We start from the raw sequence: 57,671 nt of genomic DNA on the forward strand, positions 1-57,671 counted from the left end.
GTATATTGACACTAATCTTATTTTAATTATAATTTAATGTAATTCAAATTTTTATTTTAAAAATAAAAAGGGGCAGTGGGGGGATTTTCTTTTTGTAAGTACCTTATCTACAAAAGGAGGTGGGATGTTTTTATTTTAGGAAGATAGTTTTTTAATTTTTTACGTAAGGAGGAGATGAGTTGAGAAAATTTTCATTGTTTTTTGCTCTATTATTCTTTTTTTTGTTAACTTCATCTGCATTTGCAGGACCATTCTCGGATGTACCGGCTAATTCTTGGGCATACAAGGCAGTGCAAGACTTAGCGGCAAAAGGACTGGTTATAGGCTATGGAGATGGCACTTTTAGAGGTGACAGACTTGCCACTCGTTATGAGATGGCAATGGTAGTTGCAAGAATGCTCGATATGTATGAAAAAGGCCAGAATGCTCAAGATCAAAAGATCCAGTTAAACGCTAACGACATCGCAACACTTATGAAGTTAGCTGATGAATTTAAGTCAGAACTAGCTTCTCTTAACGTTAGAGTTGCAGCACTTGAGAAAAAAGCAGCTCTGGACACGGTGAACTTTACGGGGGATGCAAGGTTTAGGCTTGCCTATCGAAAGCAAACTTTCTATGCACTTGATGAGCCATACAAGGTTGCTTCTTTAGGGTATACGACTCAAAATCTACCTGGCACTACAATTAACGGATCTTATGTAATGCCTGTTGTAAACGGTCTATATCCAAGTGGCGCACAAACTACAAAGCCCTTAGATAAGACAGATACATTTATGCGCTACTATATAAGATTAAACGTTAATGCGCCAGTTGCAGACAACATATCTTATACTGGCAGGCTTTCAATGGAAAAGAACGCAGGCAAAAACGGGACAGGTGATCTATCAAGCCCCTTTGGAAATCCAAATACTGGAGCTATTACTTCTGGATACAATGATAATGACAATAGGCTATTCGTAGAAAGGTCATTTATAACCTGGAATCTAAATCCATATCCAGTAACCTTTTTGCTTGGACGACTGCCTACTATGGTTGACGGCCAATACTTCAATAAATTCTTTCTTGATTCAGAGACTGAAGGGGCAATCGTAAGGTTTGACCTAAATAACTTCTTACCACAGTCGAATCTTTCACTTGCCTGGGTGAAGTTTTTTGATGATGGCTTGATTACTGCAAGCAATGAAACATACGGTTTAAAGGACAGAGATGCTTATATTGCGAGCTTTAAGTCAAAGATTTTTAATGCCTTTGGCTTAGAGGCTGATTATGGCACAATGCCTAATTTTACCTATTTTTCTAATTATAATATTTCAACTCCTACTACAGCTGCTTCCAATCCTCAATATGGAAAGTATAACTGGTGGACAATTCAATCTGATTTCAACTTTTATGGAGTTAATTTCTGGGCTGGTTATGAGGGCACATGCGTAGATATGCCTGCTGGAATTACTGGCTCTTCAAAAAATTATACTTATTCTGGAATGAATTCTGTAAATGGCGGTGCTTGGAGAATCGGAGCGCTATATAAGCTTCCTGTAGGTTATCTATGGGGAGATTTTTATTTCGGAAACAACAAATGGTATAACCCTGTAGCATTTTTCTACTCTAGCTCTGATACCTCATGGAAGGATTTCTATCAGGTATGGTATATATTGCCTATAGCAAAGAACACTACTTTGAAGTTTAACTATGAATATTGGAAGGGCAAGAAGCCTTATGCTACAGATGTAGCAAACCAAGTATATTATACTTTTAACCCAATGCAGCTCGATACCGATCAAAGATATTACATTCAGATGGATGTAAGCTTCTAAAAAAATATGGGCGCAAGAAATTGCGCCCATATAAATACATTTTAAACTTTTATTTTACTTTGTCTCCCAGAATGCCTCCCCATTCTACAACTGTAAAACCATTCCTTGTTGGCTTCACTAAAACAGGCGTTGGTATTTTGATGGGATTGTCAAGAGGACTGAAGTATAAGATTACTCTTATTACAGTATCTGGAGTAGGAGTGACCTCTAATTTAAGATTGTTCTCAATAAATTCTTTTGACAACGGACTTATCAGATAATAGTTAGCTCTTTTTAAGTTCTTCAGCCAATATTCTTTAAATTGAGCAGTCTCTTTCTTGTTCAAACCTAAGACTGGCAGAAATTTGTCGAAAAACAAGCTAAGATCGTTGTAGCCTACAATCCAACCCTCAGTTGGCGTGAAGCTTTCGTTTAAATCCGCTTCGTAAAAAAGATAGTCATATTGTTTATCTATCTTGCCATTCTTTGTAACGTTTACAGTCCATTTTCCATTGTAGTCGGGAATGGTCTTTGTAATCTTGCCGTTTGGGTCTATCGACACGGTAACCGTGCTATCAGCAGTAGGGTAGAGATATATTGCAGGCTTTTTGACAACCGTGTGATCGATAGGTCTCCAGCTATCAGATTTTATATTTTCTATCTTTTCAAGATCTGTAATTAGCTTGCCATCGCTGACGTATTTGTCGCTGAGACCATTTGTAAGAAAATCCTTTAGCTCGTCCTTAGTGTTAAATATGCATTCGAAACTGTCGCCTACTAGTGACGAAAGGTCCTTGCTCCTTAGATCTGGATATTGCTCCAATAGCGTTTTGAAAATGGAGTTTTCAGGATTTTCTTTAAAGCCTCTAAATAGGGTTAACGTGCCCTTTACATAATACTTTGCGTTTTCGGGAATCTGGTGATCTAAGAACCATGGCTTAATGGTTTCATTTTCGTTGTAGGTTTCAACGTTTAACTCGCTTTCTTCTATGGTTAAGCCATATTCTGTTTCAGATTTTGTAAACTTTACGTAATCTGAACTGCCAAGAGAGCTTAGTACGCAATTGACGTCATTTTGCGGGCATGCAGTGCTGGCATGAGACACACTCTCAAAGGATGTAAAAAAAGTAAAAAATAAGATAATACTAAAAATTGAAAAAAACCTAAATAGCTTCATCAAAAAACCTCCTTTATTGTGGATTTAAAATTTTTCCTAAGAATAAAACTGTTTTTGTTTTGTTATCCATTATTGCGAAGATAAAAGGATGATCGACTATGAAATTTTTTACTGGAACAGGGTTGAAAGCTGTCGTAGTAAAGCTTATGGATGTAGCTGCAGCGGCCTCTGTACCAGTTTCGTTTACATCTATATATGCTTGATGGATAACGTCGGAAATGTAGAGACTCTGAGATTTACTTATGCCAGAGAAATCAGCATCTGTAGTAAAAGCTGACCTCATTCCTAAATCGCTTAATTGTTTGGCTAAGTCTGATGTGTAACTAAATTTAAATTTTGGAATCTTTATGTTTAATTCCTCAGGTTTCATATTCCTCAATATCGACCTAAATTCTTCGTCGCTTAAATTTTTTATGAAATTGTCTATGTTTCCTTCTGGCAAAATTATTACTAAGGAAAGGCTATCTCCTTTATAGTTTAACTGCAACAACTTTTCTGATTGATTTTCGTAATAAAAAAATGCTCCATCTTGCTGCATAAAAGTCGTCTTAACTGGCTTATCTGGAGTAACATAAAAGTTTAGGTCTGAATCTTCTTTGGGATCAAACGATCTTTCCCAATTGCCCTTAAAGTAAATTGCGTTGGTTATAATAATACGAGTATTGATGCTTATACTGCTCGGACTTATCAAATTTTTTATAAGGTTGTTCGTGTTTTGTTCTATCCATGAGTTTATGGTGTCTGAGCTATCTTTTGGATTGTTTTGAAAATCTAAGTTTTCAACGTGGGTGTCAAATAAGTTAGTGGCATTGTTCAAAAAATCTTCTTCTGGTTGAAAACCATTGTCAAGCCATAGGGCATTTGCAATGTTAAACTTATTTGAGCCAATTGAGGCGCTATCTATTATATCTTTGTAAGACTGATGAAACTGCTCAAGAGGTAAATTGTTATTTAGAACTTTGTCAAACTCATCTTTTGTGGTGCCACCTGCCCATAAAGATGTTATAGAAAGAGCTGTATATATGCTAAAAGGCGAGAAGACTATATTTTTATCAGAATTTAATTCTCTAAACATATTAAAAGCAAAGGTGTTGTTGTTTTCAGAAAGACTAGAGAGCTCGTCTACAGCATAAGCGCTTGATTGAACTGACACAAGAAACAAAAAAGCTAACAAAAAACTCAAAAACTTCAAAGTATACCACCCCTTTTGATTTATTTTAACTTAGTATATCACAATTACAAAAGATTAAATTTTAGGGTTTAAAGGCGTGCTAAATTGATTGAATTTTGCTATACATAAAATTTTATATTTTCACTAAATTACAGAATAAAAATTATCCATCAAATCAAAATACATTCCAACTTTTAGCACGTTGCCCTTGTTTATCAATATTTTTACCACTTCCATAGCTTGAATTGAAGCAGCTACTGCGACAGTAGGCGAAATTATGCCCCTATATTCTTCTGTGCCTCTATTTTTTTTGAAATCAATTATTTCGTCTTCTGGGAAGAAAACCCTTATCTCTCCAGAAGTCATTGAGACTGCTGCATGGACTACGGGTATGCCAAGGCTTTTGGCAATTCTGAACAACAGCGACCTGGAATTGTTGTTATCGAGTGCATCTACTACCACACTTGATCCTCTTAATATTTCACCTGCGCTCTCTTCGTTGAATCCAGCCTCAAATGAATCTATTATTACTTCTTTGTTGATGCTTTTTGCTCTGATTTTAGCTATCTCTACCTTTGGTTTGCCAAGAGAATTGACATCTGAGAGTATTTGTCTATTTAGGTTTGATTCATCAAAGACGTCCTTGTCTACAATTTTTATATGGCCTACTCCTAATCTGACAAGGTGCTCAAGTACAAAGCCCCCAAGGCCACCCATTCCTACAATAGACACGGTAGAGTTAAAGAGCTTTATCTGGTTTTCTTTTCCCAGAGACATTACATTTCTCTCAAATTGTTTTGCTATCACTTTATTCTCCTTAAAATTTAAATATTTATATCATATATGTTATATTTAAAATTACTTTAAATCAATTTTATTGGGGTGATAATTTGAAATTTGACAGAGTATTTTATTCTTTATTAATACCATATATTCTTTTGTTTATTTTTGGGAATCTTTTTAAGATCGAATTTTTTTTATCGATTATGCCAATCTTTCTTGGCGCCCTTGTGGGATACGTTACGAACGTTGTGGCTGTGTGGATGATATTTAACCCAAAGAAGAAAAAATTTGGCTATCAGGGTATAATCCCAAAGTCGAAATTTGAAATAAGCGAAAGGCTGTCGAATATTGTAGAAAAAGAGCTTATTAATCACGATTCTATATTAATTATGCTTGAAAGCAAGTCTGACAGGATAAAGAGATCGCTAGTAGATTTTCTATACTCTTTGTTGAACAATGATTTTGGATCTGCGAAGGACTGTTTTAAAGATAAATCTTCAGAGTTCAGATCTATGTTTGTAAGATTGTATGAGGAAAATTTGAATTTGATAGTGCGTCTTGTAGACTCTATTCTCTTAAAGGTGCTATCCAATCCTCTGGGCAAACTTATTGATTTGGAAAAATTAAGAGTTGAAATAATAAATTCTCGAGAGACTATAAAGGATAAGTTTGATAACTTCTTGGCTGAAAAGACGATAGTTGATGTATTTGGGGAAGACAATCTTGACGTAGTTTTCGATAAAATTAAAAAATATCTGCAGTATGATTTTAAGGAAGTTCTGTATTCAAACCTATCAGATAAGAGCGTTAACCAGATAGTGCCCAATTCGAAGCTAATAGTAAATTTTGTGCTTAACTGGCTGGCTACAAAGCTAAGCGATGATGAGTTTGTAGATAAAATAGCTTCTTTTATTGAGGAAGAGATTAAGTCTTCTAAAAAGGGCATTGTCGAGGAGGCTTTACTTTTTTATACAAACATTTTTGCACCAAATTATATTTCTGAAAAGATTAAAAAATTTATTACGGGTTTAAGAGAAGAGATAATTTCAAACGAAAAGTTTGTTGAGAGCATAGAATATAGCATAAATGAACTAATGAGCAAAAAATTAAGTGAAATTGTAACCGCTGAGAGTTTTTTTAACTCTTATGATAAGGTATTTACTTTTTTTGAGCCAAATATTGATGATTCAAGGGTCAGGGTGTATGACAAGAAAATATTGGATTATTTTGGTTACGATGCATTTGAAAAAGTTTTGCTTACTCTGTTCGGCTGTATCGATGAGAACAAAGAAAAAATATATTTTAAAGAGTTATATCTTCTGAAGAGAGAGAGCTTTAAGTCATGGCTTTATACATTCCTGGGTTCTGACAAGGTTAAAAGAAAAGTTAGCGTAATTGTTGAGTACCTGCTTTCAAGGAAAATAGGAAATATCGTCAAATTTTTTGAGAATATGAACCTGGATATAGACCTGATCTTAAGTGAAATTGTTGATGGATTGTATGCATATATAAAAGACTGGATATCTCTTTTGATAGGTCATGTGGACGTAAAATTGATAGTAAAAGAGAAAATAGAAAACTTTTCGGTGGAAGAGATGGAAAACCTTGTTTTTGGCATAATGGACAAGGAGTTTAGGATAATAGAGCTCTTGGGAGTGCCTATAGGAGCGCTATTGGGAATTGTCCAGGTGGTTGTGAGCCTTTTTAAATAACTATTCGTATCTTTCTTCGAGCCATGGATCGCCTCTCATATGATACCCTCTATCTTCCCAAAATCCCGGCATATCTTGTTCGACTAATTCTATCGATTCTATGTATTTAGCACTTTTCCAGGCGTAGAGCTTCGGAATTACGATTCTCAATGGATAGCCATTTGACTTTGGGATGGGCATAGAGTTCATCTTCCACGCAAGCAAAGAGTCTTCTTCAAAAAGATAACTTAAAGGAAGATTTGTGGTGTAGCCTTCGCGGCAGTGGACTATAACGTATTTTGCGCTCTCTTTTGGCTTGCACATCTTCATAAGCTCTTTTGTCTGCACTCCTTCCCATACTATATTTTTTACGCTCCAGGTGGTAACGCAGTGAAAATCGGCAGTTAGCTCTACAGGTTCGAGCTTCTTTATCTCATTAAAGCTCATGATTAATTCGCTCTCTACAAGACCATATATCCTAAATCTAAAAGATGATAGATCTACTTCTGGAACCTTTTTTATGTCATATACAATCGGTTTTTCAACCCATCTCTGACCTGGAGGCAGCCTGTCAGGTCTATTTGTATCTGAGCTAACTATTGATCTCATGTTTTGCCTCCTTTATAAAATATAATGTTAATTATTATCATTATATAGCAAATAATTTGCCAATACAAAAAATTGTGTATTTAATAAATAGTTCTTATATTAAATTTATAGCTATTTTATGCGAAAATGATTGATAATATATTAATATAAATTTTTGTATTAACAAATAATAATTTTTGGTTTATAATAAATTGTATATATTTTAATTTAAGGAGGGATGAAAATGCCAACTTATGTTTATAGATGTAATAGCTGTGGAAATAAATTTGAGTTGCGAAGATCTTTTAAGGATGAATCGGAGGTTTTGTGCCCTGAGTGTGGCAGTCCTTCCGAAAAGATTTTTGTGCCTGTGCCTATAGTTTTCAAGGGATCTGGATTTTATGTGAATGACTCCACAAACTCTAAAAATAGCGCTGGCACCGTATCGTCAGGCGACAAGGGATCTCTTTCTATCGAAGGCGCAAAGTGTCCTGCGTCAAACAAAACTAAGAAGTAGTTTTTTCGGGGCGTAGCGCAGTGGGAGCGCGCCTGCTTCGGGAGTAGGAGGTCGGAGGTTCAAATCCTCTCGCCCCGACCATAAGTATAAATTTATTTTTTTAATATAATTTGAGGGTTTTTCAAGGGAGATAATTGAGCTGATACTTAAAAGATTTTGTAACTTTTATGGGATTATTAAGTTTCATAGTCATTGCGAATTTCTTTTGCCTTTTTACATGGTGCGCAATGTCTAATTTAAGGATAAAGCTTGACAAGAAATTTTTAGAAAATCCCTTTATAGCCCCCTCAGGCGTATTTGGTTTGGGCTATGATGTGAGCTTTGATTATGAGATTAAAAAATTTGGCGCTTTTACAATGAAAACTGCTACCACAAAAAAAAGAGATGGGAATATCCCACCAAGGACAGTAGAAACGCCTGCTGGAATGCTAAATTCTATCGGGCTTCAGAACCCGGGCATAGACGAATATCTAAAACTCTTCCCTGCAATAAAAAAATTTTTTTCAAAATGTCCGCTAATATTTAGCATATCTGGTGAAACAGTTGACGATTTTGAATATTTAGCTAATAGAGTTGCAGAGATTGAAAGCGATCTTATAGCACTTGAATTAAACCTTTCCTGTCCAAATCTACGAAGTGGAGGGGTAACCTTCTCTTCAAGCGTTAGAGATTCTATTGATGTTTGCAAAAAGGTTAGGAAGGCCTGGGGGAAAAGCCTAATAGCAAAGTTGTCCCCTCTTTCTGATTTCAAAGAAATGGGAATATCTCTGGAAGCTGAGGGTGTAAATATTTTTTGTGCAATAAATACATTGCCTGGAATGAGATTCGATATATACAAGAGGAAGCCATCACTTGGAAATTCTCACGGTGGGCTTTCAGGTCCTGCGCTATTGCCAGTATCTCTGAAATGCGTTTGGGATTTGCGCAAGGTTACAAAGTTGCCGATCATTGGAGTAGGCGGAGTGTATTCTGCGGAATCTGCTATAGAGATGTTTATGGCTGGAGCTAATTATGTAGGGATTGGCTCTGCTTATTATAACAATCCAGATTTATTGGACGAGGTTATCGGCGGCGTTAAGAAGTTCTTGATAGAAAACGATCTGAAGGGTATAGAGGAGCTTGCCTCTCTGGCTCACAAGGATGCTTAGCAGAAGGAATCCTTTAAAATATTTTCAAATAATAAGGGGGAAGTGATAAGTTTTGAGGGTTGTTGTCCAAAGGGTACAAAGCGCAAGCGTCAGCGTAAGTGAGAAAAATTTATATTCATCCATAGATAGAGGCTTAGTTTTACTTGTAAACGTCGAGAAGGATGACTCCAAGGAAGAGATATCTTCATTTTGTGAAAAAATATGTAAATTAAGGCTTTTTCAATCTGAAAAGATGCCGATGGACATATCTCTTGTCGATATAAATGGCGAAGTATTGATCATACCTCAATTCACATTGCTTGCTAACACATCAAAGGGCTTGAGACCGAGCTTTGAGAGATCTGAAAAGCCAGATAGGGCTAATGAACTATTTGATTATATGTTTAGCGTTTTAAAAGAAAAGGTTGTTGTAAAAAAGGGATTTTTCGGGGAACACATGCAGGTATCTCTTATAAACGATGGGCCTGTAACGGTTATTTTTGATACCAGGATGAGTCTATGAAGTTATTGCTTGCTACTAACAATAAAAACAAAATAAAAGAAATTGTAAACATTTTATCTAAATATTATTTTGAATTTGTGCTGCCAGGGGAAGTAGGTTGCTTTATCGATCCTGAAGAAACAGGCTCTACTTTTTGTGAAAACGCTTTAATAAAAGCCAGGGCATTCTATGAAGCTACAGGTATCGCTGCTTTGGCAGATGACTCTGGCCTTGAAGTTGACGCGTTGGACAAAAAGCCAGGGGTTTTGTCATCAAGGTTCTTTGGCGAGGTAACAGACGCAGAAAAATGTATGGGTATTTTGAAACTTCTTGGTGATTTGCCATTCGAAAAAAGGACTGCAAGGTTTAAGGCTTGTTTTGTTTTGTATAACGGCAAGATTTTGAATCAGGCAGAAGGTGTTTGTGAGGGACGCATTGCTTTTGAGCCTAAGGGCGAAAATGGGTTTGGTTACGATCCAATATTTATTCCATTAGACTTTAAAAAAAGTATGGCCGAGCTATCACTTGATGAAAAAGAAAAGATAAGCCACAGGGGCAATGCATTAAGAATTTTCAGTAATAACATAAAAAAATTTAACAAATAGGAAGGTGAAGTAATGGAAAATCTTAAATCAACTCCGCTTGAGGCCGAACACATAAGGCTAAAGGCGAAAATGGCGCCATTTGGCGGTTGGAACATGCCTATTCAGTATGAAAGTATAATTGAAGAGCATATGCAGTGCAGAAAAAGTATAGCGCTTTTTGACACCTGTCATATGGGAGAGTTCTTCTTTACTGGCGATCTGGAAAAGACAAACATTGAGAGAGCTTTTTCATTTAAAGTCGGAACTATAAAAGTTGGAAAGTGCAGATATGGTCTCATATTGAACGAAAAAGGTGGAATGGTAGACGATTGCATTATCTACAGATTGGGCGAAAATGAGCTTATGATGGTAGTGAATGCAGGTACGAAGGATAACGATTTTAACGTTATAAAAAGTGTCTTAAAGGGTGATTTTGTATTCGAAGACAAGTCTGAAGTTACCTCAAAGATAGATGTTCAGGGGCCTCTTTCGAGAGATCTATTAAGAAAATATTTTGGCAGCGCAGTGGACGAGTTAAAATATTTCTCTTTCGTCAATGCTAATCTCATGGGTCAGGATGTAATGCTTTCAAGAACTGGTTATACGGGGGAGCTGGGTTTTGAGATATACATGCCATCAAAGATTTGTGTAGAGGTTTGGAATGAATTGCTTAAAGATGAAAGGATAAAACCTGCTGGTCTTGGAGCAAGGGATTTGCTAAGGCTTGAAATGGGCTATCCTTTGTACGGCAGCGATCTTGATGAAGAAACTACGCCTTTGGAAGCTGATCTGTCATATTTTGTGCACCTTGACAAAGATTTTGTTGGCAAGGATGTGCTTATGAAACAGGTGGAAAACGGATTAGAGAAAATTAGAGTTGGTTTTGTTTGCGATGGAAGAAGGGCTCCCAGACACGGTTATAGAATTTTTGCGGACGGGGTAGATATTGGATACGTTACGAGCGGTGGCTTTTCTCCGTCATTGGGCAAAGGAATCGGTATGGGTTATGTAAAGACCAAATATAGCAGTGAGAATTCTACATTAGAGCTATCGCAAGACAAGGTAAAAATCAATGCTGTAGTGGAAAAGATACCTTTTTACAAAGATGGATCTCTTAGAAAATAAAAAAACTAAAAAATATTTGAGGAGGATTATTTATGTCAAGATATTATTCAAAGGATCATGAGTGGTTAGAGATCGAGGGAAATGTGGGAACAATTGGAATTACAGATTATGCGCAGCATCAATTGGGAGATATAACGTATATAGAAATGCCTGAAGTTGGTTCTGAGATTAAGCAATTTAGCATATTTTGTACTATTGAATCTGTAAAGGCTGCAAGCGATGTTTATGCCCCAGTGAGCGGCAAGATAAAAGAGATTAATGAAGCCTTGGAAAACACGCCAGAAATTATAAATAAGAGTCCTGAAGGCGAAGGCTGGATAGTAAAGGTTGAAGTTTCAAATGTGAGCGAGTTTGATAACCTGATGGACAAGAGCTCTTACGAATCTTACGTTAAGGGGTTGGACTAAAAATGAATTTTTGTCCGCATACGCCAGAGGATATAAAGGAAATGTGCTCTGCTTGTAATATAAGCGATCCAGATGATCTATTTAAAGGTCTGCCTGTAGAAGATATAGATTTTAAGAAATTGAATAAGGGCATCTCTGAATTTGAGGGATATAACAATATTTTAGATCTGGCCAAGAAAAATAATTTATTGTCATATCATTTTATAGGGGGAGGTCTCTACGATCACATAATTCCAAGCGTAGTTGATTTTACCACATCGAGATCTGAATTTTATACCGCATATACTCCCTACCAGCCAGAGTGTTCTCAAGGAACCTTGCAAGCATTGTTTGAATATCAGACTGCTATATGCAATCTGACCGATCTAGATGTAACAAATGCTTCGCTTTACGATGGCGGTAGCGCTCTTGCCGAGGCTGTTTTGATGTCTCTTAGGATTACCAAGAGAGAAAAAATAGTTATGGACAAAAGCGTTAATCCTATATATAGAAATATAGTTAAGACATATTTAAAGTTCTTGCCTTACGAGCTAATCGAGGTTGAGACCAATGGGATTGAGCCTGATTTTGAAAAGATAAAGTCTTTGCTTGATTCAGATGCAGCATGTTTTGTCTTTCAAAATCCAACTTTTTATGGTAGTGTGCACGACTGGACTGATTTGATAAGCGTTGCACACGAAAAGGGAGTATTGGCGATAGCTTCTGTTTACCCAATTTCTTTAGGAATTGTAAAAACTCCTGGTCAGATGGGGGTAGACATAGCTACTGGTGATGGGCAGTCATTGGGTAATCCACTTTCCTTTGGCGGACCATATTTTGGCTTTCTGGTTACGAAAAAGGCATATATTAGAAATATGCCTGGTAGGATTGTGGGCGAAACAGTAGATAGGAACAATAAGAGGGCTTTCGTCCTTACATTACAAGCAAGAGAGCAGCACATAAAAAGACATCGTGCAACTTCAAACATATGCTCAAATGAAGGACTTTGTGCTTTGAGGGCTTTGGTTTATCTGTGCTCTCTTGGGAAAAGCGGTCTTAAGGAATTGTCTTTGCTAAACTTCAGCAAGAGTGAATATATGAAAGAAAAGCTGTCTAAGCTTGGCTTGAAGATAAAAAACAATGGCACTACTTTTAACGAATTTGTAGTTGAATTTAAGAAGCCTGCAAAAGATATTTTTTCAGATCTTTTATCAAAGAATATTGCTTTTGGGATACCTCTTTATATTTTCGGAGGCTCTGAAAATGATATTTTAATCAACGTAACTGAAAAGATGTCAAAGGAAAAGATAGATAATGTATGTTCTATTTTGGAGGCCATACTATGAAATTAATATTTGAGGAATCGAAATGCGGTAGAAAGTCATTTAATCTGCCCGAATCAGACGTAAGCTTAAAAAATTTCCCAGTTGAATTGTCGCGCTCAGATGTGGATCTGCCAGAGATTTCAGAACTTGATTTGGTAAGACATTTTGTTAATTTATCCAGATTAAACTTTTCTGTAGATACGCAGTTCTATCCATTGGGATCTTGCACAATGAAATACAATCCAAAAATATTGGAAAAGGCTTCAAGCACGCCTGAATTTTCAAATCTGCATCCTTATTTGTCTATTTTGCCAGAGTGCATTGATAGGTGTAATGGTGCCCTTGAGATAATTTCTGATTTTCAAGATATGCTGTGCGAGATAACTGGAATGGATTGCGCTACTGTAAACCCAATGGCTGGTGCTCATGGCGAATTAACTGGCATTATGATTATTTCCAGCTATCATAAGTCAAAAAATTCTAAGAGAACCAAGGTTATTGTCCCTGATTCTTCACATGGGACGAACCCTGCGAGCGCATCTATGGTGGGCTATGAGGTGGTTACCATACCATCAAATAGCGAAGGCGAGATGGACGTAAACGAGCTAAAAAAGCATCTTGATACCGATGTGGCAGCTGTAATGATGACGTGTCCGAATACGCTGGGCCTATTTGAGAAAAATATAAAGCAGATTTCCGACATGGCGCATTCGGTAGGCGCTTTAATGTACTATGACGGTGCAAATCTTAATGCAATTATGGGTAAGGTAAGACCTGGCGACCTTGGGTTTGACGTAATACACGTGAACGTTCATAAAACTTTTGGTACCCCTCATGGCGGCGGAGGTCCTGGGGCTGGCCCTGTGGGAGTAAAGAAGTTTCTTGAAGACTTTCTCCCTATACCAAGGGTAAAAAGAGATAATGGCTCTTTGGTAGTAATATCTAGCTCAGACAAGTCTATTGGTCACGTTTCGTCATTTTTCGGAAATTTTGCTGTGGTGCTGAGGGCATATCTGTATATTAAGCTCCTTGGTCATGATGGAATAAAATATTCTGCTGAAATGGCAGTACTGAACGCAAATTATGTAATGAATAAGCTTAAAAAATATCTAAAGCTTCCCTATGATAGATCTTGTATGCATGAGTGCGTATTCTCTCTTTCTGAAATGGCAAAAGTTGGAGCAAGCGCATTGGATTTCGCAAAATATCTTATAGATATGGACTTTCATCCGCCTACGATATATTTTCCATTGATAGTAAAAGAGGCCTTTATGATAGAGCCAACCGAAACAGAATCAAAAGAAACTCTGGATAAATTTGTCGATACTATTATTGACGCAGTAAAATTAACCGAACAAAATGCTGAGGTTTTTAAAGAATTCCCCAAAACAACTATCATTTCAAGGCCTGATGAGACGAAGGCTGCCAGAGATTTAGTAGTTAAATATGAAAAAGTAGTTGGTTAATAAATTTTGTGAGACATAATGTCGTGGGTGTTTTAAAAAATATTATTATTAAGAAAGAAGGGGCTTGGGTTGTCTAATAAGAGCTTTAGGTTTATAGTTTCGTCGCCATTAAGCGGTGATTACAATATGGCTATTGACGAGGCTTTGTATCTAACCTTTCTAAAGAAAAGAGAACCTGTAATAAGATTTTATTTTTGGAGTCCCTCAGTGCTTTCTGTGGGTAGATTTCAGAAAATATCTGATATTAACAAGGTCTTCTTATCTAAAGAAGAAGGATCTTTCGTTAGAAGACTAACCGGGGGGAATGCTCTATATCATCATGAGGAAATTTCATATTCTATAGTTTGTTCCCAGGAGCATTTAGGCAACCTATCTGTAATTGATTCTTATAAAAAGTTGACTTCTTTCGTTTTAGACTTTTATAATTCTTTAAATTTAAATGCAAAATGGGCTTGCGAGTGTGAGGATAAAAGGTCAAGCGAAAACCCAATATTGTGTTATCAGGGAAAAGAAAAATACGATATTGTAATAGATGGACAAAAAGTTGGCGGCAATGCTCAGAAGCGCTCTCATGACGTGATATTTCAACACGGATCTATTCCTATAAAAAGTAGAAAAAACCTTTCTAAATTGTACGAAAGCGGTAAGTCACTTCAGGATTGGATCGGTGACATCTCTTATGAGAACACTGTTAAAGGGCTTGCGTCTTCGTTTAGCAAAGAGATGAAGGCAGAGCTAAATTTTTGTGAACCAACAAAAAACGAGATTAAACTCTCCTCCCTCCTAAGGGAGAAAAAATATTTATCTGAAAGCTGGAATTGTGATGGTATTGAAAAAGAAACCTATTTGGCTTCATAATAAGGTTTGTCAAAAAACAGAAAACTATACAAGATCTTTGCTAAAAGATTTAGATTTGCACACGGTGTGCGAAGAGGCAAGGTGCCCAAATATTTCTGAGTGTTTTGGAAAGGGGCATGCGACCTTCTTAATTATGGGCGATGTGTGCACAAGAGCGTGCGAATTTTGTAATGTTAAAAAGGCTAAGTCTGGAAATTTGCTAAATCCTTTGGATCCTGGTGAGCCTGAAAGGATATCTCAGGCAGTTCAGAGAATGAATCTCTCTCATGTGGTTATCACTTCACCCACGAGAGACGATGTCTTTGACGGTGGGGCGTTGCACTTTGCAAACACTATAAAAGAGATTAGAAATTCTATGCCAGATACTACAATTGAAGTATTGGTGCCCGACTTTAAGGCTGATATAGATTCTATAAAAACAGTATTGGATTCAGAACCTGAGATCTTTGGTCACAACGTAGAAACAGTTCCAAGGCTTTATTCTATAAGGAAGGGCGCATCGTTCGAGAGGTCCTTAAGCGTTTTAGAAATTGCAAAAAAGATGTCGCCAAATATGTATACAAAAACCGGAATAATGCTTGGCCTGGGAGAAACATTTGATGAATTGAAAGAAGTTTTTGATAAACTTATTAAAATCAAATGCGACTTTCTTAGTATGGGACAATATCTTCAACCAGGGCTGAACAATATAGAGGTCTCTGAATACGTTCATCCCGACAAATTTCAAGAAATAAAAGATATTGCAAAAGAATTTGGGTTTAAACATGTTGAAAGTGCCCCTTATGTGAGAAGCTCTTACAACGCGCAAAAATATTTATCTTATGAGGAGTATGATGGTGGAAAATAAATTTGATGTTATTGTACTTGGCGCAGGTCCAGCTGGGTATGAGTGCGCGCTCTATCTGGGCGAAAGAGGCAAAAGAGTATGTCTTGTAGATAAATCCGAGGAACATATTGGCGGGACGTGTCTGAATGAAGGATGTATTCCAGTAAAGTCATTGGTTGAAAGTGCCCATTTAATTCAGAGAATGAAAGAATACAAGGGCGTTTTCGATATAAATTTTAATGTCGAATATGCTAATGCAGTAAAACTCTTAGATGAACAAAAGTCTCAGTTAAGACAGGGAGTAATCTCAAGGCTGAAAAAGTCAAAGATTGATATGGTTTTTGGTAAAGGGACATTGATTGGCAAAAATGCCGTAAGAGTAGGAGATGCTGATTATTTTGCTGATAATATAGTCTTATCAACTGGCTCATATCCAAAGAGCCTTCCAGGTCTGGTGATTGATGAGAAGAAGATTATTTCAAGCAGCGGTCTCTTAAGGCTGAAATGCCTGCCAAAGGATATCCTTATCGTAGGCGGGGGTTATGTGGGCTGTGAATTTGCATCCTTACTAAATTATTTGGGATCAAACGTAACAATTGTCGAGTTTTTGCCAAAAATAATGGGTTTTGAAGACGAAGAGGTTTCGCGCACCCTTCTTAGAGAATTTAAAAAGAGAAATATTTCTGTGAATACCAATTCAGAGATTGTGGATGTCCAAAATAAAGATGAAAAGATTTCGGTTAGTTTTAAAAACAGACAAAATGATTCTGTTAAAGACGTTTCAGTAGATCTGATCCTGGTCTCAGTTGGAAGGGGAGCTAACACAAAGGATCTGAATTTGGAAGTAGTTAGCGCAAAAACTGAAAGAGATTTCATAGTTGTAGAGAAAGACTTTAGCATAAACAACAGCTGCGTATATGCCGTGGGAGATATAATAAAAACTCCTATGCTTGCTAATGTGGCTACAAGAGAGGGCATATTTGTAGCAAGGGGGATAACTGGAGAACCAAGAAATTTAAACTATGATCTTTTGCCAAGGGTTGTATTTACCGATCCTGGTGTAGGGTGCATTGGGTTTACCGAAGAGGATCTAAAGTCAAAGGGCATTTCTTACAAGACTTACAAGGCATTTTTCAAGGGCAATGGAAAGGCCCTTATTATGGGTCAAAATTCAGGGTTTTTTAAAGCCCTTACTTCTGAAGATGGAGCGATACTGGGTGCTATGTTCATTGGTCCTATGGCCTATGAGTTAATTCATATTGTCGCAGTTGCGATGAAAAGCAGCATAAGCATTGCTGAGCTTAATGACATAATATATGGTCATCCTACTCTTTCTGAGATAATCTTTAACGCAGTTTTGTAAATATTTTCAGTAAATTTATTTTTGGTAGAAATTTCTTACCCGTGGGGGGGGGAGATTTTTAAATTTATAAATAATATTTAGTTTGCTATAAGTATGTTTTATCTATTCTATATGTTTTATTTATTCTTTAAGGTGTAAAATAAATATATATTTTTTAACTAATTTAACATAGAAATGCTATCTATTCTTGTTTTCTTTATTTTATTATTATATATGCCTCAAAAAAGGGAGTGAATTGAATGGGGAACATTAAAAGGAGGGACTTCTTAAAACTTACATTTGCAGGTGCTGCGGCAATGGTTATGGACGGCAATATTGCTGTGCCTGCAAGGGCTTCTGTAAAGCCCTTTAAGTTAAAAGATACTAAAGTAAGTCCTTCAGTATGTATTTATTGCGGTGTTGGCTGCGGACTATTGGTTTATGCGAAAGACGGCAAGGTAGTAAACATCGAGGGAGATCCTGATAATCCTAACAACGAAGGCGGACTTTGCGCAAAGGGTGCTACCTCATACAACGTTTATGTCAATCCTCTGAGATTGAAAAAGCCTATGTATAGGGCGCCAGGTTCTGACAAATGGGAAGAAAAAAGTTGGGATTGGACTATCAACGAAGTTGCAAAGAGGATTCTGAAAACAAGAAATGAAACCTTTGTAAAAGAAGTTGGTGGTGTTCCTGTAAATAGAACTGATGGACTTGTTCAGCTGGGCGGGGCATCTCACGATACTGATGAATGCTATCTGCTGTCTAAGTTTGCAAGGTCTCTTGGGATAGTCTATCTCGAACACCAGGCTCGTATATGACACTCTTCCACAGTGGCCAGTTTAGGCCCTAGTTTTGGAAGAGGTGCAATGACAAATCCACTAACCGATGTAAGAAATTCAGATGTTATTATGATTTGTGGTGGGAATCCTGCCGAGAATCACCCTGCTATTGCAAGATATATAAATATGTGTAAAGATTCTGGCGGGACTGTAATCTCTGTAGATCCAAGGTTTACGAGAACTTCTTCGCTATCTGACATATATTCGCCGATAAGGCCAGGCACTGACATAGTGTTTTTTGGCGGTTTAATTAATTACATTATCCAAAACAAAAAGTATCAAGAAGTTTATATGAAAAACTACACAAATGCTTCTTGGTTATTAAAGCCTGAATATGAATTTAAGGACGGACATTTTTCTGGATGGGATGAAGCAAAGAGAATGTACAATTATGCAAGCTGGGGATTCCAAACGGGGCCAGATAAAAAGGTTTTGAAAGATATGACCCTTCAGGACCCAAATTGTGTGTTTCAAAGGCTTGCAGAGCATTATTCTCGATATACGCCTGAAGTTGTAGAAAATGTAGCTGGAATGAAGAAGGAAAACTTCTTGAAAATTGCTGAGGTTTATGCTTCTACTGGAGCACCAGAAAAATCAGGTTGTTTGATATATGCTATGGGTCTAACTCAACATACTATCGGCACACAAAATATTAGGGCTTTTTGTATGATTCAGCTCTTGCTTGGAAATATGGGTATGGCTGGTGGCGGAGTAAACGCTATGAGAGGCGAGGCAAACGTTCAGGGGTCTACTGATATGGGTCTTTTGTTCCATACTTTGCCAGGTTATCTGCCAGCACCAAACGACAAATTGCATCCTAATCTTCAGGAATTTATTAAAAAATCTATCGCACCTGATAGTTACTGGGTTAACGCTCCGAAGTTTATTGTAAGCATGCTAAAGGCATGGTATGGAGATGCAGCCACAAAGGAAAACAATTTCGGATATGACTGGGTGCCAAAGTGGTCAAGGCCAGCTTCCTGGATGCACATATGGGACAACCTATATAAAAATGAAGGAATTAAGGGCATGATGATCTGGGGACAAAACCCCCTGGTATCGAGTCCATTTGCTGATAAAACCGGTAAGGCGCTCGAAAACCTTGAATGGCTGATGCAAGCAGATTTATTTGAGACTGAAACAGCTAATTTCTGGAGAAGGCCTCATGCCGATACGAAAAATATTAAGACAGAAGTATTTTTGCTGCCTGTGGCATCAATGGTAGAGAAAGACGGCTCAGCTACCAATACTTCCAGGTGGCTTCAGATGAGATATAAGTCAGTAGAGCCACTTTATGAATGCAGAGAAGATTCTGTAATAATGCACGACTTAATTCATAAAATAAAAGATCTGGTAAAGGCTGATCCGTCTACGCCAAGTCCAGAATCAATACTGAACTTAACATGGGATTACGGTGGACACAACCATAGTGCGGATGAGGTATTTAAAGAAATTAATGGCTTTGAGGTGGCAACGAAAAAACAAGTTCCAGGTTTTGCTGCGCTAAAAGATGATGGTTCTACTACAAGCGGTTGCTGGATATATTCTGGGATGTTTCCTCCTGCAGGAAATCTTGCTAAGAGGAGGAAACCAGAAAAAACTGGACTGGGACTCAATCCTGAATGGGGTTGGGCATGGCCTGTAAATAGAAGAATTCTTTACAATAGAGCTGGATGTGACCTGGAAGGCAATCCTTGGAATCCTGAAAAATATGTTATAAAGTGGGATGCTGGGCAGAAGAAGTGGCTGGGGCGAGATGTTCCTGACTTCTTACCTACAAAAGCTCCGTCAGACGCCGGAGGAACGCTGCCATTTATCATGCTTACTGGCGGACAGGGAAGAATATTTGTTCCTGGCGGTATAGTGAAAGATGGCCCTGTCCCTGAACACTATGAGCCAATTGAGTCGCCAGTTGCAAATAAAGTAAATCCTGTACAGAACAATCCAATTGCTGTGATATTTAAGTCAAACATAGACAAGTATGCCCCACTCAACGATCCAAAATTCCCATATATTTGTACTACATATAGGGTTGCAGAACATTATCAATCGGGTGCAATCACAAGAAAAATACCTATAACCGTAGAAGCTATGCCACAAGTTTTCGCTGAGATCGATCCTGAACTTGCAAAAGAGCTTAACATAAAAGATGGTGACAATGTCGAATTGGAATCCATAAGGGGCAAGGTTAAAGCTAAGGCATGTGTCACTACCAGGGTCCAGCCGATGACAATCAATGGCAAGAAATATCATGTAGTTGGTATTCCATGGAACTGGGGTTTTGTCGGTATAGATCCTGATAGCGGTAAAGACGAATCATTTGCTGCAAATCTTGTAACAGAGAATGTAGGGGATCCTACAAGCCTTATTCCAGAATCCAAAGCTTTGATGATTAACTTGAGGAGGGCCTAAAATGGAAAGAGTGGCCTATATGTACGATTCTTCTAAGTGTATGGGTTGTAGGGGGTGCCAGAGTATTTGTAAGGAATGGAACGATCAAAAAACCGATCCTACAACTTTTAATGGGGTATATACCAATCCTCCCAGTCTAAATCCTGATACCAGGATGATTATAAAATTTTATGACACATTTACTCCTGATCCAAATTTTAACTTTTTAAAATATCAGTGTTTCCATTGCGGAGATCCTGCATGTGTAAAGGCATGTCCAAGCGGAGCTCTTTTTCAGGCAGAAAACGGCATAGTAGCATTTGATGAAAACAAGTGTATAGCATGTGGATACTGTCATAGTGCCTGTCCATTTGGGATTCCGCAAATTGGAAAAGTGATAAACAAATGCGATATGTGTTATTCAAGGGTTATGGAGGGTTCTGAATCTGATAAAACTTCTACACCTGCCTGTGTAAAGAGCTGCCCTGCGGGCGCACTTACTTTTGGGAAAAGAAATGATTTGGTTGAGCAAGGCAAGAAAAAGGTTGAAATTTTGAAAAATAAAGGCTACACAGAAGCAAATCTTTATGGAGAAAATATTCTTGGGGGATTAGGAGTTCTGGCTATACTAAAGTATTCTCCTGAAAAATATGGTCTTCCAAAGGAACCTACATTTCCTAATGATATTGGTTTGTGGAAAGGCATATTACATCCTTTAGGAGTAATAATGTTAGGAGGCGCAGCTGGTTTTGTCGTGCTTCATAGAGCGCTTAACCTGGGGAAAAAGGGAGGTGATCAATAATGGCTGTAGAAAAGATTGAAAAACATAAGAAAAATACGAGGATATTTCACTGGTTGCACTTAATAACATTTATAGTAATGCTCTGGACTGGAATTTCTTTGTTTTATCCTTGGACCAATGTACTAGGTATGACTTTTGGCAGTCTTAGAAATGCAGCATTTATTCACAAATATCTTGGGTGGTTTTATGTGGTTCTTCCGATAATTTATGTTTCCTGGAACTTCAAGCTATTTTCAAACTTTTTCAAAACTATTAGCACATTTACGCCCGAAGACAAGAAATGGTTATCTGTACTGGGTGGTTATTTGCATCCCATAATAAAGACTGATGAAGTTCCTCCACAAGGCAAATACAATGCGGGGCAAAAACTCTTGGGTTGGATAATAATTGTTTTTTCAATTTTACTGGGCATTACAGGGTTGGTTATGTTTTATTATGCGCTATTCCCTGGTTTATTGGTTCGAACGGCTATAATAGTTCACGTATTTTGTGGCACATTTTTAGGGGCTGCTGTGATTGTGCACTTTTACCTTGCTGCGGTTAATCCTACATCAAACAAAGAGTTGGGGACTATGCTTGGCAGTGGTATGATAGAGGAAGATTATGTAAAACATCACAATGCGCTATGGTATGAAGATCTAAAAAAGTAGACAGTTTCTAATGATACAATAGATTTATAAAGTATATTTAATATTGTTTTAATTTGAGTGCAAGGTCTTATTTGGCTTTGCACTCAAAAATTGTAAATCTTTATTAAAGAGAATTTGATATGAATATATTGATAATTTTAAATCGACGGGTTTTTGTATATATGATAAAGGAGGAGAATTATGAGGGTTTTAAATTATCGTATATTTCTGAGAAGGGAGCCTGAAGGTGGTTACACGGTAACAGTTCCGTCGTTGCCAGGCTGTGTAACTTATGGTGATACATTAGACAATGCGGTGTTGATGGCAAAGGAGGCAATTGAGCTTTATATAGAAACCCTTGATTCTCATGGCGAAGATATACCGTTGGAAGATAACATATTTGAGACTACAGTCGCTGTAGAATCTAATGCCTAAACTGCCTTCATTAACTTCTCAGAAGGTGATATATATTCTTCAAAAAAAAGGATTTATACTTGAGAGAACAAAGGGGAGTCATCATATCTATATAAATTTAGAAACTAAAAGAATGGTAGTTGTGCCGTTTCATAAAAAAGACCTGCTAAATGGGACGCTTCTTGAGATATTAAAACAGTCAGGTATAAGCAAAGAAGAACTAGAAAAATTGATTTAGAGATATTAAATTGATTTATTTAAATTATTTCTGTAATTAATTTAAATAAATTTTAAGCTATATTTGATTATGATAAAATAGATTTATAAAGTATATTTAATAATTGTTTTAATTTGAGTGCAAGGTCTTAATTGGCTTTGCACTCAAAAATTGTAAATCTTTATTGGAGGTATATATGAATTTAACAAAATATGTAGAAAAGTACCCAATATTAGAATCTGTTGCTGGGTTTTGGGAAAACTATTTTTCTTGTAGAGATAAGTTGTTATCTAAACTACCTGATTTTATTTCATTAGATAGCATTAAAGTTGAAGAATTTAAAAAAGCCTTTGATGAAGGCAGACCGTATTTAGATTTATTTAAGCTAAAGATATATAAGAAGGATCTAAATTTTTTGGCAAAAGTTGTAAAAGATGATTTTGGCATAAAAGAAAAGGTAAAGTTTGATGAAAAGGATTTACCGATATTTGACAAATTAATTTTATCTGAGGATGAAATAGGCTTTGTAAAGCTAATCGTTTATTCTTCAATTTATTCATATATTGGCGAGATAATAATGAAAAACTTTAGTCTTGCAAAGTGGTATGAGCCTATTTGCCCTGTTTGCGGTTCAAGAGCTGGCATGGGATTTATAGAGGGGGATGGAAAGAAGAGCCTGGTATGCTCTACTTGTTATACCAGGTGGGGACACAGGAGGACAGCTTGCCCTGTATGTGCTGATGAAGAACAAAAGTCAATGAGATATTTTAGCGTAGATGAGCTTCCTGGGTGGAGAGTAGAGGTTTGCGAGGCTTGTGGGATGTATTTAAAGGTTTTGGATTTAAGAGAAAAAAATGAGGATACGCCCCTTTATCCTTTGCTTTATCTTTCGAGCTGGGATCTGGACATTTCAGTGAAGGACTTAAATTTCAGACCATCCTGGTTCAAGATATTTTATGCTGCATCCTGGCTTAATAAATAATACTTATTCTTGTTTAAGATAAGAATATTTTATAAGAAATTTTTTTAAATTAACAATTTCAAGAATATAATTTAAATTTGCAAATAAAATATTATTTAGGATAAAATTTTTTTATATATTTAATTTGAGTATTATTATTTAACCAGTTTAATGTGATATTATTAACTTGATAGTGTTTTGAAATTATAAAATATATTCACTATCAAGGGAGTGAAATGAATGGGGAAATTTAATCGAAGAGATTTTCTAAAGCTTTCCTTTGCTAGTGCTGCGATGATGGTATTCGATGGCAATGTAGCTGTGCCGAAGGTTGCCTATGCAAGCACACCCTTTAAACTGAAGGATACCAAGGTTACAAATTCTGTATGTATTTATTGCGGAGTTGGCTGTGGTCTTTTAGTCTATTCAAAGGGCAGCAAGGTGGTAAATGTCGAAGGAGATCCTGACAATCCAAATAGTGAAGGCGGGCTTTGTGCAAAGGGCTCTACCTGTTTTAGCGTTTACGATAGCCCATTGAGGTTGAAAAAACCAATGTATAGGGCTCCTGGTTCTGACAAGTGGGAAGAGAAAAGCTGGGATTGGACTATTTCTGAGCTTGTCAAAAGAATCAAAAAAACTCGAGATAGTTCGTTTGTAAAGACGTCAAACGGAGTAGCAGTAAATAGAACTGAGGGACTTGCGATGCTTGGCGGTGCGGCACATGGTACCGATGAGTGTTATCTGTTTGCAAAAGTTGCCAGGGCGCTTGGCATAGTTTATCTGGAGCATCAGGCAAGAATATGTCACTCTTCTACTGTTACTGCCTTGGGGCCAAGCTTTGGCAGAGGGGCAATGACAAATTCTCTGATAGATGTGAAAAATTCTGATGTAATAATGATATGCGGCGGAAATCCTGCAGAGAACCATCCAGGCAGCGCGCGCTATATCAATATGTGCAAAGAACGCGGCGGCAAGGTTATTTCTGTGGATCCGCGATTCACGAGAACATCTGCGATCTCAAACATCTATGCTCAGATAAGGCCTGGTACTGATATTGCATTTTTCGGTGGTTTGATAAACTATATTCTTCAAAACAATAAATATCAGGATATTTATGTAAAACACTATACCAATGCGTCTTATCTCTTGAAACCTGAATTTGATTTTCAGGATGGATATTTTTCAGGATGGGATATAACTGGTAAATCATATAATTATGCAAGCTGGGCATATCAAACTGGTCCTGATAAGAAGCCATTGAGAGACATGACCCTTCAAGATCCAAGCTGTGTGTTTCAGAAAATGAAGCTTCATTATTCAAGATATACCCCTGATGTTGTTGAAAAAATCACAGGGATTAATAAGGAAACCTTCCAAGAGATAGCACAATTGTATAGCTCAACTGGTGCGCCAGATAAGTCTGGCACATTGATGTATGCGATGGGCCTAACCCAGCACACTATTGGCACGCAAAACATCAGAGCTTTTTGTGTTATTCAGCTTTTGCTGGGCAACTTAGGTATGGCTGGTGGTGGAGTAAATGCAATGAGAGGGGAGACCAATGTTCAGGGTTCTACTGATATGGCTCTTCTTTATAACTCTTGGCCTGGCTATCTTGCTGCCCCGAACGAAAAGCTTCATCCAAATTTCAAGGAATATCTGAAAAAGATTACGTTGCCTGATTGCTATTGGTCTAATGCGCCAAAGTTTGCAGTTAGCATGCTTAAGGCATGGTTTGGAGACGCAGCTACGAAAGAAAATGATTTTGGCTATGATTGGCTTCCAAAGTGGTCCAAGCCAGCTTCATGGATGTATATCTGGGATAATTTGTACAAAAATGAAGGAATTAAGGGAATGATGATCTGGGGTCAGAACCCATTGGTATCAAGTCCCTTGGGTGACAAAACTGGCAAGGCATTAGAAAACCTTGATTGGCTTATGTCTGCTGATATCTTTGAAACCGAAACGGCTAACTTCTGGAGAAGACCAGGCGCTGATCCAAAAAGCATAAAAACTGAAGTTTTTATGCTCCCTATATCTTCATTTGTAGAGAAAAATGGTTCGGCTACCAACACTTCCAGATGGCTTCAGATGAGATACAAGGCAATAGAGCCGCTTTATGAGTCTAAAGAAGACATGGTTGTATTGGATGGTCTTGTGCGTGGTTTAAAGAAGCAATTTAAAGACGATCCTTCTACCCCTTCTCCTGAAGCTATGCTTAACTTAACTTGGGGTTATGGCGGAGATAAATATGATATTAATTCTGTGTTAAAAGAAATTAACGGTTTTGAGGTTGCAACGAGAAAACAATTAGTTAGTTTTGCAGCCCTTAAGGATGATGGCTCTACGGCATGCGGCTGTTGGATATATTCAGGAGTATACCCGCCGGCAGGAAATTTGGCTGCAAGGAGAAAGCCTGAAAAAGAAGGAATAGGCCTTAATTCTGAATGGTCATGGTCATGGCCCGTAAACAGAAGAATTCTATATAACAGAGCCAGTTGCGATTTGGAGGGCAATCCCTGGAATCCAAAGTTGTCTGTCATTAGTTGGGATAGCGCTCAAAAGAAGTGGACTGGCCGAGATATACCTGATTTTCTGCCAACAAAGGCGCCAAGCGCACCTGGTGGGGATGCTCCTTTCATAATGATACCAGAGGGCGGAGGAAGGCTTTTCGTCCCTGCTGGTATAGTGAAAGACGGTCCATTCCCTGAGCATTATGAGCCAATAGAAGCTCCTGTGAAAAATCTTATAAGCTCTGTCCAAAATAATCCTGTGGCTATAGTTTTCAAATCAAACATTGATAAATATGCCCCCTTAAACGATCCAAAATACCCATATATATGCACTACATATAGATTGACAGAACACTATCAAAGTGGAACTATAACCAGAAAGATTCCGATCTTAGTCGAAGAGATGCCGCAGGTCTTTGCAGAAATAGACCCTGAACTTGCAAAAAATCTTGGGATTAAAAATGGTGACAAAGTAGAGCTCGAATCTATCAGAGGCAAGGTAAAGGCACAAGCTTGTGTTACATCCAGGCTGCAGCCTATTATGATTGATGGCAAAAAGTTTCATATAGTTGGGATACCTTGGCATTGGGGCTTTGTAGGAATAGATCCTGATAGCGGCAAAAAAGAATCTTTTTCTGCTAACCTGATGACTGAAAATGTAGGGGATCCGACTTCTGAGATTCAAGAGTCCAAAGCGTTGATGATTAACTTGAGGAGGGCCTAAGATGGATAGAGTGGCCTATATGTTCGATTCTTCTAAATGCATGGGTTGTAGAGGGTGCCAATCTGTTTGTAAGCAGTGGAACGATCAAAAAACTGACCCTACTACTTTTAATGGATTTTACACAAATCCTCCAACTTTGAATCCGCATACGCGTATGATTATAAATTTCTACGATGATTTTACTGAGAAACAGAACTTTAATTTTCTTAAATATCAGTGTTTTCACTGTGGAGATCCTGCTTGCGTAAAGGCGTGTCCAAGCGGTGCCCTGTTCCAAGCAGAAAATGGCATAGTAGCATTCGATGTAAACAAGTGTATAGCATGTGGATATTGTCATAGCGCGTGTCCATTTGGGATTCCGCAAATCGGTCAAGTGATAAATAAATGTGATATGTGTTATTCAAGGGTTATGGAGGGCAGCAAATCTGATGAAACTGCCACACCTGCCTGCGTAAAAGCATGTCTGGGAGGGGCGCTGTATTTTGGCAAGAGAGACGATCTAGTGAAGCAAGGAAAAGAAAAGGTTGAAATTTTGAAAAAAGAGGGCTTTACAGAAGCGAACCTCTATGGTGAAAATATACTTGGGGGCTTGGGAGTACTGTCTATACTAAAATATGAACCTGAAAAATATGGCCTGCCAAAAGATCCTGTTTTTCCAGTAAATACTCTTATCTGGAAGAATATAATGCATCCACTTGGGCTGGTGATGTTGGGTGGTGCTGCTGGTCTGGTATTTCTTCACAGAATACTGCAGACTGGCAATAAAGGAGGCGATCAGTAATGGCAAAAAAGATGATTGAAAAACACAAAAAGGCTACTCGTATCTTTCACTGGATTCACCTTATAACTTTTATAGTAATGCTTTGGACGGGATTATCTTTGTTTTATCCTGCAATGAACGTTATGGGATTGACTTTTGGGAGCCTAAGAAATGCTGCTTTTTTGCATAAATATCTTGGATTTTTCTATTTGTTGCTTCCGCTCTCTTATGCAGCATTTAATTTCAATCTATTTTCTAAATTTATAAAACTTATCAGCACCTTTACGCCAGAAGACAAGAAATGGATGAAGGTCTTTGGAGGATATCTTGCTCCACTGATAAAGGCAAAAGAGGTTCCTCCACAGGGCAAGATCAATGCTGGGCAGAAGCTTTTGGGATGGATAATTATCGTATTTTCTTTGTGCCTTGGCTTAACTGGCTCTATGATGTTCTTCTATGCATCTTTTCCTGGATATTTGATTCAACTGGTGATAATTGTTCATGTATTTTGCGGCACATTTTTGGGTTCAGCAATCATTGTCCACTTTTATCTTGGGGCAGTCAATCCTAGTTCAAGAAAAGAGCTTGGAACAATGCTTGGCAATGGAATGATCGATGAAGAGTACGTAATGAAGCACAATGAGTTGTGGTATGAGGAGTTAAAGAAGTAAATATACTTTTGCACTAAGTTTACAAACTTCTGAGATATGTTTATTTAAAATATCTCAGAAGTTTTTTTATGAATAGATAGCTCTTATAGGATCAACTTCTGCTGCCTTTTTGGCTGGTATTGTGCCAAATATTACGCCCATTAAGAATGCTACAAATATAAGTGGGATTAGAATATTGAAAGGCACTACAAAAGGCATTTTTGTAAATATGGTTATTATAAAGGTTATTAGTAAACCAATTAATATGCCAAAAATTGTTCCTGAGCCAGAAAGAATGGCTGCTTCTATAAAAAATTGTGTTAATATATCTTTTTTTGTAGCGCCAAAGGACTTTCTGACTCCTATTTCTTTTGTTCTTTCTTTCACAGCTACTAAAAGAACGGCTGCTATCCCTAAACCTCCGATAAAAACGGCTATCATTGCGAGCGCTACTGTAAGATTGTCAAGAGTTTGAGTAGATTTTGTTTGGGCGGCTATTATGTCGCTTTGATCTTGAACGGTAAAGTCATTTTCTTGACTACTAGTAAGATTGTGATTTTGTCTTAAAATTCTGATGGCTTCATCTTTGTATGAGCTCATCAGATACTCTTGAGGCGCAGAAATATAAATATTATTTATATAAGTGACATTTAGCAGCCTATCAAGTGCGGTATCAAGAGGAATAATTATTTGATTGTCCTCGTCTTGGCCTCCAATATCTATACCTACTGGATCTTGAATGCCTATGACCCTAAACGGTGTGGTGTTTATAATAATGGTGGCACCAAGAAGCTGCTCGGGGACGGCATTTAGATTCTGTATGACGGTTCTCCCAATTATTGCCACTCTTTCGCGAAGCCTATCCTCTCTGGAAGTAAATTCTCTTCCCATGCTGACTGTATAACCTCTTACGCTAAACAGGCTTGGGGTTGCGCCTATGATAGTGGTTTGAGCGCTGTAATCAGAGAACTTTACCGTAAATGATTTTTGTTGAGTGGCAGCTACTTTCGCATTTGGAAGGTCTTTTCTCAGCATTGTGTAGTCGAATGGCTTTAGAGTGGTGACATTGCCAACCTGGTGTGCTCTGTTTCCCATTACTTTAAGCTGTCCTGCTGTAACTACGATCATATTGCTGCCCATACTTTTTATCTGGTCGATTGTTTTTTCTTTGACTCCCGAGCTGATGCTTGCTATTACGACTGTTGCGCTGATGCCTATGAGGAAGCCAAGAATAGCAAGGATTGATTTTCTCTTTCTCCTGGATATACTTCTCATAGCCTGTGAAAAATTAATAAAGAAGTTGTTCATCTTTGTAGCACTACCGCTGGATCGTATGAGCTAGCCTTCAGTGCTGGTTGAATCCCAGCAATTAAAGCAATTATAGTAGAGACGCTAAAAGCCACAAGAAATAGTATGGGGCTAATTGAGACATTTATTCCAGTAAAATGTCCCATTATTAAGCCAAGAACAGCCCCTAAGGTTGCTCCAAAAATTGAACCGATGATGCTGATTACAAATATTTCGAGAAATACCTGTATTACAATAAGAGACTTTGTGGCTCCGAAAGCCCTTCTAAGAGCTATTTCTTTTTCTCTTTCAGATATTGATGCCTGCATTATATTAGAAACTACAACAGAACCAATTATTATAGAGACTATAGTTGAAACAACGAGAAATATATTTAAAGTAGAGTTAATCCTGTTCAAGAATTCCATTACCTGATCGGGTGTTATGATAGTAAAGTCATCTGGTAGTCCCTGGGCAGTGAGTTTGTGGTTATATCTTAAGATTGTACTAATTTCTCCTGCAACGTTAGTTATATTTGTACCCGGTGCAAATTTTATTCTCATCATAGTAATGTATGTCTGGTTCAACATTCTTTTTAACATTGTGTTGAGAGGTATGACGATCCTATTGTCTCTGTCCATTCCGTTTGGAGTAGTACCAAGTGTGCTTAGCACTCCAATAACTGTAAATGGTGTAGTGCCAATTCTGATCAGCTTGCCAAGAGGGTTTTGACCTTGAAATAGCTGCTTTGCAACCGTACTACCGATTATGGCTACCCTTGACATAGAGGTATTTTCTCTTTCGGTAAAAAATCTTCCTTCAGATACGTCCCAATTCCAAGCTGATGTAAATGAAGATGTAGCGCCTGAAACGGTTGTATCTATGTTTTGTGCTTCATACTTTGCGTTCATATTACTGTTTGCTTCAGAGTCTATTGCTGCAATGCCGCTTATCTGATCGCTAATTGAGCGAACATCATCTAACGTCATGGTAGTAGATCTTTGGAAAGGCTGACCTGGCTGTCTTCTGCCGCCTGCAAAGACTATAACAGATGTAGGACCAAATTGTTGGAGGGTTTCATTTACAAGCTGTCTTGCTCCAAGGCTTATCGAGGTTACCAGTGTAATCACAAGAATACAAAGAGATATTCCTGCTATCATAATAAAAACCTTCAAGCCTTGTTTTAAGTTTATTTTTATTGCTGAAGAAAGAATCTTGATGATCATGTATTGATCACATACATTTTTTGTAATTCCTCTTGAGCTGATTTTGGATTTTTTACTACGTCTTCTTTTAAGACTTTTCCAAAACTGAGAGTAATGACTCTATTTGTAAAGAGGGCTATTTCGGGAGAGTGAGTGACCATCAGTATTGTAATGCCATCTTCGTTTAGCTTTTGAAAAACTGACAAGATCTCCATACCTGATTGCGGGTCAAGGTTTCCGGTTGGCTCGTCTGCTAAGATTAATTTTGGGTTGTTTATTAGAGATCTTGCAATGGCTACCCTTTGTTGCTGGCCGCCTGATAGCTCAGATGGATAAAAATTAAGCCTTTCTCCCAATCCAACGGTTTCAAGATATTTTTTAGCCCTGTCCTTGATATCTGATGGAGGATTTTGTGCATAGACAGAAGGGAGTAAGACATTTTCAATTGCTGTAAGATCGGGCAAAAGATGAAATTGTTGGAATATAAAACCGATATATTGGTTTCTCAGATGGGCAAGCTCATTGTCAGATAGCTTTGATGCCTCTTTGTTATCGAGAAAATATCTGCCACCCGTAGGCCTATCCAAGAGTCCGATTATATTCATCAAGGTGGTTTTGCCGCTGCCTGAAGGAGCCATAATTGCGGCAAATTCTCCTTTTTCTATTATAAAGCTTATGCCCTTTAAAACGATTGTTTCAAGAGTGCCTGATTTGTAAACCTTTTGGATGTCATCTAATTCTATGATTTTTTCGCTCATTTTGAATTCTTCAATATACTTTCTGGAATATCTCCTACTATTACTTTGTCGCCTTCTTTTAACCCGCTAGTTATCTCAGTATAGTCTAAATCGGATAAGCCAGTCTTGACTGCTCTTTTTTCGAATGATCCAGGACTGGTTTGTACAAATACAACTGTCTGATTACCAAAAGTCTTCAGGGCAAGGTTTGGAACTGCAATCACACCTGTTTTTTCTTGAGCCTTGATATTTACATTTGCTGTCATTCCAGGCATCAAAAGATGTTGTGGATTAGAATCAATGGTTATGACCGTTGTGTAATATACTACGTTACTTACAACTGTGGAAGTTGGATATATCGCTGCAACTGTTCCTGTGAAAGTTTTGTCTGGATAAGCAAGAACAGTAAATGATGCTGGCATTCCTACCTTTACTTTGCCTATGTCTGTCTCATCGACAGAGGCATCTACCTCAAGCTTGTCAAGGTCATCAATCGTTACGAAATTGGGGGCGTTCATTCCAGATACTACTGTTTCACCCTGGTGGGTAGTAACAGCTGATACCATTCCGCCTATTGGAGCGGTAATAGTACAATATTCAAGGTTTACCTGCGCGGTGTTTAGGGCTGCAGATGCTGCATCGACAGTACCCTTTTGAGCAAGATAGTCTGCTTTTGAGCTATCGTATTTATCTTTAGAAATGAGTCCTTCTTCGAAGAGCTTGGCATATCTTTCGTATGTAACCTTTGCATAGTTATAATTGCTCAATGCTGCCTGGTAATTTGCCTGAGCTTGATTTAGTACTGCAATTTGAGGCCTTGGGTCTATTTCAGCTAAGACTTCTCCTGACTTAACTATAGTACCCACTTGTACATTTAATTTTGTGACCTGACCTGTTACTCTTGCGCCCACGTTAATTTGCGCCCCGACTTGGGGATTAATTGTTCCAGTAGAGTTTACCAATTCTGTAATAGTTCTCTTTGTTACGTCTGCTGTTTTAATCGCCTGCTGTGACTTTTTTAGATTGTTCATATAGGCGTTATATCCATAAAATGAACCTGCAATAATTATTATTAAGACGATAATTAAGGCTATTACCTTTTTTTGTTTAAAGATCTTTAACATTTCTCCTCCTTATAAATATTAACTTTATGGTCCATTTAATAATTTTCTATGTTGAGAAATTTTACGCCTATATCTCTTTCGAGAGCAGCAAGACTAAGATAGTAATTATATTCATTTATTATCCTTTGATTTTTTGCCGAAATATAGTTATTTCTGGCTGTTGTTAGATCGATTATTGAATTCAAGCCCTCTCTATATTGGGCTTCATTTACCTTTAGGTTCTCTTCAGCGCTTTTTACTGCAACATCAGAAAGTTCAAATGTAGAATAAGCGTTGTTTAAATTCAATATGTCAGTCCATACAGCGAGCTTCACTGAGTCCTCTAAGTTATCCTTTGTTTTTATTAGAGAGTTCAATATATCCTGTTCCTGTCTGATCTTTGAAACGTTTTGTCCGCCGTTGTAAAAGGTCACTGTTGCGGTTACGCCGTAGAACCATGAATAGTTTTCTGGTGGAAATTTGCTGTCGCTTCTCGAATAATCGCCAACTAAATTAATCTTTGGGTAAAGTGAACTTTTAAGATTTTTTAATGTATATCTTGCTGCGTCAATGCCTTCAACGGCGGCTGCGATATCGGGTCTGTTTTTTATTGCCATAGAGAAAATTTCATCTGAAGAGTCTGTTTTTATTAATTTTGGTGCGCTGCTATATGCTGTTTGAGCAATATTAAAATCTTTTCTGGGGTCATAGCCTAAAACATTTGCTAAATTAGCGAGACTGACATTAATTTGATTTTGTGCATTTAAAAGAGAAATCTTTGCGTTTTGCGCTTCAACATCTGCTGATAAAACGTCTGATCTGGCGACTAAGCCAACGTCAAATTCTGATTGAGTGTATTTTAATACCAGGTTTGCAAGATCTAAGCCTTCTTTGGCTGTATTGTATAGCTGGTCTGCTGACAGGACGCCTAAATAGTTTTGTTTTACCTGATATTCTATCTGGCGAAGAGTGTCGGTGTATTGTTTTTCACTTTGTTTGTAAGAGTGATAAGCGCTCTGTATATATGAGTTCGTGGCCCCAAAGTCGTAGAGGAGCTGACTTGCATCCAGTGAATATGAGAAATTGTCCTTTGAGCCGAATGACGCATTATTTGTTGACATAGCTCGGTTTCTCTCATAGTTTAGTGATCCTGTGACATCAGGTAATCTATAGCCCAAAGCTTGAATGTACGTTTCTTTTGCAGATTGCATCTGATAATATTGCGCTTGAAGAGTTTTGTTGTTTTCCTTAGCAATTTTTAGTGCATCGTCAAGAGTGAGGGCACTCGAATCATCAGCAGACGCGATAAGTGGCTGAAGTTCTAAGGTACAAGTTGTTAGCACAAAAAGTAGTAAAATACTAAAGCAAATTATTAGTGGGTAATTTAAAACTTTAATTTTTTGAGTCATCTATATCAGCCTGTATTTATACAAAAAATTTCTTTCCCTGTTCAGGTAGAGCTCTTCTAATCCTTTTACTACGCTGTAAGAGGTGCTAATAACAGGTATAGAAAGTTGATTTTTTACACCTCTGTGATAGAGATCTCCAAGGGTATATTCTAATTCTGTCTTTTTTTGTCTAATTATGTCAACCGACATTGATACTCTTAAATCTTTTAAGTTCTTTGCTTCGAGTTGCTTTGCTTTGCCGTTTAGAATTGAAATTGCTTCATCTTCGCTCAGGGTGGTAGACAAGTTTATTACTTCAAGACCCTTCATGTCAAAAAGTTTTATGCCTTCACTTTCTGCTATAGCCTTGCCTTCCTTCAAGGCATTGAGAAACACCTTGCAAAGGTTTGGTGAATTCCATATCAAGTGATAGGGCAGCAGTGTCAAACAGCCTATGGCTGCTCCTGCACTATAAAACACCATCTTATTCCACACAAGACCAATCGGATCGATTTCTATATTTGTTGGAAAGCTTGCGTCTATAAATATTTGAGATAACTCTTCTAAAAATTTTACGGCTGAGTTTGTCTGTTCATATAAAGAAAGCCATATAGCGCCAGGTGAAGTATAGTTCACAATCCCCTTATCGCTAAAAGTAGCACCAATTGTGCAAGCAGATGATATTGCTTTTTCTTTTCCTATGAAATTTAATAATTCATCTTCCTTTTCTACGCCATTTTGGAAAGAGAGCGCATAAGAGATGTTTGATTTTATTCCCTCAAGCGCGTCATAATAATCTTTTGTAGCAAATGATTTTACGACAGTAATCAACAGGTCAAATTTTTCATTTTCAATAAATTTTGGGTTACTAAATGCCTTAACATTTTTGTAATGCTTTGTGCCCTGCGGTGTTGTAACCTTTATGCCGTTGTTGTTTATAAAATCAACATTTTTACTGAATCCAAAAAGCACAACGTCGTGTTTCTCAGATAAAAAAGCTGAAAACATCATTCCTAAAGCTCCAGTTCCAGCAATCAAAATTTTCACTCTATCACCTCTTAAGTAAAGAGTACGGATTAATTAATACATAAGTAACAAACTTATTCTATCATTTTAATTTAATTTTGATCTAAAATAATATTATGTGCAGTTCTTAATTTGTTTATAATCAAATACAACTATAAATAATGAGAAAAATCTACACATTCTATTTTTTGGAGGTTAAAATGAAGATTGAATACTTTGGTCATTCGTGTTTTGTAGGCGAGACAAAAGCTGGCACAAGGTTTATGTTCGACCCGTTTAATGAGAAAGTAGGATATCCTTTACCATCTGTATCGGTTGATGTAGTTTTTACCTCTCACGACCACTTTGATCATAATGCGGTTAATGTGGTTAAGGGAAGCCCAAAGGTATTTAAGGATGCTGGCAAATTTGAATTTAATGATCTCTCTATAGAAGGATATCCCTTTAATCATGACAACAACGGCGGAAAGGATAGGGGGAAGGTTGTCGCTTTTAAGATAACTGCTGATGGTATTAGTATTGCTCATATGGGAGACCTTGGAGAAATTCCGTCTAAAGAATCCCTGAAGCCATACGAAAACGTCGATCTAATTTTAATTCCTGTTGGTGGGTTTTATACGATTGGGCCAGATGAGGTAATGAAGATTGTAGATATGATCAAGCCAAAACAGATCGTTCCAATGCATTATAAAATGTCTGATAACGAATTTCCAATAAAGACTCTAAATGAATTTTTAGCAGCATGGAAGTATAGTGTAAATAAGATTAATTCTAGCAAATATGAGATTCTACATGGAAATAAAGAAAAAGAATTAGTGGTGATGAAGGCGGTTTTTGAAAAATAAACTATTTCTCATTATCGCCCCATAGTTTTAATAATCTTTCTTTGATCTTTTTCTCGAAGCCGACGTCAGAGGGATGATAAAACTTTCTATTTTCAGATAGATACCTTTGCTTCACAAAGTGTTCTGGGAAGTCGTGTGGGTAAAGGTATCTATTTTTCAGATCTTCGGTGTGAATATTTTTCAGATGTTCGGGTATTTTTAAAATTTGTTCGTCTTTAATTGATTTTTTTGCGTTGTTTAGTGCCATATAAGCGGTATTACTTTTTGGTGCACAAGCAAGATATACTGTGGCATGTGCAAGGTTTATCTCAGCTTCAGGAAGACCTACGAAGTTTACTGCATCGAGAATGGATGTCGCAATAGTGATTGCATAAGGATCAGCTAAACCTATATCTTCTGAAGCAAGTATTATCAATCTTCTTGCTATAAACCTTGGATCTTCACCTGAGTCGAGCATCAGGGCAAGGTAATAGATAGCAGCGTCAGGATCGCTACCCCTTATAGATTTTATAAAAGCAGAAATTGTGTCGTAGTGTTGATCTGAGGACCTGTCAAGCAACAGTTTTTTTTCAATTATTCCATCTAAGTCGTCAATTGATAGCTTTAATTTATCCGTATCTGATGAGTCTACGATTAATTCGACTATATTTAATAAATATCTTGCATCCTTTTGGGAAAGGTTTATTATCAAATCCTTTGTTTGTAAGTCAAATGTAATTTCTTTATTTTTAAATTTTTTGTAATATTCTATTGCTCTATCGAATAGCTTGCCAAGGTCGTCTTTGCTGAGAGGATGCAATGTGAGTAGCAAGGATCTCGAAAGTAGAGGTTTGATGATGTAGAAAAACGGATTTTCTACAGTAGCTCCTACAAATTTTATCGTGCTGTCTTCTAAGACAGGGAGCAAGGCATCTTGTTGAGCTTTGTTCCAACGATGCACTTCGTCGACGAAAAGCAAAGTTTCCATTCCTCTTTTTTTATCCTCTATCGCTCTGTCGATAACTTTTCTAAGCTCTGGTACTCCACTTAACACAGCATTTAATATTTCGAAATTGGCTTTCGAATAGGAAGCTATTATTTTCGCAAGAGTTGTTTTGCCAATTCCAGGAGGCCCGTATAGTATAATGCTTTTTAATTTTGCGTTAACTATGCCTTTATAAATGGTGCCATCTCTTTTTAAAAGATGACTCTGCCCAAGAAATTCATCAAGATCTTTGGGCCTAAGCGATTGAGCTAAAGAAGTATCGTTTTCAAATAAATTTTCCATATTTTTATTTTATCAAAATACAGTTATAATTTGCTTAATATATTTATTTTCTTTTATCTTGGAGGTAACTATGCAGTTAATTTATATAAACGAATATTGTGGATATATAAAATCTAGTGTAAATATTGGCTTTATCTTAAATGAAAAAAAAGAAGCTATTTTAATTGATGCTGGGATTGACGATGAGAATGCGAAAAAGGCATACAAACTGCTGAAGGCGGAGGAAATTGTTCCAAAAAAAATTATTATTACGCATGCCCATGCAGATCATTTTGGCGGTGCATGGTGGTTTGTAAAACATCTTGATACTGAAATATTCTCAAGTCTTCCAGCTAAATCCATATTGGAATATCCTTTGTGGGAGCCTATATATCTTTTTTCTGGAGCATATCCACCAAAGGTTCTTCATCAAAAATTTTTTCTTGGGAAAAAGGTAAGCGTAGACGGTGTTATAAGTCCAGGAAATCTAAATTTTGAAAATATAAATTTTGAAATTGTTGATCTGCCGGGTCACTCCTTTGGTCAAATTGGAGTTTTATTTGAAAACTATCTATTTTGTGCTGACTCTTTTATCTCGTGCGAGTTTTTGACCAAACACAAGATACCTCTAAATTCAGATATAAGGGGAACGCTTAGCACCCTTGGCTATTTGAAAAATTCTAATTATAAAGGGATAATACCCTCACACGGCGAACTCTTTGAAAACTATCTTGACGTCTTGGTTGAAAATGAAAGAATTATCAATCAGATTTTAGAATTTATTTTAGAAATATGCTTTAAGAAAATATCTGAAATAGAGCTTTTAAATTTGGTTTACGATAAATTCGCTATCTCAATAAAAGATATGGCTACCAATGTCCTAATGAGGCTTTCTACTTTAGCTTATATAAGCTATCTACTGGATGAAAACCTCTTAGCAGTAGAATTTATAGACAACCAGCAATTTTTTGTCAGGTCTTAGCAGCAAAAAGTGTAAAATTTTCTGTTTTAAGATCTGGTTTAAAGAAAATTAAAGATTTTAGCGGCTTGACTCTTTTTGTTTTATGATATAATATTTCAATATTCAAATGGGCGGTTAGTTCAGTGGTTGGAACGCTTGCTTGACATGCAAGAGGTCGTAGGTTCGATTCCTACACCGCCCACCATTTAAGCCTTCCTAAATTCAAATTCAAACCTTCGTATAAGTTATTTTTAATTCTCCAATTAGTAAATTTTTTGTAATTTTGTGCTATATTAAAACCATCTATAATATATATATACAATTTGGAGGTTTTAATGTCTAAAATTATTTGCTATCTGGACAACGATAAACTTGTAGATTTTAGGGATTTCAAAGATGGCGAAAAGTTTATACCTGTTACAAATGAAGATAAAAAGTCTTTGGACGTTCTTAGACATTCAGCAGCCCATCTATTAGCCCAAGCGGTAAAAGAGCTCTATCCTGAATCAAAATTAGCAATTGGTCCATCTATAGAAAATGGTTTTTATTATGATATATATCGAGAAGAGCCTTTCAATCCAGAAGACCTTGAGATAATAGAGAAGAAGATGAAGGAGATATCAAAAAGAGATTTAGAGATTAAGAGATCTTGTGTTACAAAAGATGATGCAGCTAAGCTTTTTTCTGATTTAAATGAAGATTATAAATTGGAATTAATTAAAGATATACCAGATACAGAAGTGTGTATATATAAACAGGGAGACTTTATAGATCTTTGCAGAGGGCCACATCTCTCTTCTACTGGTCAGATAAAACATTTTAAATTGTTGAATTTGGCTGGGGCCTATTGGAGGGGCGATGAAAAAAGAGAAATGCTTCAAAGAATATATGGCACTGCATTTTGGACCGAAGAAGATCTAAAAGAACATCTTAAATGGTTGGAAGAAGTGTCGAAGAGAGACCACAGAAAGCTTGGCAGAGAATTAGATTTATACAGCATGAATGAAGATATAGGAGCAGGTCTGATTTTGTGGCATCCAAATGGCGGAATTATTCGAACCCTTATCGAGGATTATTTAAGAAAAGAGCACACAAAAAGAGGCTATGAAATAGTTTATAGTCCCCATATGATGAACTTAAGAATATGGAAGATATCAGGGCATTATGATTTTTATAAAGAAAATATGTATATATTTGAAAATGATGGCCAGGAATATGCAGTTAAGCCAATGAATTGTCCAGGTCATATGATGATTTATAATTCTAAAACAAGAAGCTATAGAGATCTGCCCATAAGATTTTTTGAACTTGGAACTGTATACAGATTTGAGAGATCTGGAGCCTTGCATGGACTTTTGAGAGTTAGGGGATTTACCCAAGACGATGCCCATATTTTCTGTACAGACGAACAACTTCAAGATGAGATCATAGGGGTTCTTGATTTTGCAAAGGATATGATGGATCTATTTGGATTTAAATATGTGGTTTCGGTAGGGACCAGACCCGATGGTTCAATAGGCACAGATGAGCAGTGGAAGCTTGCTACAGATTCTCTGACTAATGCTCTGAAACATAAAAATATTGAATTCGAGATAATTGAAGGAGATGGGGCATTTTATGGTCCCAAGATTCAGGTAGAGCTTATAGATGCGCTTGGAAGGAAATGGACTGGTCCTACTATCCAGGTAGACTTTGCTCTGCCAGAGAGATTCAACCTCGAATATGCTGATAAGGATGGCACGAAGAAAAGGCCTGTGATGATTCACAGAACGGTAGTAGGCAGTATGGAGAGATTCCTTGGAGCGCTGATAGAGAATTATGCTGGGGTATTTCCAGCATGGCTATCTCCAGTACAGGTAATGGTTATACCCATTAAGGAAGAAGCAGATCTCTTAGAATATTCTTCTCAGATTGAGAAAAGACTATTTGACGAAGGCTATAGGGTGAAGGTTGACAAAAGAAATGAAACCTTGAAATATAGGATAAGGGAAGCAGAGATGAACAGGATTCCATATATATTGGTAGTGGGCAAGAAAGAATATGAAGGAAAATTGGTGTCGCTCAGAACAAGGGGCATGAACGATGAAGGTCAGATGAACATTGAAGACTTTTTGAAAAGGCTATCTCTTGAAGCAAGAATTCCTTCCGGCAAATAGCACAAGAGTGTTTTCAGAGCGAGTAATGACAATCAATAGTGGATAAGAAGCTTAAAGCTTTATCAATTATCAATAGCTTATATAATATTGTCTTTACTTCTAAATTTGTTAATTTTGATAGAAATTTATCCGTATATAATTTTTGTTTTTTAAATAATTCTAAAAATCGAACAGTGTGTGGTTTTACTGATAAGGAGTTAGCTGAAAACAGTCTCTTTTTTGAAAACATTTATCCAGAAGATAGGTCAGGGTTTATTGAAAAGATTTTTGATTTAGGGTTGGGGGATAGCTTGCAATATGAGTTTCGATTCAAATCAAAAGAAGGTAGCTATACCTGGCTTAGATCTAATATGACCGCATTTAGTAAAGATGAGAGATTTATTGAAGTCGGTGGCGTGATAGAATCAATATCTAAAGAGAAAAATCTTGAGGCGATTTTATATACGATAAAAGAAATTAATCAACTTGCTGTGAAAATAGATAGAGAAGAAGAGCTTTTACAGAGCCTGTGTGACTTGCTTGTCGATAAGCTCGGATATGTTGGAGCCTTTCTTGGAAATATAGATTCTGAAAAATTATTTAGATTAAAATATTTTGCAAAAAATACTCCTGATTCACTTGTGGACAACTTTAAACAAGTTACTATTTCAGTGGATGAAAGTATTCCTGAAGGTAGAGGGACAGTAGGCAACGCCTATAGAAAAGGCAAGATTTTTTTAATCTCTGATACGTTAAGCTATGAGAAGATGAGCCCATGGATAACTTATCACAAGAAATATGGCATTCGTTCTACTTGTTCTATACCATTGAGCAAAGATGGAAGGGTAGAATTTGTACTAGTAATATACTCTAATACGCCAGATCTTTTTAATGATGAATACATGGACATACTTAATGAGATTGAGATGGACATTTCTTTTGCATTGAGAAAGATCGATAAAGAAAAAAATATAAAAATTCTTAGCGATGCAATGGAAGAATCTTCTGAATGGTTCTTGGTAGCGGATGAAGCTGGCACTATTTTACATGCAAATAAAGCAGTTGAAAAAATTTCTGGTTATAGTTTGGACGAAATTATTGGCAAAAAGATGCCTGTGTTTAATTTCGACGATCATTTAAGTAGGCATTATGAGAAGCTTTTCGAAAAGGTTTTATCAGGGGAGAAATGTCAATGTGAAGTTGTCAAACAGGCTAAAGATAAAAGTAAATTTTATTTAAATACTATAGTTATTCCGTTTTTTTTTGATAACAAGATTTATAGACTTGTAGAGCTCTCAAGGGATATAACCAAAGAAAGGCTTCAGCAGGAAAAGATATTGGAATTAACCAAGCTTTATATGACGCTTTCAAATATAAATCAACTGATTGTTCGAACCGACTCTGTTAGAGAGCTGTATACAATGATGAACGAGATATTAGTCAAAGATGCTGGCTTTTCAATAGCTTACTTTTCTCTTATTGACGGAGAAAATAAGCTAAAGGTTTATAATTTTTACTATTTAGAAAATGATGTAGAAAAGAAGTATAAAGAATTTCTAAAGTTCATTGAAGAGAGCTATAAATCTGAGGATATACCTATTTTAATTAAAAAAGGTTTTATTGGTGCGGTTGCAATAGAAACAAAGGAAATTTCTTATTATAACGATCTTCTTACATCTCTAAAGACTGATGAAATCAAAGAAAAATTTAAAGATTATGACTTATTGAGATCTGCTGCTGCAATACCTATTTTTAAAAATAATAAAATTTTGGGATCAATTTTTTGTGGTTCTACAAAAAAAGATTTCTTTACTCCTGATGTGTTAAGACTTTTAAATGAAATAGGCAGTGACATAAGTTTTGCTCTGGGAAAAATTGAGCTGGAAAGATTTAATGCTATGACCTCTCTTGCGCTAAATTCTGGCAGTGACTTTGTAATGGTTACTGATAAAAACTTTAAGATTGTTTACGTAAACGATAATGCTCAAAAGATATTTGGATATGCGAAAGATGAGTTGATAAATCATCATCACTCTATTATATCCTCAAGGTCTCAGGGTCTGGGTTTTGCAAGAAGGTTTTATAGGACTATTAGAAGTGGTCAAAAATTTTCAGATTTTTTTGTTTACATGACGAAATCTAGTGAAAAAATTTATTGTTACACTACAATCACTCCATATTTAATTCGGGGCGAAATAAGATATTATGTCGCAGTAGGCAAAGATATCACCCATTCAAAGTCTCTTGAGGACAGTTTAAAAAAGCTAAAGGATTTCGATCCTTTAACAGGGTTGTTAAACAGGAACAAATTTATTGAAAGTGCCAACGAATTCATTAAAGTTGCTAAATATGAAAAAAAACTTGCAAGCGTATGCATTATAAATCCAATGAGTTTTTCTGCTATAAATCAGGCTTACGGGTTTTATACTGGGGATTTGATTTTATGCGATATAGCTAAAAGAATTCAAGACAATCTAAGAGAGTACGATTTAATAGCGAAATTGGAATCTGATATGTTTATAATTTTACTAAAAGATATTGCATCTTTGGAAGATGTTATAAATATAATTTCAAAGTTAAATTCTGTTCTTGAGAAGCCATACGATACTCCAAAAGAAAAAAATGCCTTAGTGTCTTTCAACTATGGCGTTAGCTTTTTCCCAAATGACAGTGAAAATGCCCAAGATCTTGTTGAAAAAGCCAATATAGCGTTGGGTAGCATTAAAAATAGAAAAGATAAGAAGATAGGCTTTTATAAGAAGGATTTCGAACAAAATGCAAAGATTAAGCTGGATTTAAGATCAAAATTAGAAAAGGCAATCTCAAATAAAGAATTTGTTCTTTATTATCAGCCAATTTTTTCAATAAAAGACAGGAAAATCGTTGGAGCGGAGGCGCTTCTTAGATGGAAGGATAATGGCAATATAATTTTGCCAATGGATTTTATCCCAATATTAGAAGAGATGGACCGCATAGTAGATGTTGAAAAATTTGTAGTTGATAGCGTGTGCGGTAAATTAAAACAGTGGGAATCAAGAGGAAAATCAAGTGTGCCTATTTCAATCAATCTTTCTGAAAGAAGCTTTAAAGATGACAACTTCAGGAAATATATAATCTACTCTGTTAAAAAATATGCTATTCGCAGGGGATTTTTTTCCATCGAACTGGTTGAGAGGGTATTTGTCGATGATTTCGAGCACTGTTCTGTAGTTTTAAAAAAGTTTAATAGAGAAGGCATATCAATATCGCTGGATGACTTTGGAACAGGATTTTCATCTCTTAACTACCTTTACAAACTCAGATTTAAATTTTTAAAGGTTGACAAATCATTTATAAACAATATTGCGAACGATATAAGGGCAAAATCTATTATTGAAAGCATCATCTTTTTAAGTAAAAAGTTAGATTTGATAACTGTGGCTGAGGGCGTTGAAACGCTTGAACAGTTCGAGATGCTGGAAAGTTTAGGGTGTAATATTGTCCAGGGATATCTTTTGGCCAGGCCTATGTCAGAAGAGGACTTTGAAGATCTACTATAAAAAAATTTTTTATAGTAGAATAATAATAAATTAGTGGGTTTGGAGCTAACATGAAAAATTTTGATGAATTTACTGTTTTGCTAAAAAATCTTCCAATTATCATATTTCGAACAGAATTCTTTCTTAGAGATATGCAGATAGAATACAAAAAAATATCAATATTAAATCCTGATTATTTTTGTGAGCACTATGGTTATTCGATTGATGAATTGGACTCTATAGATTTTTGGCCAAGCAGAATTCATCCTGATGATAAAAGAAAAATTTTTGAGAAATTGTTAGACTTACAGATGGATAATGTTGCTAGCTATGATTGTAGGTTTTTAAATAAAGATGGAAGCTATATCTGGGTTAAGGTAACCGACAATATAATAAATAGAGATGGCCTCTTCTTTGAAAGTGTAGGTTTTGTACAAGACATTACAAAAGAGAAGGTAATGTTGGACAAAATTGAAGAGTCAAGCGATCTGTTTTCAATAATTTCTGAACAATTTTCTTTAGGAATATGTGTTTTTAATAAAGATAAGATATTGTATGTAAATAAATTTCTTAAAGATACTCTTGGACTTGTAGAAAAAGAATTTTTAGAGTCAGATATATCTAAGCTTCATAAAAATCTGAGTAATTTTGAAGAAGTTGAGTTAATATTTCAAGAGATCTTTAGCAGAAACGATATTATAAAGTGTGTTAATGATGTTAGGATAAGACGAAATGACGCAAAAACAAGATTTTTTAATATCTTGGTAAATCCCTTCAGATACAAAGGCGAAGATTCTTTTTTGTCTATATTTTTTGACATAACAAAACAAAAAAATTTTGAAATGCTATATTCTGCATTGAAAGATATAAATCAAATATTGGTAAGGTCTATCCAGGAAGACGAGGCTCTAAAAAATATTACAGATTTACTAGTTAGAAAAATTGGATTTAAAAATGCGATATTTGGCGATGTTGATGAACAAAAGAATTTTAGGCTTTTGCACAGCACAGGAGGAAGAGATTCTTTTATAGAAGACTATGAGTCATTAAATATTTCTGTTGGTTCTGAGGTAAAAGAAAATTATTGCACTATCCAAGCCGCATATTTCTCAGGGAAGATTTCTTTGATTTCAGATATACTGAAAACGCAAATGCCAGATGCGCTAAAAAATCTATTTATAAAATTTAGCATAAGGTCAGTCTGCTCTATCCCTATAAAGATCTATAACAAAATTAAATATATTCTTGTAATATTTTCCGATACCCCCGATATGTTTAGCAATGAATACATGAACATACTTGAAGAAGTAGAAGAAGACATCTCTTTTGCAATGGAGAAGATCGATAAGGAGAGAAATATTAAATTACAACAGGAAAAAATAGTAGAATTGACGAAGTTATACAAAACTATTTCTGAAATTAATAGTTTCGTTGTAAAAGTGAAAAGTTATACTGAGATCTTTGAAAATGCACCTAAGATTTTGGTTGAAAATGCAGGATTTGATTTTGTTTTTTTTGCAACTATTAACAAAGATCATCTGGAAATGAAGAGTTTTTATGCTACAAACGATAGATTTGTAGATTTTAAGGACTACATTGTTGATGTATATAAGGAAAAAGATATTAGAAACCTTAGTGACTTTTTTATAACTGCGCAATCTTTTTTGACTGGAGAAATTGTTGTAGATAATAATATATTAGATGCAAAAAGATATGCTCCAGTAAAAGAAAAATTTAAGGACTTTGCTTCACTTTCTGCTGCTGCAATACCAATATATAACAACGAAAATAAAGTTGGAGTGGTATATTATTGTGCTACAAATAAAAAGGGATATTTTAACGAAAGTATTTTAAACTTGTTAGGCGAGATAGCTAGTGATATTAGTTTTGCACTTAATAAGGTAGAAATGGAGAGATTTAGCTCTCTTACCATGTTAGCATTGAATTCTGGAAACGATTTTGTAATTGTTACCGACAAAAATTTTAATATCATATATGTAAGCGATAATACTGAGAGAATTTTTGGATTCAGTAAGAAAGAACTAATTGGCAAGCATCATTCAATTTTTTCCTCGAAATCTCAAAGCTTAAGTTTTTCTAGAAGATTTTATAGAACGATTAGAGGTGGTCAAAAATTTGCAGATGTTTTTATTTATAAGAAAAAATCTGGTGAAAAATTTTATTGTTATACGACCGTTAGCCCTTTTGTTATAGACAATGATATAAAGTACTTTGTGGCGGTTGGAAAAGATATCACTCAGGAAAAGGCGCTGAGTGAGTCGGTCGAAAGACTTGTGGATTTTGATTCTTTGACAAACCTGCCAAATAGAAAAAAATTCTTAGAAGAAGTTGATTCATATTTAAAAATCGCTAAATATAGCAAAAAGATATTTGCGGTTATAATAGTTAACCCTATTTCTTTTTCTGATGTAAATCATGCTTATGGTTTTTATAAAGGCGATATGGTGTTAAAAGAAATTGCCAAAAGACTTAAGGATCTTTTGTTTGATTTTGATATTATTGCGAGACTAGAGTCTGAGAAATTTGCTATCCTCGTGAAAGAGCTAAGCTCTTTAAATGATGTGGTAGGAGTAGTTGACAAGGTCTTCTTGGAACTTAATAAACTCTATAATATTGCTGATAATAATATTAAACTATTTTTTAATGTAGGAATAAGCTTTTACCCTGTAGATTCTAATAATGCAGAAAAGCTCCTGGAAAAAGCAAATATTGCTGTTAAGGAAGCAAAGGAAAAAGGAGAGAACTCAATAGGATTTTACAAAAAGGAGCTTGAGAGCTTTGCTGTTAAAAGCTTGAAACTCAAGGACGACTTGTCGCAAGCTGTCAAAAACAACGAGTTTGTTCTGTATTATCAGCCGTATTTTTCTACTTATAATAATTCGATGATTGGTGCTGAAGTCTTGCTAAGATGGAAAAGAAATGACAATATAATTTTGCCATCTGAATTTATAGCATTTTTAGAAAAAAGCGATTTAATAGTAGAGGTAGAAAGAGGCATAATAGACCATCTTGTAGAAAAATTTAATGAATGGCAAATTAATAAATATTCTATTGTTCCTATTTCAGTTAACCTCTCCACCAAGAGCTTTGAATCTACTGATTTTAAGGAACACCTATTTGACCTGTTAAAAAATAATAAATTGCCTCAAAATTATATAAATATTGAGATTATAGAGCGTTTGTTTATAAACGATTTTTCAAGCGTAAGAATTGAGTTGGAAGATATAAAAAGAAGAGGAATCAATATTTCATTGGATGATTTTGGCACTGGATTTTCATCGTTTAATTATTTATATCAGCTACCATTAGATATATTGAAGATAGACATGTCTTTTATTAGAAACATGTTAATAGATGATAAGGCTATGGCGATTGTAGAGAGTATTCTAAAACTTGCTAAAAGGCTAAAAATAAATAGCTTAGCTGAGGGCGTAGAAAATATTGAACAATTAAAGATATTGGAAGAGCTTGGTTGTGATTATATTCAAGGTTACCTTTTAGCAAGGCCAATGGCTGAAGAAGATTTTGAGGAGTTAATAAAAACCCAATAAAATGGTGCCGAGGGTGGGACTCGAACCCACACATCCGTAAAGATACTGGATTTTGAGTCCAGCGCGTCTGCCAATTTCACCACCTCGGCCTATATGTTAGAGAAAATATATAACAAAAAGTTCAAAAAGTCAAACGTATTTCCAACCATCAATTACAAGTTGATGCCTTCCAAGAGACTTTTTTAGCTTAATTGTTAAGTCTCGATTGTATTGAACGTCTTTTGGGAGATATATCTTTATCCCATTAACTTCTGAAATCTCAAATCTACCTAGATCCTTTGGGATGCCCAATTTTATTGAAGGTGGAAACTTTATATCCCCAACACAGGTGCCGATTGAAGGATAGTCGTCAAAATATACAACATTTCCATTTTTGCTAATATACAACTTTGCGTCATCAGCAATTGATAAAGTCATATGTACCCTCATTTTAAAAATTTAATGGTGCCGAAGGTGGGATTTGAACCCACACGAGGTTAAACCTCACTACGCCCTGAACGTAGCGCGTCTGCCGTTTCGCCACTTCGGCCTACTTCATAAGTTACAATATTTATTAGATACTGTCAAATATTCATATATTTTATTATATTAGACTTAGTTTAATATAGATTCAATTTGCTATTTTTTTAAAAGACGATTCGGATATACTAAGGCTATGAGATTTAGAGCAGTTGAAAGCTAAAAAAATTCACTAATGAATCTTGCAGTGCATTTGTATTTTTGTAATTAGATTTGGATACAATAGCAATAATAAATGTTTATTTTACCCGATATGTAGTGGAGTTTTTGTTTTTCAATTGTATATATTTATGTTAATATTATGTACAAGTAATATGATTGATATTTGACAACTAAATATTATCTGTATTTACAAAATTGTCTTTCTGGTTTAGAATTTATGAAATCTGACTGATTGGTCATAAATGGAGATTATGAATATAGAAGATAAAATTTTGAAAATTTCTTTTGAACACTTTTCACAAAAAGGGTATGCTCAAGTCAGAATAGGCGATATCTCTAAAGAGGCAGATATAGGTAAGGGTACAGTATATCTCTACTTTAACTCTAAAAGAGATCTATTCTATTCTACTGTGGAACATGCTTTTAGAAAGTTATCAGAGATTCTCTGGTTTAACAAAGATTTTAATAGCGTTTTGAGCTTGAGGGCTTTTGTATATGACTATTTTGATAATTGGGAGCTTGCTAGCAGGTTAGGCAGCTTGGTATTGGAAGGGCTCTCGCTGGGCGATAGAGCTTTTTATAGTGAGTTAAGAAGCGTTAGAGATAGATACATTATCGAAGATCTTGATAAGATTATTAAGAATCTCATGAAGGTAAACATAATTCGTGAGATTGATCCAAGAATGGTTTCGCTTTTTATTTGGGGAAATTTAGTATTTTTTACAACTTTAGTTTTGAAAGGGGAAGAGATTAAATTGGATAAAAAAGAAATATGGCAAATGATTTTCTCAGGTCTTACTTCGGGGTTGATTAAATGAAAATAAAATCTTATATTTGTTTTTTTGTTCTTTTTATTTTTCTGACTCTTCCTGGTGTTGCATACTCAAAAGAGACTACGCTGGAGTATAAGCCTACCAATCCCCCTGAGCAGTTGAACCTTACTTTGGACAAATCAATTGAGCTTGCAAAGGATTATAGTCCTGCAATAAAGATGGACAAGGAGAAGATTGGCAATGCAAGAATGCAAGCGCACGAAATATCTGGTTATCTCGTTCCTCATCTAAATTGGAAATCAACTTATACAGAGTTAAAAAGTGCTCCTGCTATTATGCTTCCGGGAATAGGTAAAGTCCCAACAGGCTATAAAACTACTTATGATCATAGGGCTGTTTTAACATATGAGTTTGATGTATGGAGAAAGATATGGGAGCAACGATCCGCTGCATGGTTAAACGTAAGAGAAGCAGAAGAGAATTATAGAAGCGCTGTTCAAAATTTAACCTATCAGGTTACAAGCGCTTATTTTCAGTGTTTACAGGCAGAAGACAATGTGGCTTCTCAGGAATCTGATTTAAAGCAAATTGAAGAACAGTTAAGGGTTACGCAGGCTATGTACAATGCTGGTACGGCTGCTAAGATTGACGTTTTGAGAGTTGAGGTATCATTGGCTCAAATTAAACAGAATTTGTTAGATGCTGAGAATCAAAGGGATTTATCTTATTCTTCCTTGAATAACCTTATCGGCTATCCAATGAATACTAAATTGGTTCTGGCAAAAGATCAAGACGTTCCAAATATAACTGGAAGTGTGGATGACTTGACTGCTAAGGCTGTTTCCTTCAGGCCAGATCTTAGATCTGTAAGATTTGCTGCTGAGGCTGCAAAGAAGCTTATATGGGTTGCAAAGACGCAGAGGCTGCCTGATTTTTCTGTCACCGCATACAAAGAATGGGTTGATAACACATTCTTTCCTGATAATCAAGACTGGGGTGCTGTAGTTCAAATGACTATTCCGATATATGATGGTGGAGTGATTAGGAGTCAGGTTCAACAGGCAATCATTGCCTACAGAACGCAAAAGGATTATGAAAGACAAGTCTTCGATCAGATTAAATTGGATGTAAAACAAGCAATTTTAAATCTTTCTTCTGCAAAACAGAGAATTGATACAATTGCACAATCTGTTTCTGAGGCTGAGGAAAGCTTGAGACTGGCTAGGGTTCGATATCAGGCAGGAGTAAATACCATCTCAGAGGTTTTAGACGCTGAGGCTCAGCTCTCTACTTCACAAACCCAATATGCCCAAGCAAAATTTGACTATCAGGTTGCAAAGGCATCACTTTATAAGGCTATAGGTTTAGATTAATGTATGATGAAAAATATTTTAAAAAGAAAAGTTTTACTTGCATCATTATTGATAGGTGTTTTAGTAGTTGCAGGCTTAGTTTTTGCTCTGCTTAACAAGAAACCCATGCCCATACATCAGCCTGTATCAGTTAAGACTATGAAGGTGGTAGTTAAGGACACTGACGTTTATCAGGATTATGTGGGTCAGGTGGAAGCTGTAAATGATATCGAAGTTAGGTCTAAAGTATCTGGCAACATCGTAGAGAAATTCATAAAAGGTGGAGAGATAGTAAAAGCTGGTCAACCACTCTTTCAAATTGATAAAAGAACCTATGTAGCTGCTGTTTCTAATGCTAAAGCACAGTTAGCTCAAGCAATTGCAAATTATGACAATGCAAAACTTGATGCAGATAGATATAAAGCTCTTGCTGCTCAGGATGCTGTTTCTCAGCAGACTTCTGATACTGCTACTTCGGTAGCATTACAAGACTATCAGATTGTGGAGGCGATGAGGGCAAACCTAAAACAGGCAGAAGATAATCTAAGTGATACTTTGATAGTAGCACCCTTTAGCGGGAAGCTTGGTGTGGGAGACGATCTGAGTCTGGGCGCGTTTGTGACTGCTGGTCAGACTGTAATGTGCACTTTGTCATCTCCAGATCCGATGTACGTTTTGTTCAGCATATCTGAGAACGACTATTTAAATATGGTTAAGAATGGCATTGATCCTATGAACAGTGATGTTGGGAAAAACGTCGTGCTAACTCTTTCTAATGGCACTACCTATAAGTATCACGGAAAGATAGCTGAGATAAACAGAGGGCTAACTCAAAATACAGGCACTCTCTCAATTAAGGCTCTTTTCCCCAATCCTGACAATGTTCTTGTGCCAGGAATGTTTGCCAATGTGGTTCTTAAAGAAGGCAATTTAAAAAATGCTATACTTATTCCTCAAATGGCAGTTCAGCAGGTCTTGGACAAAACCTTTGTTACTATTGTAGATAGCGATAATAAAGCGCAAATGGTGCCAGTTAAAATGGGTCCAAGAGTTGGATCTTTTTGGGTTGTAGAAGAGGGGTTGAAACCTGGTGACAACGTCATAGTCGAAGGGTCCCAAAAGGCGCCTACTGGAACGGTAGTCAAGCCGACAGAAATAACTCCTGAGTCACTGGGCTTAAAGTAATTTATGGCACAATTTTTTATTAAAAACCCAATTTTTGCCATAGTAGTCTCGCTGATTATTGTATTATTAGGGCTTCTTGCAATGACAAACCTACCTATCGCTGTCTATCCTCAAATTACACCTCCTCAGGTGAACGTCATAGCAAGCTATCCTGGTGCTAATGCTGAGACTGTAGAACAAACTGTAGCTCAGCAAATGGAGGACCAAGTAAACGGCGTAGAGGGCATGGTTTCAATGCTATCAACAAGTACTGATGCAGGGAGCTATACGTTAAACGTTCAGTTTGAGCTTGGTAAAGACCCAGACATGGCAACAGTCCAAACACAAAATAGGGTAGGGCAGGCATCTCCTCTCTTGCCAAATGCAGTTGTCCAATATGGAATAAACACGATGAAAGTAACTCCTCAAAACGTTCTTGTGTTTTCACTTTACTCTCCTAAGGGCACGTATGATTCTACCTTTCTTGCAAATTATGGAAATATTAACATAGTTCATCAATTGCAAAGGGTTAAGGGCGTCGGTCAGGTAAATATGTTTGGATCTCCTTTTGGTATGAGGATATGGCTAAACCCTGAGAAGATGGCTCAATTGGGCATTACAACAACTGATGTATATAATGCAATTCAGGAACAAAACTTACAGGCAGCATCAGGTACTATAGGCCAGATGCCTACAGCATCCAATCAAGCATTTCAATACACCACAAGGGTAAAAGGCAGGTTAAGTACCCCCCAAGAATTTGATAATGTAATCATCAGAGCAAATCCCGATGGTTCTATCGTGAGGCTTAGGGATATTGCAAAAATTGATATGGGTGGAAGGTTTTATACATATAGTTCAACTATGAATAACTATAATGCTGCTGCTTTCGGTGTGCAGCTAACTCCTGATGCTGATGCCTTGAAAACTGTAGATGAATGCAAAGCAATCATAGCAAAAGCTGAGAAGAGTTTCCCGCCTGATATGAAATCAGAAATTATAGTAGACAATACGCTTTTTATAAGAGAGTCTTTAAAAGAGGTTTTGATAACCTTATTTGAAGCCTTGCTTTTGGTTATGGCAGTAATTTTTATCTTTTTACAGTCGTGGAAAGCGACTCTTATACCAATGCTTGCAGTGCCAGTGTCGTTGATAGGTACGTTTGCCACATTTCTTGTTTTTGGATTTTCTATAAATACCCTTACACTTTTTGCTATGGTTTTAGCAATAGGTTTGGTAGTTGATGACGCGATTGTCGTTATTGAGGCAGTAGAGCATCACATTCGATATGACAATATGAAACCTTTTGAGGCGGCGCAGAAAGCTATGAAAGAAGTCTCTGGTGCAATAGTCGCTATCGCATTTGTCTTGTCTTCTGTTTTTATTCCTGTTGCCTTTTTTGGTGGAACTATGGGAGTATTGTACAAGCAATTTGCGTTAACCATTACCGTTTCTATGATACTTTCTGTAATAGTAGCTCTTTCTCTTACGCCTACTTTATGTGCAAGAATGCTCACACCTTATGATCCAACAAAACATAAGGGATTGTTAGCCAAATTTTTCGATAAATTTAACGATATTTTCGAAAAAATGATTTCTGAATATTCTAAGATTGTTTTTAAATTTGTTAGAAAAGTAAAATGGGGACTGCTGTTTATTTTATTATTGACAGCTGTTACTTTTTTCATTATATCTCAACTTCCAACCTCATTTGTGCCAGATGAAGATCAGGGGTATCTAATTACTGCGGTTTCTCTGCCAGAGGGCACAAGCTTGAATGTCACCTCTAATGAAATGAATAATATTGGTGAGGTAATAAGAAAAATTCCAGGTGTATATGCTGTAACATGTATTAGCGGTATCAACTTTTTAACATTCGCTGCAGATTCAAGTACTGGAATAGTATTTATAAGACTTAAGCCCTGGGATGAAAGAACAACTGATCAGACTTCTGCCTCAGGCATTATAAAACAGATATTTATTAAATCAGGACAATTTCCAAACGCAACAATATTACCTTTGCTGCCTTCTTCATTGCCAGGAATTGGTACAAGGGGAGGCTTTACAATGATGCTTGAAGATAGAAGTGGGACTACAAGTAATCAAGATTTGGGCAATATATCTAAAGAATTCATTCAGGAAGCCAAAAAAATGCCAGCTATCGGAACGATTTATTCCACTTATAACGCTAATGCACCTGGTTACACATATAATATAGATAGGGATAAGGTAAAAAAACTGGGCATTCCTCTTGATGACGTTTTTAATGCAATGCAAGCATTCTATGGTGGTATTGAGATAAATGATATAAATCTTTATGGAGAAACCTATAAAGTTACAATGCAAGCTTTACCGCAATTTAGGAAGAGTCCTGATGACATAAAATATTTCTTTGTAAAAAACTCAAGCGGCCAAATGGTTCCGCTAAGCACTCTTGCTACCGCAAAACTTACAAATGGTCCTTCAGTAATACAAAGATTTGATGGCTACAAAACAATTCAAATCGGAGGTAACCCTGCTGCAGGATATAGTTCTGGCCAGGCTATGCAAGCACTGGTGGATACTGCTCAGAAAGTTTTGCCAAGATCTTTTTCTTATGGTTGGTCAGACTTAAGCTTGGAAGAGCAAAAATCAGGTCAAAAAGCGCCTGTACTGTTTGCACTCGCTATTATTTTTGCATTCTTATGTCTTGCAGCTCTTTATGAGAGTTGGTTTGTGCCAATTAGCGTGGTATTATCTGTTCCTACTGCAGTCTTTGGCGCTGCCTTTTTCCAATATGCCAGACACCTTAACAACAACGTTTATATGCAAATTGGCCTTGTTATGCTTATAGGTCTTGCTGCCAAAAATGCTATCTTGATAATCCAGTTTTCAAGACAGAGAGAAGAAGCTGGCATGAGTCAGATCGAAGCTGTGGTAGAGGCTGCAAAAGTCAGGCTTAGGCCAATTCTTATGACGTCATTTGCGTTTATATTTGGTTGTCTGCCTTTGGCAATAGCAACTGGTGCAGGCTCAGGCGCAAGAATTGCTATGGGCACATCGGTAGTTGGCGGGATGTTCACGGGCACATTTATTGGTGTTTTTATAATACCTGTCCTATACGTTGCAGTTGAAAGGGTTGCTTACAAGATATTTAAGAAGAGATAATTTCGTAAATTTTTATTTTTTATGTATTTAAGGAGATGTTAACTTGACTATATTAGAATTTTCTTTTAGAAACAGCATTGGATCCTTTCCTGTAGTGCATGAAATTTCTGAGATATATAGCTTTATAAATAAAGATTTTTCACCCTTTCCAAATTATAGGGTTTTACAGCTCTCAGCTATTGAAGATGATTTGGCAAGCATAAAGGTTTCGCCTTTCTTTTCAGTACTTTTCTGCGCAGGTAAGGCTTTCCTCTCTAAGGGAATAAGATTTGATGTGAGAGATGTTAGTTTTTATAATATGTCGCGAAATTTGTTTTCTTTTGATGATGTTAAAGAAAATATTAATTTATGTAGATTTCATTATAGAGGCAATGTAAGGCCTTTGAAAGATTTGTTTTTAGGATTGGATTCAGATTTTTTTAATGAAAGGTCTATAGATATTAAGTGTTTATATCTTTTTAACATATTTGAGGGGTTGTTTCTCCCTATGCCAGAAGAAGAAGTTGTTTTTGAGAATAAGTTAGGCAATTTCAAATTTGTCTGTGAATTCAACAATATAATTAGGTAAAATGGACTTTTCTCAACTCCCTTCAATATCTTATATTTTGGAAGAGATAAAAAAAAGTGATATTGAAATTCCACATGACTTATGTGTATTGGTTAGTCAGAGAGAGGTGGAGATTTCAAGACAGCTAATTAAGAGTGGCAAGAGCATTGCCAAGGACAAAGTAATCGAAAGTGTTTTGGTCAAATTAAAATTTTTTAGCAATTCTGTACTCAGAAGACTGATTAACGCCACAGGAATTATTGTACACACCAATCTTGGAAGATCTCCTTTGAACGAGTCTGTAGCTAAAGAAGTGGCTAAAATAGCTACTAACTATTCAAACCTTGAATACGATCTTTTTAATAATAAAAGAGGTAAAAGAGATTCTCTGGTGAGAGATTTACTGGTAGCCCTCACAGGAGCCGAAGATGCAACGGTGGTGAATAATAATGCTGCTGCTGTTTATATAATTTTAAATACTATTGCGAATAACAAAGAAATTTTAATTTCAAGGTCTGAGCTCATTGAAATTGGTGGATCATTTAGGATTCCTGATGTAATATCGTCTTCTGGAGCAATTCTGAAGGAAGTCGGGACAACCAATAAAACTCATTTAAGAGATTATGAAAATAACTTAAACGAATTAACTGGCGCTATTATGAAGGCTCACCAAAGCAATTTTTATCAAGAGGGATTTGTTCACAGTGTAGAAATTGAAGAATTGTCAGATCTTGCTAAGAAAAAAAATATTTTATTTTTTGAAGATTTGGGCAGCGGATGCCTGGTTGATTTAAGGAAATATGGTTTAAATCACGAACCTACTGTGCAGGAAAGTTTGAAAAAGGGTGTAAATATCGTTAGCTTCTCTGGAGATAAATTGCTTGGTGCAGGGCAGTGTGGAATTATTTTGGGTGAAAATAGATTGATTGAGATGATTAGAAAGAACCCTCTAATGAGAGTATTGAGAGTTGACAAGATGACTTTGTGCGCTCTTGAGGGGACTTTGAGATTGTATCTTGATAAACGACATGAAGAAATACCTGTTTATAAAATGTTGTCGAAAACCGTAGATGAAATGATAGTTGATGCAAAAAAGGTCATCAATAACGTAAAAAATGACAATTTAATACTGAAAATTCTTGAAAGCGAAGGCAGACTTGGCGGTGGATCTACCCCTAAGAGCTCTTTCAAAACTATTGGAGTAGGGTTGATGCATAAAAAATTATCGATAAAAGAGATTGAAACTTTTCTGACAAGAAGAGATGTGCCCATAATTGGCAGGGTCTTGGATGAATATTATTTTCTTGATATGAAGACGGTTTTTCAGGACGATATTGATTTTATCTCGAGCACATTAAACCAAATGCATTAGCTTTCTAATTCCCATGTGATTTCAGTATCATAAGAGTCATTTTGACATTTATTATTGCAAACTTTATTAGTTGCCAAAAGAAAAAAGTTCTTAGAAATTTTGTGAATCCTAAGGGTTTTGACGCAAAAAAAGCTTGTTCATAAGGCTTTCTATTTTCAACCATTTTTAACACCTCACTATTCTGGAATTATATACCAAAATGGATTTTGTTTTGCTTTATATATAAACGCATAGTGCAAAAAAAGCTTGATCCAGTGCCCAGCTAAACCTATTTCTCCGAATGTATAGTTTAAGTCTCTGCCATATTCGGGAAATCTTTTGAAATCTGGAACAATTGGAAAAACAGTAATAGATACGGCTGTTCCTGAAAACAATCCTGTTCCTGTAGATGCTACGCAAGCAGCACCTAATTTTGCCATACTTGCTGTGTGTAAGGGCTTATCCCTGCCATTGACTAAGTTCGCTATACTTTGGGCTACAGCCTTTCCCATCATAGCTGACGGCATTCCAGTCCTGGGTGGCGCTGGTGATATTGTAGTTTTATTTGGACTTTGCATTGGCTTGCTAATTGGATGCGGAGGCGCAAATGCAATGCCTATTGCAAATATATTTTTATATATTGGATTTTGCAGTGTTTTTGGCCAATCTTCAGCATCCCATTCTGAATACGATTTTGGGTTATAATTCCCATCCACTTTCATAAAGCCATTTGGCAAAAATAAAGAGCTGGTAATATCTTCTTCATTTTTGTTAAAGGCTTTTAGACCTACGCCAGCAAATGGTGGTATTAGCATTGCAAAATCGAACTCTTGCTCATTGAAAGTGCCATCAAGAGTTTCGTATTTAATTTTATTTTTATCAATCTTTATCGGATGAGCTCTCTTTATCCAAAAAATCTCTCTCTCAGCAAAAAGAGACTCTGTAAAAGTCTTGCTATGGGCGATGTATCCGCCATATTTAAGGTGAAGGCTTCCCATCCCAAAGTCCCCAAGCTCGTATTCGTTGGTCATATAAACTATTTTCGCCCTGTCTCTTACGCCTTCTCTCCTTAACTTTGATTCCACATTGAAAAGATATTCAAAAGCAGCTCCCTGGCAGGTAGCCATTCCATGTCCCATGCCTACTACAATAGTTTTGTTCTTGCCAGCTTTCATTTCTGCAATTAAAGAACTCAGATTCTCCCAAGCTTGTACAGCGTGAGATGCGGAGCAAATTGATTGAGAATTTTTTGATGGGCCCAATCCTTCTGTAGCATCAAAATTTAATTTTGGTCCAGTAGCGTTTATGAGATAATCGTACTCTATATTTTTTACCTCTTTTGACGTTACACCTTCTGCAACTACAAATGGAGACGATATATCCCTGCTTCCTTCTGGGTATATCTTTGTCGCCCTTGCATTTATATAATTGATATCTGCCTTATTATAGATTGGTTCTAAATCAAACAG

General features: G+C 36.4%; 47 protein-coding genes and 4 tRNA genes (1 of these 51 running past the window's edge). 35 read left to right on the forward strand and 16 right to left on the reverse strand.

The window, feature by feature from the left end; genetic code table 11:
• The first annotated feature begins 179 nt into the window (after nt 1-179).
• Complete coding sequence (locus V4762_RS06320) at nt 180-1,814, forward strand: DUF3373 family protein (RefSeq protein ID WP_347314941.1); 1,635 nt, start codon at nt 180-182, stop codon at nt 1,812-1,814.
• 49 nt (nt 1,815-1,863) lie between these two features.
• Here the strand turns inward: V4762_RS06320 and V4762_RS06325 are convergent, their stop codons facing one another.
• The 3 genes from V4762_RS06325 to V4762_RS06335 form a co-directional block, all read right to left on the reverse strand.
• Nucleotides 1,864-2,973, reverse strand: a complete 1,110-nt coding sequence (locus V4762_RS06325) for a hypothetical protein (RefSeq protein ID WP_347314942.1) — start codon at nt 2,971-2,973, stop codon at nt 1,864-1,866.
• Between the two features lie 10 nt (nt 2,974-2,983).
• Entirely contained in the window at nt 2,984-4,162 is a 1,179-nt protein-coding gene (locus V4762_RS06330) for a serpin family protein (protein ID WP_347314943.1), read from the reverse strand.
• Between the two features lie 123 nt (nt 4,163-4,285).
• Nucleotides 4,286-4,948: a HesA/MoeB/ThiF family protein gene (locus V4762_RS06335; RefSeq protein ID WP_347314944.1), complete on the reverse strand. Its 663-nt coding sequence runs from the start codon at nt 4,946-4,948 to the stop codon at nt 4,286-4,288.
• Between the two features lie 83 nt (nt 4,949-5,031).
• Here V4762_RS06335 and V4762_RS06340 point away from each other — a divergent pair, with 83 nt between their 5' ends.
• Complete coding sequence (locus tag V4762_RS06340; RefSeq protein ID WP_347314945.1) at nt 5,032-6,636, forward strand: DUF445 family protein; 1,605 nt, start codon at nt 5,032-5,034, stop codon at nt 6,634-6,636.
• Here the strand turns inward: V4762_RS06340 and V4762_RS06345 are convergent, their stop codons facing one another.
• Nucleotides 6,637-7,224 carry a sulfite oxidase-like oxidoreductase gene (locus V4762_RS06345; protein WP_347314946.1) on the reverse strand — a complete coding sequence of 196 codons (588 nt, stop codon included), beginning with the start codon at nt 7,222-7,224 and terminating at the stop codon, nt 6,637-6,639.
• Nucleotides 7,225-7,447: 223 nt separating this feature from the next.
• Between V4762_RS06345 and V4762_RS06350 the strand changes: the two genes are divergently transcribed.
• From V4762_RS06350 to V4762_RS06450, 21 genes are all read left to right on the forward strand, one after another.
• Complete coding sequence (locus V4762_RS06350) at nt 7,448-7,720, forward strand: FmdB family zinc ribbon protein (RefSeq protein WP_347314947.1); 273 nt, start codon at nt 7,448-7,450, stop codon at nt 7,718-7,720.
• Between the two features lie 6 nt (nt 7,721-7,726).
• A tRNA-Pro gene (locus tag V4762_RS06355) sits at nt 7,727-7,801 on the forward strand.
• A 146-nt stretch (nt 7,802-7,947) separates the two neighbouring features.
• Nucleotides 7,948-8,868, forward strand: a complete 921-nt coding sequence (locus tag V4762_RS06360; RefSeq protein ID WP_347314948.1) for a dihydroorotate dehydrogenase — start codon at nt 7,948-7,950, stop codon at nt 8,866-8,868.
• Nucleotides 8,869-8,920: 52 nt separating this feature from the next.
• Nucleotides 8,921-9,370 carry a D-aminoacyl-tRNA deacylase gene (dtd, locus tag V4762_RS06365; RefSeq protein WP_347314949.1) on the forward strand — a complete coding sequence of 150 codons (450 nt, stop codon included), beginning with the start codon at nt 8,921-8,923 and terminating at the stop codon, nt 9,368-9,370.
• On the forward strand, nt 9,367-9,954 hold the full coding sequence (rdgB, locus tag V4762_RS06370) for an RdgB/HAM1 family non-canonical purine NTP pyrophosphatase (protein ID WP_347314950.1): 588 nt from the start codon (nt 9,367-9,369) through the stop codon (nt 9,952-9,954). Before dtd ends, rdgB begins: the two co-directional genes overlap by 4 nt.
• A 12-nt stretch (nt 9,955-9,966) precedes the next feature.
• A complete protein-coding gene (gcvT, locus tag V4762_RS06375; RefSeq protein WP_347314951.1) occupies nt 9,967-11,058 on the forward strand; it encodes a glycine cleavage system aminomethyltransferase GcvT in 1,092 nt (363 codons plus the stop codon).
• A gap of 32 nt (nt 11,059-11,090) precedes the next feature.
• Nucleotides 11,091-11,465 carry a glycine cleavage system protein GcvH gene (gene gcvH / locus V4762_RS06380; RefSeq protein ID WP_347314952.1) on the forward strand — a complete coding sequence of 125 codons (375 nt, stop codon included), beginning with the start codon at nt 11,091-11,093 and terminating at the stop codon, nt 11,463-11,465.
• 2 nt (nt 11,466-11,467) lie between these two features.
• Entirely contained in the window at nt 11,468-12,790 is a 1,323-nt protein-coding gene (gcvPA, locus tag V4762_RS06385; protein ID WP_347314953.1) for an aminomethyl-transferring glycine dehydrogenase subunit GcvPA, read from the forward strand.
• Nucleotides 12,787-14,235, forward strand: a complete 1,449-nt coding sequence (gcvPB, locus tag V4762_RS06390) for an aminomethyl-transferring glycine dehydrogenase subunit GcvPB (protein ID WP_347314954.1) — start codon at nt 12,787-12,789, stop codon at nt 14,233-14,235. The genes gcvPA and gcvPB overlap by 4 nt, the downstream gene beginning before the upstream one ends.
• A 69-nt stretch (nt 14,236-14,304) precedes the next feature.
• Nucleotides 14,305-15,093, forward strand: coding sequence for a lipoate--protein ligase family protein (locus tag V4762_RS06395; protein WP_347314955.1), 789 nt, complete (start codon nt 14,305-14,307; stop codon nt 15,091-15,093).
• Nucleotides 15,059-15,940 (forward strand): lipoyl synthase, encoded by an 882-nt coding sequence (lipA, locus tag V4762_RS06400; RefSeq protein WP_347314987.1) that lies wholly within the window; start codon nt 15,059-15,061, stop codon nt 15,938-15,940. The genes V4762_RS06395 and lipA overlap by 35 nt, the downstream gene beginning before the upstream one ends.
• Nucleotides 15,924-17,282, forward strand: a complete 1,359-nt coding sequence (gene lpdA / locus V4762_RS06405) for a dihydrolipoyl dehydrogenase (RefSeq protein WP_347314956.1) — start codon at nt 15,924-15,926, stop codon at nt 17,280-17,282. Before lipA ends, lpdA begins: the two co-directional genes overlap by 17 nt.
• Before the next feature lie 239 nt (nt 17,283-17,521).
• A complete protein-coding gene (fdnG, locus tag V4762_RS06410; RefSeq protein WP_347314957.1) occupies nt 17,522-20,515 on the forward strand; it encodes a formate dehydrogenase-N subunit alpha in 2,994 nt (997 codons plus the stop codon).
• A 1-nt stretch (nt 20,516) separates the two neighbouring features.
• Complete coding sequence (locus V4762_RS06415) at nt 20,517-21,296, forward strand: 4Fe-4S dicluster domain-containing protein (protein WP_347314958.1); 780 nt, start codon at nt 20,517-20,519, stop codon at nt 21,294-21,296.
• Entirely contained in the window at nt 21,296-21,946 is a 651-nt protein-coding gene (locus V4762_RS06420) for a formate dehydrogenase subunit gamma (protein WP_347314959.1), read from the forward strand. Before V4762_RS06415 ends, V4762_RS06420 begins: the two co-directional genes overlap by 1 nt.
• 180 nt (nt 21,947-22,126) lie before the next feature.
• On the forward strand, nt 22,127-22,360 hold the full coding sequence (locus tag V4762_RS06425) for a type II toxin-antitoxin system HicB family antitoxin (RefSeq protein ID WP_347314960.1): 234 nt from the start codon (nt 22,127-22,129) through the stop codon (nt 22,358-22,360).
• Nucleotides 22,353-22,577, forward strand: coding sequence for a type II toxin-antitoxin system HicA family toxin (locus tag V4762_RS06430; protein ID WP_347314961.1), 225 nt, complete (start codon nt 22,353-22,355; stop codon nt 22,575-22,577). The genes V4762_RS06425 and V4762_RS06430 overlap by 8 nt, the downstream gene beginning before the upstream one ends.
• Nucleotides 22,578-22,752: 175 nt before the next feature.
• The gene (locus V4762_RS06435; protein ID WP_347314962.1) at nt 22,753-23,538 is read left to right on the forward strand and encodes a formate dehydrogenase accessory protein FdhE; all 786 of its coding nucleotides are present in this window, start codon (nt 22,753-22,755) and stop codon (nt 23,536-23,538) included.
• A 219-nt stretch (nt 23,539-23,757) separates the two neighbouring features.
• Nucleotides 23,758-26,754, forward strand: coding sequence for a formate dehydrogenase-N subunit alpha (gene fdnG, locus V4762_RS06440; protein ID WP_347314963.1), 2,997 nt, complete (start codon nt 23,758-23,760; stop codon nt 26,752-26,754).
• A 1-nt stretch (nt 26,755) separates the two neighbouring features.
• Nucleotides 26,756-27,535 (forward strand): 4Fe-4S dicluster domain-containing protein, encoded by a 780-nt coding sequence (locus V4762_RS06445; RefSeq protein ID WP_347314964.1) that lies wholly within the window; start codon nt 26,756-26,758, stop codon nt 27,533-27,535.
• Nucleotides 27,535-28,185, forward strand: a complete 651-nt coding sequence (locus tag V4762_RS06450) for a formate dehydrogenase subunit gamma (protein ID WP_347314965.1) — start codon at nt 27,535-27,537, stop codon at nt 28,183-28,185. The genes V4762_RS06445 and V4762_RS06450 overlap by 1 nt, the downstream gene beginning before the upstream one ends.
• A 66-nt stretch (nt 28,186-28,251) precedes the next feature.
• On the opposite strand, the gene V4762_RS06455 is transcribed toward V4762_RS06450, so the two are convergent.
• Genes V4762_RS06455 through V4762_RS06480 form a run of 6 tightly spaced genes read right to left on the reverse strand, consistent with a single transcriptional unit; the run spans nt 28,252 to nt 34,931 of the window.
• Complete coding sequence (locus V4762_RS06455; protein ID WP_347314966.1) at nt 28,252-29,472, reverse strand: ABC transporter permease; 1,221 nt, start codon at nt 29,470-29,472, stop codon at nt 28,252-28,254.
• A complete protein-coding gene (locus tag V4762_RS06460) occupies nt 29,469-30,677 on the reverse strand; it encodes an ABC transporter permease (RefSeq protein ID WP_347314967.1) in 1,209 nt (402 codons plus the stop codon). Before V4762_RS06460 ends, V4762_RS06455 begins: the two co-directional genes overlap by 4 nt.
• Nucleotides 30,674-31,414 carry an ABC transporter ATP-binding protein gene (locus V4762_RS06465; RefSeq protein ID WP_347314968.1) on the reverse strand — a complete coding sequence of 247 codons (741 nt, stop codon included), beginning with the start codon at nt 31,412-31,414 and terminating at the stop codon, nt 30,674-30,676. The genes V4762_RS06460 and V4762_RS06465 overlap by 4 nt, the downstream gene beginning before the upstream one ends.
• Nucleotides 31,411-32,517 carry an efflux RND transporter periplasmic adaptor subunit gene (locus V4762_RS06470; RefSeq protein ID WP_347314969.1) on the reverse strand — a complete coding sequence of 369 codons (1,107 nt, stop codon included), beginning with the start codon at nt 32,515-32,517 and terminating at the stop codon, nt 31,411-31,413. Before V4762_RS06470 ends, V4762_RS06465 begins: the two co-directional genes overlap by 4 nt.
• A gap of 35 nt (nt 32,518-32,552) precedes the next feature.
• Nucleotides 32,553-33,905 (reverse strand): TolC family protein, encoded by a 1,353-nt coding sequence (locus V4762_RS06475; RefSeq protein WP_347314970.1) that lies wholly within the window; start codon nt 33,903-33,905, stop codon nt 32,553-32,555.
• A complete protein-coding gene (locus tag V4762_RS06480; protein WP_347314971.1) occupies nt 33,906-34,931 on the reverse strand; it encodes a ketopantoate reductase family protein in 1,026 nt (341 codons plus the stop codon).
• A gap of 179 nt (nt 34,932-35,110) precedes the next feature.
• On the opposite strand from V4762_RS06480, the gene V4762_RS06485 reads away from it, so the two are divergent.
• The gene (locus V4762_RS06485) at nt 35,111-35,755 is read left to right on the forward strand and encodes an MBL fold metallo-hydrolase (RefSeq protein WP_347314972.1); all 645 of its coding nucleotides are present in this window, start codon (nt 35,111-35,113) and stop codon (nt 35,753-35,755) included.
• 1 nt (nt 35,756) lies between these two features.
• On the opposite strand, the gene V4762_RS06490 is transcribed toward V4762_RS06485, so the two are convergent.
• Nucleotides 35,757-37,022, reverse strand: a complete 1,266-nt coding sequence (locus V4762_RS06490; RefSeq protein WP_347314973.1) for a replication-associated recombination protein A — start codon at nt 37,020-37,022, stop codon at nt 35,757-35,759.
• A gap of 70 nt (nt 37,023-37,092) precedes the next feature.
• Between V4762_RS06490 and V4762_RS06495 the strand changes: the two genes are divergently transcribed.
• From V4762_RS06495 to V4762_RS06515, 5 genes are all read left to right on the forward strand, one after another.
• Nucleotides 37,093-37,983 (forward strand): MBL fold metallo-hydrolase, encoded by an 891-nt coding sequence (locus V4762_RS06495; RefSeq protein ID WP_347314974.1) that lies wholly within the window; start codon nt 37,093-37,095, stop codon nt 37,981-37,983.
• A gap of 108 nt (nt 37,984-38,091) precedes the next feature.
• A tRNA-Val gene (locus tag V4762_RS06500) sits at nt 38,092-38,167 on the forward strand.
• 130 nt (nt 38,168-38,297) lie between these two features.
• Nucleotides 38,298-40,118, forward strand: a complete 1,821-nt coding sequence (gene thrS / locus V4762_RS06505; protein WP_347314975.1) for a threonine--tRNA ligase — start codon at nt 38,298-38,300, stop codon at nt 40,116-40,118.
• Between the two features lie 38 nt (nt 40,119-40,156).
• Complete coding sequence (locus tag V4762_RS06510) at nt 40,157-43,636, forward strand: EAL domain-containing protein (protein ID WP_347314976.1); 3,480 nt, start codon at nt 40,157-40,159, stop codon at nt 43,634-43,636.
• Between the two features lie 50 nt (nt 43,637-43,686).
• The gene (locus V4762_RS06515) at nt 43,687-47,187 is read left to right on the forward strand and encodes an EAL domain-containing protein (protein WP_347314977.1); all 3,501 of its coding nucleotides are present in this window, start codon (nt 43,687-43,689) and stop codon (nt 47,185-47,187) included.
• 2 nt (nt 47,188-47,189) lie between these two features.
• Here V4762_RS06515 and V4762_RS06520 read toward each other — a convergent pair.
• The 3 genes from V4762_RS06520 to V4762_RS06530 all read right to left on the reverse strand — a co-directional run bounded on the left by V4762_RS06520 (nt 47,190) and on the right by V4762_RS06530 (nt 47,716).
• Nucleotides 47,190-47,276 (reverse strand) — tRNA-Leu (locus V4762_RS06520).
• A 40-nt stretch (nt 47,277-47,316) separates the two neighbouring features.
• Nucleotides 47,317-47,604, reverse strand: coding sequence for a CC/Se motif family (seleno)protein (locus V4762_RS06525; protein WP_347314978.1), 288 nt, complete (start codon nt 47,602-47,604; stop codon nt 47,317-47,319).
• A gap of 25 nt (nt 47,605-47,629) precedes the next feature.
• Nucleotides 47,630-47,716 (reverse strand) — tRNA-Leu (locus V4762_RS06530).
• A 403-nt stretch (nt 47,717-48,119) separates the two neighbouring features.
• Between V4762_RS06530 and V4762_RS06535 the strand changes: the two genes are divergently transcribed.
• From V4762_RS06535 to selA, 6 genes are read left to right on the forward strand one after another with little or no spacing between them, the layout of a single operon-like run.
• Entirely contained in the window at nt 48,120-48,686 is a 567-nt protein-coding gene (locus tag V4762_RS06535) for a TetR/AcrR family transcriptional regulator (protein WP_347314979.1), read from the forward strand.
• Nucleotides 48,683-50,014, forward strand: coding sequence for a TolC family protein (locus V4762_RS06540; protein WP_347314980.1), 1,332 nt, complete (start codon nt 48,683-48,685; stop codon nt 50,012-50,014). The genes V4762_RS06535 and V4762_RS06540 overlap by 4 nt, the downstream gene beginning before the upstream one ends.
• 3 nt (nt 50,015-50,017) lie before the next feature.
• Nucleotides 50,018-51,178 (forward strand): efflux RND transporter periplasmic adaptor subunit, encoded by a 1,161-nt coding sequence (locus V4762_RS06545; RefSeq protein WP_347314981.1) that lies wholly within the window; start codon nt 50,018-50,020, stop codon nt 51,176-51,178.
• Nucleotides 51,179-51,181: 3 nt separating this feature from the next.
• Nucleotides 51,182-54,304 carry an efflux RND transporter permease subunit gene (locus tag V4762_RS06550; protein WP_347314982.1) on the forward strand — a complete coding sequence of 1,041 codons (3,123 nt, stop codon included), beginning with the start codon at nt 51,182-51,184 and terminating at the stop codon, nt 54,302-54,304.
• Between the two features lie 43 nt (nt 54,305-54,347).
• Nucleotides 54,348-54,872, forward strand: a complete 525-nt coding sequence (locus V4762_RS06555) for a hypothetical protein (RefSeq protein WP_347314983.1) — start codon at nt 54,348-54,350, stop codon at nt 54,870-54,872.
• Between the two features lies 1 nt (nt 54,873).
• The gene (gene selA, locus V4762_RS06560) at nt 54,874-56,223 is read left to right on the forward strand and encodes an L-seryl-tRNA(Sec) selenium transferase (protein WP_347314984.1); all 1,350 of its coding nucleotides are present in this window, start codon (nt 54,874-54,876) and stop codon (nt 56,221-56,223) included.
• A 4-nt stretch (nt 56,224-56,227) separates the two neighbouring features.
• Here selA and V4762_RS06565 read toward each other — a convergent pair whose 3' ends face one another.
• Both V4762_RS06565 and V4762_RS06570 read right to left on the reverse strand, forming a co-directional pair.
• Nucleotides 56,228-56,386, reverse strand: coding sequence for a hypothetical protein (locus V4762_RS06565; protein ID WP_347314985.1), 159 nt, complete (start codon nt 56,384-56,386; stop codon nt 56,228-56,230).
• Nucleotides 56,387-56,399: 13 nt separating this feature from the next.
• Nucleotides 56,400-57,671: the 3' portion of an NAD(P)/FAD-dependent oxidoreductase gene (locus tag V4762_RS06570; RefSeq protein ID WP_347314986.1), read on the reverse strand. It continues 174 nt past the right edge of the window; the window shows 1,272 of its 1,446 coding nt (coding positions 175-1,446); its start codon lies beyond the right edge, outside the window — the gene reads right to left on this strand; its stop codon occupies nt 56,400-56,402.

Origin of the sequence: Thermodesulfobium sp. 4217-1 (genome assembly GCF_039822205.1) — a bacterium.
Classification (GTDB): Bacteria; Thermodesulfobiota; Thermodesulfobiia; order Thermodesulfobiales; family Thermodesulfobiaceae; genus Thermodesulfobium.

Bases quoted from the DNA above. Each gene is read 5' to 3' on its own strand.
- V4762_RS06350 (WP_347314947.1), top strand. From the start codon at position 7,448: ATGCCAACTTATGTTTATAGATGTAATAGCTGTGGAAATAAATTTGAG.
- V4762_RS06545 (WP_347314981.1), top strand. From the start codon at position 50,018: ATGATGAAAAATATTTTAAAAAGAAAAGTTTTACTTGCATCATTATTG.
- gcvT (WP_347314951.1), top strand. From the start codon at position 9,967: ATGGAAAATCTTAAATCAACTCCGCTTGAGGCCGAACACATAAGGCTA.
- rdgB (WP_347314950.1), top strand. From the start codon at position 9,367: ATGAAGTTATTGCTTGCTACTAACAATAAAAACAAAATAAAAGAAATT.
- V4762_RS06460 (WP_347314967.1), bottom strand. From the start codon at position 30,677: ATGATCATCAAGATTCTTTCTTCAGCAATAAAAATAAACTTAAAACAA.
- V4762_RS06540 (WP_347314980.1), top strand. From the start codon at position 48,683: ATGAAAATAAAATCTTATATTTGTTTTTTTGTTCTTTTTATTTTTCTG.
- V4762_RS06420 (WP_347314959.1), top strand. From the start codon at position 21,296: ATGGCTGTAGAAAAGATTGAAAAACATAAGAAAAATACGAGGATATTT.
- V4762_RS06535 (WP_347314979.1), top strand. From the start codon at position 48,120: ATGAATATAGAAGATAAAATTTTGAAAATTTCTTTTGAACACTTTTCA.
- V4762_RS06550 (WP_347314982.1), top strand. From the start codon at position 51,182: ATGGCACAATTTTTTATTAAAAACCCAATTTTTGCCATAGTAGTCTCG.
- gcvPB (WP_347314954.1), top strand. From the start codon at position 12,787: ATGAAATTAATATTTGAGGAATCGAAATGCGGTAGAAAGTCATTTAAT.
- V4762_RS06345 (WP_347314946.1), bottom strand. From the start codon at position 7,224: ATGAGATCAATAGTTAGCTCAGATACAAATAGACCTGACAGGCTGCCT.
- V4762_RS06490 (WP_347314973.1), bottom strand. From the start codon at position 37,022: ATGGAAAATTTATTTGAAAACGATACTTCTTTAGCTCAATCGCTTAGG.
- lpdA (WP_347314956.1), top strand. From the start codon at position 15,924: ATGATGGTGGAAAATAAATTTGATGTTATTGTACTTGGCGCAGGTCCA.
- V4762_RS06360 (WP_347314948.1), top strand. From the start codon at position 7,948: ATGTCTAATTTAAGGATAAAGCTTGACAAGAAATTTTTAGAAAATCCC.
- V4762_RS06525 (WP_347314978.1), bottom strand. From the start codon at position 47,604: ATGACTTTATCAATTGCTGATGACGCAAAGTTGTATATTAGCAAAAAT.
- gcvH (WP_347314952.1), top strand. From the start codon at position 11,091: ATGTCAAGATATTATTCAAAGGATCATGAGTGGTTAGAGATCGAGGGA.
- V4762_RS06455 (WP_347314966.1), bottom strand. From the start codon at position 29,472: ATGAACAACTTCTTTATTAATTTTTCACAGGCTATGAGAAGTATATCC.
- V4762_RS06430 (WP_347314961.1), top strand. From the start codon at position 22,353: ATGCCTAAACTGCCTTCATTAACTTCTCAGAAGGTGATATATATTCTT.
- V4762_RS06515 (WP_347314977.1), top strand. From the start codon at position 43,687: ATGAAAAATTTTGATGAATTTACTGTTTTGCTAAAAAATCTTCCAATT.
- lipA (WP_347314987.1), top strand. From the start codon at position 15,059: ATGGTATTGAAAAAGAAACCTATTTGGCTTCATAATAAGGTTTGTCAA.
- V4762_RS06565 (WP_347314985.1), bottom strand. From the start codon at position 56,386: ATGGTTGAAAATAGAAAGCCTTATGAACAAGCTTTTTTTGCGTCAAAA.
- V4762_RS06435 (WP_347314962.1), top strand. From the start codon at position 22,753: ATGAATTTAACAAAATATGTAGAAAAGTACCCAATATTAGAATCTGTT.
- V4762_RS06495 (WP_347314974.1), top strand. From the start codon at position 37,093: ATGCAGTTAATTTATATAAACGAATATTGTGGATATATAAAATCTAGT.
- V4762_RS06470 (WP_347314969.1), bottom strand. From the start codon at position 32,517: ATGTTAAAGATCTTTAAACAAAAAAAGGTAATAGCCTTAATTATCGTC.
- V4762_RS06465 (WP_347314968.1), bottom strand. From the start codon at position 31,414: ATGAGCGAAAAAATCATAGAATTAGATGACATCCAAAAGGTTTACAAA.
- V4762_RS06445 (WP_347314964.1), top strand. From the start codon at position 26,756: ATGGATAGAGTGGCCTATATGTTCGATTCTTCTAAATGCATGGGTTGT.
- selA (WP_347314984.1), top strand. From the start codon at position 54,874: ATGGACTTTTCTCAACTCCCTTCAATATCTTATATTTTGGAAGAGATA.
- V4762_RS06450 (WP_347314965.1), top strand. From the start codon at position 27,535: ATGGCAAAAAAGATGATTGAAAAACACAAAAAGGCTACTCGTATCTTT.
- V4762_RS06425 (WP_347314960.1), top strand. From the start codon at position 22,127: ATGAGGGTTTTAAATTATCGTATATTTCTGAGAAGGGAGCCTGAAGGT.
- V4762_RS06475 (WP_347314970.1), bottom strand. From the start codon at position 33,905: ATGACTCAAAAAATTAAAGTTTTAAATTACCCACTAATAATTTGCTTT.
- thrS (WP_347314975.1), top strand. From the start codon at position 38,298: ATGTCTAAAATTATTTGCTATCTGGACAACGATAAACTTGTAGATTTT.
- V4762_RS06415 (WP_347314958.1), top strand. From the start codon at position 20,517: ATGGAAAGAGTGGCCTATATGTACGATTCTTCTAAGTGTATGGGTTGT.
- V4762_RS06485 (WP_347314972.1), top strand. From the start codon at position 35,111: ATGAAGATTGAATACTTTGGTCATTCGTGTTTTGTAGGCGAGACAAAA.
- fdnG (WP_347314963.1), top strand. From the start codon at position 23,758: ATGGGGAAATTTAATCGAAGAGATTTTCTAAAGCTTTCCTTTGCTAGT.
- gcvPA (WP_347314953.1), top strand. From the start codon at position 11,468: ATGAATTTTTGTCCGCATACGCCAGAGGATATAAAGGAAATGTGCTCT.